General features: G+C 65.5%; 36 protein-coding genes, 1 pseudogene and 1 riboswitch. Of the genes and pseudogenes, 33 read left to right on the top strand and 4 right to left on the bottom strand.

Going from position 1 to position 41,178, the window contains the following annotated elements:
- From VW23_RS28915 to VW23_RS07665, 13 genes and pseudogenes are all read left to right on the top strand, one after another.
- Positions 1–396 (top strand): annotated as a pseudogene (locus VW23_RS28915) (hypothetical protein); the annotation flags it as partial.
- 223 nt (positions 397–619) lie between these two features.
- Positions 620–6,595, top strand: a complete 5,976-nt coding sequence (locus VW23_RS07725; RefSeq protein WP_084645740.1) for an RHS repeat-associated core domain-containing protein — start codon at positions 620–622, stop codon at positions 6,593–6,595.
- A 782-nt stretch (positions 6,596–7,377) separates the two neighbouring features.
- On the top strand, positions 7,378–7,848 hold the full coding sequence (locus tag VW23_RS07715; protein WP_141728264.1) for a prepilin peptidase: 471 nt from the start codon (positions 7,378–7,380) through the stop codon (positions 7,846–7,848).
- On the top strand, positions 7,848–9,482 hold the full coding sequence (locus VW23_RS07710; protein ID WP_069908999.1) for a GspE/PulE family protein: 1,635 nt from the start codon (positions 7,848–7,850) through the stop codon (positions 9,480–9,482). The genes VW23_RS07715 and VW23_RS07710 overlap by 1 nt, the downstream gene beginning before the upstream one ends.
- Positions 9,472–10,701, top strand: a complete 1,230-nt coding sequence (locus VW23_RS07705; protein ID WP_069908998.1) for a type II secretion system F family protein — start codon at positions 9,472–9,474, stop codon at positions 10,699–10,701. The genes VW23_RS07710 and VW23_RS07705 overlap by 11 nt, the downstream gene beginning before the upstream one ends.
- Positions 10,698–11,141 (top strand): type II secretion system major pseudopilin GspG, encoded by a 444-nt coding sequence (gene gspG, locus VW23_RS07700; RefSeq protein WP_084645738.1) that lies wholly within the window; start codon positions 10,698–10,700, stop codon positions 11,139–11,141. Before VW23_RS07705 ends, gspG begins: the two co-directional genes overlap by 4 nt.
- On the top strand, positions 11,138–11,542 hold the full coding sequence (locus VW23_RS07695) for a pilus assembly FimT family protein (RefSeq protein ID WP_069908996.1): 405 nt from the start codon (positions 11,138–11,140) through the stop codon (positions 11,540–11,542). Before gspG ends, VW23_RS07695 begins: the two co-directional genes overlap by 4 nt.
- Positions 11,535–11,915 (top strand): hypothetical protein, encoded by a 381-nt coding sequence (locus tag VW23_RS07690; RefSeq protein WP_069908995.1) that lies wholly within the window; start codon positions 11,535–11,537, stop codon positions 11,913–11,915. Before VW23_RS07695 ends, VW23_RS07690 begins: the two co-directional genes overlap by 8 nt.
- Complete coding sequence (locus VW23_RS07685) at positions 11,915–12,466, top strand: prepilin-type N-terminal cleavage/methylation domain-containing protein (protein ID WP_069908994.1); 552 nt, start codon at positions 11,915–11,917, stop codon at positions 12,464–12,466. Before VW23_RS07690 ends, VW23_RS07685 begins: the two co-directional genes overlap by 1 nt.
- Before the next feature lie 19 nt (positions 12,467–12,485).
- Complete coding sequence (locus tag VW23_RS07680) at positions 12,486–13,445, top strand: hypothetical protein (protein WP_069908993.1); 960 nt, start codon at positions 12,486–12,488, stop codon at positions 13,443–13,445.
- Positions 13,446–13,985: a GspMb/PilO family protein gene (locus tag VW23_RS07675; protein ID WP_069908992.1), complete on the top strand. Its 540-nt coding sequence runs from the start codon at positions 13,446–13,448 to the stop codon at positions 13,983–13,985. It abuts the gene before it with no gap.
- Positions 13,975–14,472: a hypothetical protein gene (locus VW23_RS07670; RefSeq protein WP_069908991.1), complete on the top strand. Its 498-nt coding sequence runs from the start codon at positions 13,975–13,977 to the stop codon at positions 14,470–14,472. Before VW23_RS07675 ends, VW23_RS07670 begins: the two co-directional genes overlap by 11 nt.
- A 17-nt stretch (positions 14,473–14,489) precedes the next feature.
- Entirely contained in the window at positions 14,490–16,484 is a 1,995-nt protein-coding gene (locus VW23_RS07665; protein ID WP_141728263.1) for a secretin N-terminal domain-containing protein, read from the top strand.
- Positions 16,485–16,494: 10 nt separating this feature from the next.
- Here the strand turns inward: VW23_RS07665 and VW23_RS07660 are convergent, their stop codons facing one another.
- From VW23_RS07660 to VW23_RS28910, 3 genes are all read right to left on the bottom strand, one after another.
- The gene (locus VW23_RS07660; RefSeq protein ID WP_141728262.1) at positions 16,495–17,235 is read right to left on the bottom strand and encodes a hypothetical protein; all 741 of its coding nucleotides are present in this window, start codon (positions 17,233–17,235) and stop codon (positions 16,495–16,497) included.
- A 271-nt stretch (positions 17,236–17,506) separates the two neighbouring features.
- A complete protein-coding gene (locus VW23_RS07655; RefSeq protein ID WP_069908988.1) occupies positions 17,507–18,079 on the bottom strand; it encodes a hypothetical protein in 573 nt (190 codons plus the stop codon).
- Positions 18,080–18,368: 289 nt separating this feature from the next.
- Positions 18,369–18,854 (bottom strand): hypothetical protein, encoded by a 486-nt coding sequence (locus tag VW23_RS28910; protein WP_069908987.1) that lies wholly within the window; start codon positions 18,852–18,854, stop codon positions 18,369–18,371.
- A 253-nt stretch (positions 18,855–19,107) separates the two neighbouring features.
- Between VW23_RS28910 and VW23_RS07645 the strand changes: the two genes are divergently transcribed.
- The 16 genes from VW23_RS07645 to VW23_RS07570 all read left to right on the top strand — a co-directional run bounded on the left by VW23_RS07645 (position 19,108) and on the right by VW23_RS07570 (position 35,613).
- Positions 19,108–19,899 (top strand): IclR family transcriptional regulator, encoded by a 792-nt coding sequence (locus VW23_RS07645; protein WP_069908986.1) that lies wholly within the window; start codon positions 19,108–19,110, stop codon positions 19,897–19,899.
- The gene (locus VW23_RS07640) at positions 19,896–20,783 is read left to right on the top strand and encodes an amidohydrolase family protein (protein WP_069908985.1); all 888 of its coding nucleotides are present in this window, start codon (positions 19,896–19,898) and stop codon (positions 20,781–20,783) included. The genes VW23_RS07645 and VW23_RS07640 overlap by 4 nt, the downstream gene beginning before the upstream one ends.
- A 15-nt stretch (positions 20,784–20,798) precedes the next feature.
- Positions 20,799–22,088, top strand: a complete 1,290-nt coding sequence (locus VW23_RS07635; protein WP_069908984.1) for an aspartate aminotransferase family protein — start codon at positions 20,799–20,801, stop codon at positions 22,086–22,088.
- Between the two features lie 250 nt (positions 22,089–22,338).
- Positions 22,339–23,664 (top strand): ABC transporter substrate-binding protein, encoded by a 1,326-nt coding sequence (locus VW23_RS07630; protein WP_069908983.1) that lies wholly within the window; start codon positions 22,339–22,341, stop codon positions 23,662–23,664.
- Positions 23,665–23,965: 301 nt separating this feature from the next.
- Positions 23,966–24,868: a carbohydrate ABC transporter permease gene (locus tag VW23_RS07625; protein ID WP_055875764.1), complete on the top strand. Its 903-nt coding sequence runs from the start codon at positions 23,966–23,968 to the stop codon at positions 24,866–24,868.
- Positions 24,868–25,752, top strand: a complete 885-nt coding sequence (locus VW23_RS07620) for a carbohydrate ABC transporter permease (protein ID WP_069908982.1) — start codon at positions 24,868–24,870, stop codon at positions 25,750–25,752. The genes VW23_RS07625 and VW23_RS07620 overlap by 1 nt, the downstream gene beginning before the upstream one ends.
- Complete coding sequence (locus VW23_RS07615; RefSeq protein WP_069908981.1) at positions 25,749–26,798, top strand: Gfo/Idh/MocA family protein; 1,050 nt, start codon at positions 25,749–25,751, stop codon at positions 26,796–26,798. Before VW23_RS07620 ends, VW23_RS07615 begins: the two co-directional genes overlap by 4 nt.
- Positions 26,795–28,393, top strand: a complete 1,599-nt coding sequence (locus VW23_RS07610) for an N-acyl-D-amino-acid deacylase family protein (RefSeq protein WP_069908980.1) — start codon at positions 26,795–26,797, stop codon at positions 28,391–28,393. Before VW23_RS07615 ends, VW23_RS07610 begins: the two co-directional genes overlap by 4 nt.
- A 2-nt stretch (positions 28,394–28,395) precedes the next feature.
- Complete coding sequence (locus VW23_RS07605) at positions 28,396–29,559, top strand: alanine racemase (protein ID WP_069908979.1); 1,164 nt, start codon at positions 28,396–28,398, stop codon at positions 29,557–29,559.
- An 18-nt stretch (positions 29,560–29,577) separates the two neighbouring features.
- The gene (locus tag VW23_RS07600; protein ID WP_069908978.1) at positions 29,578–30,621 is read left to right on the top strand and encodes a lactonase family protein; all 1,044 of its coding nucleotides are present in this window, start codon (positions 29,578–29,580) and stop codon (positions 30,619–30,621) included.
- 98 nt (positions 30,622–30,719) lie between these two features.
- On the top strand, positions 30,720–31,574 hold the full coding sequence (locus tag VW23_RS07595; protein WP_069908977.1) for an IclR family transcriptional regulator: 855 nt from the start codon (positions 30,720–30,722) through the stop codon (positions 31,572–31,574).
- Positions 31,571–32,035: a hypothetical protein gene (locus VW23_RS07590; protein WP_069908976.1), complete on the top strand. Its 465-nt coding sequence runs from the start codon at positions 31,571–31,573 to the stop codon at positions 32,033–32,035. Before VW23_RS07595 ends, VW23_RS07590 begins: the two co-directional genes overlap by 4 nt.
- Positions 32,036–32,312: 277 nt before the next feature.
- Positions 32,313–32,426: riboswitch (TPP riboswitch) on the top strand.
- A complete protein-coding gene (locus VW23_RS07585; RefSeq protein ID WP_069908975.1) occupies positions 32,417–33,025 on the top strand; it encodes a YkoF family thiamine/hydroxymethylpyrimidine-binding protein in 609 nt (202 codons plus the stop codon). (Overlaps the previous riboswitch by 10 nt.)
- A gap of 33 nt (positions 33,026–33,058) precedes the next feature.
- Positions 33,059–33,859: an ABC transporter permease gene (locus VW23_RS07580; RefSeq protein WP_069908974.1), complete on the top strand. Its 801-nt coding sequence runs from the start codon at positions 33,059–33,061 to the stop codon at positions 33,857–33,859.
- A complete protein-coding gene (locus VW23_RS07575) occupies positions 33,856–34,608 on the top strand; it encodes an ABC transporter ATP-binding protein (protein ID WP_069908973.1) in 753 nt (250 codons plus the stop codon). Before VW23_RS07580 ends, VW23_RS07575 begins: the two co-directional genes overlap by 4 nt.
- Before the next feature lie 3 nt (positions 34,609–34,611).
- A complete protein-coding gene (locus VW23_RS07570) occupies positions 34,612–35,613 on the top strand; it encodes an ABC transporter substrate-binding protein (RefSeq protein ID WP_069908972.1) in 1,002 nt (333 codons plus the stop codon).
- Between the two features lie 12 nt (positions 35,614–35,625).
- Here the strand turns inward: VW23_RS07570 and VW23_RS07565 are convergent, their stop codons facing one another.
- Positions 35,626–36,603, bottom strand: a complete 978-nt coding sequence (locus tag VW23_RS07565) for a tagatose kinase (RefSeq protein ID WP_069908971.1) — start codon at positions 36,601–36,603, stop codon at positions 35,626–35,628.
- A 125-nt stretch (positions 36,604–36,728) separates the two neighbouring features.
- Here VW23_RS07565 and VW23_RS07560 point away from each other — a divergent pair, with 125 nt between their 5' ends.
- The 4 genes from VW23_RS07560 to VW23_RS07545 all read left to right on the top strand — a co-directional run bounded on the left by VW23_RS07560 (position 36,729) and on the right by VW23_RS07545 (position 41,122).
- Positions 36,729–37,883 (top strand): LacI family DNA-binding transcriptional regulator, encoded by a 1,155-nt coding sequence (locus VW23_RS07560; protein WP_084645736.1) that lies wholly within the window; start codon positions 36,729–36,731, stop codon positions 37,881–37,883.
- A complete protein-coding gene (locus tag VW23_RS07555) occupies positions 37,880–38,716 on the top strand; it encodes an inositol monophosphatase family protein (RefSeq protein ID WP_084645734.1) in 837 nt (278 codons plus the stop codon). Before VW23_RS07560 ends, VW23_RS07555 begins: the two co-directional genes overlap by 4 nt.
- Positions 38,717–38,749: 33 nt before the next feature.
- Entirely contained in the window at positions 38,750–39,994 is a 1,245-nt protein-coding gene (locus VW23_RS07550; protein ID WP_069908969.1) for an extracellular solute-binding protein, read from the top strand.
- A 63-nt stretch (positions 39,995–40,057) separates the two neighbouring features.
- Complete coding sequence (locus VW23_RS07545) at positions 40,058–41,122, top strand: ABC transporter ATP-binding protein (RefSeq protein WP_069908968.1); 1,065 nt, start codon at positions 40,058–40,060, stop codon at positions 41,120–41,122.
- The last annotated feature ends 56 nt before the right edge of the window (positions 41,123–41,178 follow it).

Below are 41,178 nucleotides of genomic sequence, written 5' to 3'. Positions count from 1 at the left end.
CCCGCCAACATGCTGGTCCGCCTCGAACACCCCCTCGCCGCCGCCCGCCGCCTCGCCCCGCACGTCACCCAGGTCCACATCGACGACGCCGCCCTGAGCTTCGACGGCGACACAGCTCTCCGTCGCCACCTCGCCTCTGTCGGGGAGGGCATCATCGACTGGCCAAGCCTCCTCGCCCTGCTCCCGGCGGCCAAGCCGCTGATCGAACTCCACCGCGGCCAATTCGCCATCCCGGCCTTCGACCAGGAATGGCTGGCCAGCCAACCTTACATCCAACTCGGCGAGTATGCCGCGCTGGTGCACGCGGCCCGCCGCAAGCGCGAGCAGTTGCCGATCGACCAGAACGACATCACCCTACGCCTGCCGGCGGCATTGGCGCTGGTCGCGGGGCGCTAGGGAGATACCCCCTTTCGCGACCGCGCAACACTAAGCCGCCTCTCTGACTTCAGAGTTAGTTGCCACATTCTGCAGCGATCAGCTTTTTTCTCTCCGATCGCTACCGCCGAAAACTCAGACGAAATTTAGACCCGCAAATAATCTTGTGAATCCATCGCCGGCTGCAATGCTGACGATGCGCTGATGTGCTCGTTTGTCGTCGTTATTTGGCTGGGGGATTTCGATGACGAACGCTATTGTGGCGGCGCGTGGCGCCGGCAGGGGTGATTTTGCGTCTTTGCGGTTCGTGCGTAAGGGCCTGGCGCTGCTGTTTGCGGCGAGTTTGAGCCTCACCACCGTTGCTCCAGCCTTCGCAGTAACGTCGTCTCCAGCAGCACCGGCTTTGGCCGGGTTGCCAGCGGCCCCCGCTCCGGCTTTGGAGAGCAGTGGCGAAGGCGCTGCCAACGTCTCGCCCTACGATGTGAACAATGCCGGCTCCGGGCTGATGAGCCTGATGAGCGGCGGCGACGAACCGAAATCCGCCAAGTTCGAGCCGCCCGAGACCCCATACAACGGCGCCTTCACCCGCTCGCTGCCGGTCGAGGTACCGCCCTTCTTCGAGATCACGCCCAGGATCGCCCTCAACTACAATTCCGGCGACAACCGCCAGCATGCGCGGGATGGCTTCTCCATCCTCGGGGTCGGCTGGACCATGAGCGGTGGCGGGCTGATCGAGCGCAAGTCCTCGCGCGGCGGACTGCCGAGGTTCGATTTGACCGATGCGTTCGAGCTCGATGGCAACACGCTGATGGATTGCGTGGTCGAGGGCGTGACACGACAGACGCCGTCCTGCTCAGCGGGCGGCACCCACACAGGTCGGTACGAAACCTACGAGCGGATCAAGCGGAACACGACGCTGAACAGCTGGGAGGTGACCGCGCGCGACGGCACCGTCTCGACCTACAAGGCGCTGGCCAGCTTCGCCCCCTCCGGCACTGAGGATACACGGCTCCGCAACGACTACCGCTGGCTGCTGCAGTCGGTGACCGACACCGACGGCAACACCGTCACCTACAGCTATGACTGTGCGGCTTTGCCCACCTGCTATGTCAGCACCATCGGCTACGGCACCAGCTCGATCCAGTTCTACTGGGAGACCCGCACCGATACCTTCACCTATGCCACCGGCATCTCGCTCGGCAACGCCACCAAGCGACTCAAGACCATCGCGGTGAGAACCGGCACCAGCCTGATCCGCGCCTATGCGATCGGCTACACTTACTCGCCCGACACCAAGCGCAGCCTGCTGTCGAGCTTCAAGCAGCATGGCTCCGATGCCACCGTCGCCGGTACCGGCGTCATCACCGGAGGCACCAGCCTGCCCGCCGACAGCTTCACCTACTGGGACATGACCAGCAGGCGGATGGGAACCATAATCTCGGACCTCGTTACGGCCAACACCGCCGCCGAGACGACGCCGACTACGACGGCGACGGAACCGTCAACCGCAACAGGAGGAACCCACCTCGGGGACTTCGACCGCAACGGCAAGGTGGATTTCGTCGGGTTGGGCAACTGTTCGATCACGATAGGGCTCAACACGTCGACGCCGGCGATAGCAACTCCGATCAATCTCAACGGCCTAGGCGGAGTTCTGGGAGACTGCTCGACAACTGCAGGTTGGAAGACGGGAGATTTCAATGGCGATGGCCGAACAGACATCTTAGCCATCGGTAGGGTTGAAGGACCGATGCCCGGAGCGCCCTACAAAGCCCAGCTCGCATCGGCCGGCTACGGTTGGAACTCGCGGTTCGCGGCAGTTCTTTACATGAACGGCTCAACTGTTGCGTCGGCTTCGGTTTCGGGGCTGTTCACCTCACCTGTAACCGGGGACCCCCTGGTCGGGGATTTTTCTGGTGACGGCCTGGACGACTTCGCCCTCGCAGGCAGCATGTTTCTGTCGAATGGCAGCGGATACACAAAAGAAACCTGGGCCAACCTCGCCACCGGGCAAGTAGCTGACCTGAATGGTGACGGCCTTGCTGATATTCTCGTGCGATCGGGCACTAATGGATCATCGTCGACAATCAGACTCTCAACGGGTACGGGCTTTGAGATCGTTTCGGCTGCATCGGCGATAACATCCTATAGCACCTTCCTATTTGGTGACTGGAATGGTGACGGATATCTCGATCTAGGAGGGATCGTCGGCAGTCGCCTACAGCGGCACGACAATACTGGATCGTCATTTGTTGGAGGGCAGTGGTCGGATAGATACATCCCCAGTGGAAATACATTTCCCCTCGATTTCAACGCCGACGGGCTATTCGATATTGGCATCCCGGGCAGTCAAGGTATCGACATTTATCTGCAGAGCATGGCTTGGGCAGATCACTATCTGGCCAATTCTGCGTCGTCTGCCGCCGACTATAATGGGGACGGTAGAGCCGATGCTTGGGGGCCTAACGAGTCGTCGGGCAGAACCAACTTCAAGGACTCCGTCGTCCCCGACCTGCTGAAGCGTCATACTCTGGCATCCGGCGGGACGGTCGACGTCGAGTTCCTGCCCTCGACCTACTGGACCAACGGCTACCTGCCGATGGTGGTGCAGGCGGTGTCGAAGGTGACGACGGCCGATGGTCGCGGCAATAGCTCGAAGACCAAGTACGCCTATGAGGGCGGAGCGTATGATCCGTTCGAGCGCAAGTTCCTCGGCTTTGCCAAGGTCACCGCAGAACTGGCCTGCGAGACTGGGGAGGCGACCTGCCCCTGGGTACATGCCTGGTACCGCCAGGAAGCGGTGGCAGCAGGCTCGCTGTCGAAGCTCGAAGTCTATGCCCCGAACGGGCAGATCCAGAAAAAGCTTGAGAACGGCTATGTGGTGAACCAGGCTTCGGCACCGTTCACCGCCCATAAGACCTCCGAGCAGGTGACTGACTATCTGGTCGGTGGCAATGCCGTCACCCGCAAGGAGTGGACCTATGACGGCTACGCCAACCTGCTGGAGGAGAAGGATCTCGGCGTCACCGGGTCAACCGTCGACGACCTGATCACGCAGTCCGATTACGAGCTGAACCTCACGGCCTATATCGTGGGCAAGCCCGTGCAGGTCGCCTTGCGAAACGCCGCGAACACCCTGCTGCAGATGACGCAGTTCCGCTATGACGGTGCTGCCTCTACCACCATCCCGCCCAGCAAGGGCCACGCGACCACAACGCGAAAGTGGCTGGCATCGGAGAGCCGCTGGGTTGCAACGACTGCCGAGTTCGACAGCGTCGGCAACCAGACCGCTGAGATCGATCCCTTGGGCAACCGCACTGGTCGCATCTACGATGCCACCCAGCAATACGTGGTCGAAGAGCGCAACCCACTCTGGTTCGACGGGGACCTGAGGCAGAAGACTCTGACCGGCTGGCATGCGCTCTGCGGTGCACCCAGTTCCAGCACCGACCGCAATGGCCTGGTCACCACCTATCAGTACGATGCGCTCTGCCGCGAGACCCGCATCGACTATCCCTCGGCCGATTATCTGACCACCGCCTACCTCAACATCGGCACGCCGACCACGCAGTATGTCGAGACCACCCGTAGCCCAGCCGATGGGGTCAACCCGATCTGGTCGAGAACCTACCTCGATGGGTTGGGTCGCACCTACAAGACCACCGGCATCGGCGCTACGGCTGCCGCCCAGCCGGTGGTCACCGAGACCAAGTACAGTAAGCGCGGTCCGGCCAACCAGCAGAGCCTGCCCTACTTCCAGGGTGGTACCGTGCAGTGGACCACCACCAAGTACGACGTGCTTGGACGACCGACGCTGATCACCCTGCCGGATACCAAGACCATCGCCACGGCCTATGAGGCGCCGTTGTCGGTACCTGGTGCACTGACCGTCAAGACCACCGATCCCTTGAGCCGGATTAGCCGGATCACAACCGATGCCCGCGGTAACCACCTCGCCCGCATCGGCTATCTCGGCGCTACTGCCGTCACCACCAGCTTTAGTTATGACCCGCTCGGCAACCTCGTCTCGGTCATCGACCCGATGGGGAACAGCTGGTCCAACAGCTATGACAGTCTTGGTCGTCGCACATCGAGCACCGACCCCGATCTTGGCACCTGGAGCTATGGCTATGACGACGGCGGGCGGCTGCTGAGCCAGCTCGACGCCAAGAGCCAGCAGACCGCCTTCAGCTATGAGCGTCTCGGTCGGGTGCTGACCAAGACCAGCGGCGTCGGACTGCCCGACGAGGAGATCGTCACCAACACCTATGACGAAGCTCGCGTCGGCTTCTTCAATGTTGGCCAACTGACCACCGCGGCCAATGACAATGCGTCGGTCGCCTCGGACTACGACGTCGGCGGTCGCCTCGCGAAAGAGGTGCGCACTGTCGATACGGTCGCCTACACCGCGACCACATCCTATGACGCCGGTGGTCGCGTCACCGCCAAGACCTTCGCCAATGGCAGCGGTTCCGGTGCCTATGGCTACAATGCCGCCGGCCAGCAGATTACGCTTGCCGGAGCCATCATCGGCACCACCTACAATGCCGAAGGCGCGGTGCTGACCATCAGCTATGCCAATGACGTGACCACCACCTACACCTACTCGCCCACCCGCTCGTGGCTGAACACGGTCTCGACGGTCAAGGGCGCCACCACCATCCAGTCCTACACCTACACCCGCGACTTCGCCGGCCGCATCACCGGCATCGACGGCAACCGCACCGACGAGGACTGGACCTATGGTTATGACAACCTTGATCATCTGCTGAATGCCGCCAACACCGGCACCCCAGCGCTAAGCCAAAGCTTTACCTACGATCTTGGCGGCAAGCTGACCTCCAACTCGTCAGTCGGCACCTATGCCTACCCGACCCAGGGCAGTTCGGCCTTCCAGCCGCATGCGGTCTCGACTGCCGGCAACTGGAGCTTCGCTTACGACCTCAACGGCAACCAGACCTCGCGGCTCACCTCTGGGGTCACCGACCGCACCATCGCCTATGACAATGACAACCGGCCAACGAGCGTCATCCTGGGCAGCGCCACCGTCACCTATCTCTATGGTCCTGACGGCGAGCGGCTGAAGAAGCAGGCCGCCTCCGGCACCACGCTCTATCTCGGCCCTGACACCGAGATCGACCCAGCCGGTGGCCACACCAACTACCTCAATACTGACGTCAAACGCGTCGGCGGCGTCATAAATGTCCTGCATCGTGATCATCTGACTTCGGTCCGCCGTGTGACCGATGCATCCGGAGCCCTCACCCGCGCCTCGGTCTATCAGCCCTACGGCGTGCAGACTGAAACCGTCCTCGCCCCACTCTCCCCATCCGAGCCCAAAGGCTGGATCGGTGAGCGCACTGACCCCGAGACCGGGCTCACCTACCTGCATGCAAGATACTACGACGCAAGCCTCGGGCGGTTCCTCTCGCCAGACTGGTGGGACCCGAGTGATCCAGGAGTCGGGACCGATCGATACGGGTACTCAGCAGGGGATCCGGTCAACAAATCCGATCCCAACGGGCATGATTCCCTTTGGTGTACCACTGGGACGGGTGCCATTCCTTGCTCAAGTATTCATCCATGGTTGGATCCCACCCTCGACTTCGTGAATGCCCCGATCAACGGAGCGGTCAACATCATGGCGGGTCCGGGCGAGGCAATCGCTCCGTACCAGGACCTGATCGACGGGGTTGCCCTCTCCTCCGGGGGGCTCGGCTCCATTGCTGGACGCTCGGCAGAGTATGCCGTGGCTTTCTCACGAGCCGTCAAAGCGGCAAGAATGGCCAACATCGAGGCCCGCCTGTTGGCAGGCGATCTCTCGGACTACATCGGCAGGGCCTTCCACAACGCAGATGCGCCGTACGCAGTACTCGGTAGGTACATCGAAAATTCGTCATCGAGCTACGAAAAGGTAGCCCGATCTCGTGGTGCGGCATACTTTCAGCTTTCAGATGCTGACTGGAACCGCCTCAATTCTATTGTGACCCCTACCGGAACAATGGCGACCGATCTCAACATGCGCTTCATGAAGGAGGTCATCATTAAGGAGATGAAGGCCGTCTACCTTACCTCCGACCCGTACGGAACTCTGGGCAAAAGTTACGCGAAGGAGCTCGCCGCGTTGCGCGAGGCTGGTTACAAATTCAAGAATACAAGTGACGGATGGGTAGCGGTTCCTACAGGTAGAACGTGCTCTCTTCTCCAAGAGGGATGCTAGAAATGTCTTTGGTTGATGGGTTCATCGACGATGTGCGGATATTCTTCCAAAGGATCGGCGTGAACGAAGACGTAGAAATAGTGGTACTAGATTCTGGAGTTCGTCAGCAGAATCTCAAAGCTTACGCTCGGGGTATTCTCTGGACGTTCAGGCAGGAAGCTAATGAGCAGGATCTAGAATTTGGTACCTTGCAGCCGAATTCTCCGAGCATATCGGTAAATGACATCGGATGGTACTTCCGGCCTCCGTCAAGCCATGAAATAAGACAGATTGCGAAATCGGAACGATTCCTAATTAGCTACGACGGACTCGCGGATATGGCTCCGTTCGTCCGAGAAAATTTGGATTCGATCGTCAACTTAGTATCGTCATCGAGGTTTCCGGAGGCGGTCACACTCGTGCGGGATGTCAAGAGACGGGTGTTTGACGCAATTTGAGGCGATGGACACGGGGCGTTCTACTCGTGATCCACCCACTTCCCTCCGCGCCCCGTCACCTTCGGTATCGCCAGCATCGCCGTAAGGATGCGGCTCATCAGGGCCTGTTCCTGCTTCTGCCTGCGTCGGCGTGGCGGAGGTCGACCAGGAGGGCGGAGGTGGCGTTGAGGCGAGGGTGGCGATGTGGAGCGCGAAATCCGGGTTCTGTGACAACACGTCGAGCGCTTCCTCGATCACCCGGACGCGCGCCGTGGTTTCGGCGGTGACGGTGGCATCTCCCGAAAGAGTCGTGACAAGGGCGCGCAAAGGTGTCGTACGACGGGATCAGGTCACTGGTGAACTGAATTGCCCCTTCCGCTTGCCACAGCCATCCTGTCAGCCGCATTGATGATTGCCGGCATCATCGACATCCGCTCCCGCCGGCTGCCGGACTACGTGACGCTGCCGTTGACCGCACTAGGCCTGATCCTGACGTTGGCACTCGAGCCAGGTGCAATCCTCCCCCACACCCTAGCCGCCCTCCTCGGCTTCCTCGCCTTCTACCTCATCGCCACCCTTTACCGCCGGCTCCGCGGCCATGACGGTCTCGGCCTCGGCGATGCCAAGCTGCTCGCTGCCGCCGGCGCGTGGCTTGGGCCGCTCAATCTCGCGCCGGTCGTATTTGTCGGTGCAGTACTGGCGCTTGTTGCTGCGCTGATCTTGCGACTCCTTGGGCGTAACGTATCGTTGCAAATGACGCTGCCGTTCGGACCTTTCCTGAGCGCCGGCTTTTTTGGCTTTTGGTGTCTCAAGATTAGCGGTTGGTCGCCTTTTTGATGACGGATCTGCAACAGCCCGGCGCATCGGAACGGGTCTTTGCGCCGAGGCTTGCGGCGTTTCTGGCGCAGCATGAGGCTGTGCGGCCGGATGATCTGGCGCGGGCGCGCGCCGCGGCCGAGATCGCCGACAAGCGGCTGGACCAGGCGCTGCTCGATCTGGGCCTCCTCACCGAAGCGGCTTTGCGCGACGTGCTGGCCCAGCAGTTCGGCGTCGCCGACGCCCTGCCCGTCGAATTCCCCCGCGCCCCGGTGCTGCCCGGCGAGCTGAGCCCGCATTATCTCGCCACCGCCGGAGCGCTGCCGCTCAGCGCCACCGGGACTGCCCTCGCGCTGGCAATGGTCGATCCGTTCGACGATTTCACCGCCACGGCGATCAGTCTCAAGACCGGCCGGTCGGTGCTGCGCCGACGGATCACGCGACAACGCTTCGAGGCCGCGATGGCCGATGTCTACGGCGCTGCCTTCGCGCCGGAGGCGAACCTGGGCGCCGACGAGGCAGCCGAAGCCAGCACCGGCGATGTCGAGCTGCTGCGCGATGCCGCGAGCGATGCGCCGGTGATCCGTTTCGTCCAGGATGCGCTGCGCGCCGCGGTCGAGCAGGGCGCTTCCGACATTCACTTGAGGCCGATGCGCGGCGGCGCCGAGATGCTGTTTCGGGTGCAGGGTGAACTGGCACAGCAGGCCCCGCCCGAGCCGCGGCAGTTCGCCAGCATCATCTCGCGCCTAAAGATCCTTGCCGGCCTCGATATTTCCGAGCGGCGGCTGCCGCAGGATGGGCGGATCCGCGCCAATGTCGCCGGCCGCCCCGTCGATATCCGCATCTCCACCATGCCGCATATCCACGGCGAGGCCGCGGTGCTGCGCCTGTTGTCGCGCGAGCTGGCAGTATCGGGGCTGGGCGAGCTCGGCTTCTCCCCGGCTATTCAGCGCCAGCTCGATGGCCTGTTCACGGCGGCGGACGGGCTGATCCTCGTCACCGGCCCTACCGGCTCGGGCAAATCGACGACGCTGCATGCGGCGCTGAAACAGCTGATCCGCCCCGACCTCAACGTCGTCACCATCGAGGATCCGGTGGAGTACCGCGTTGATGGCGCGGCGCAAATCCAGGTCGACGAAAAGATCGGGCTGACCTTTCCGCGCGTCCTCCGCTCGCTGCTGCGGCAGGACCCCGACATCATCCTCGTCGGTGAAATCCGCGATGCCGAAACGGCGAAGATCGCCGTACAGGCGGCGCTTACCGGCCACCTGGTGCTAGCGACGCTCCACACCAACTCGGCCCTGGCTGCCGTGCCGCGGCTGGTCGATATGGGCGTCGAGCCATACCTCCTCGGTGCGGTGCTGCGCGGCGTGCTGGCGCAGCGGCTGGTGCGGCGTCTTTGCCCCCATTGCGCTGGTAGCGGCTGCGCGCCCTGCAACCACAGCGGCACTGCCGGCCGGGTTGCCATCGGCGAACTGCTGGCGCTCGATGCCGAGCTGTCGGAAGCGCTGGCGCAAAGCCTCGAGCTTTCTCCGGCCCAGCAGGACCGGCTGCGGCAGACCGGCTACCGGCCACTGCGAGAGGATGCGGACGATCGCGTCCGCAGCGGCGAGATCGCCGCCGCCGATTTGGTGGGGCTGATCGATGTCGGCTGATGCCAGCACCTTCTATTTTCGCGCCGGCACCCCGGACGGCAGCGTCTTTGCCGGCCAGCTCAGCGCGCTCAGCGCCGAGGACGCGTTGGCCCAGCTGAAGCTCCGGGGGTTTCAGCCGCTGCGGCTCGATTCGAAGCCGATCCGCCAATCCTGGCTCGATCAGGAGATTTCGTTGGGCGGCAGCCGCCGGCTGAGCCACCTCGAGTGCGAGGCGTTCTGCCGCGAGCTGGCCTTGCTGCTGCGCTCCGGCGTCACCGTCAGTGACGCGGTGGCGATCATGCTGCCCTCGCTCAAACCGAAATCCCGGCTCAAGGCTTTCGTCGAAGCCGTGCGGCATGGCCTGCGGCTCGGCCGATCGCTCTCCGAGGCGGCCAGCACCGCCGGGGTGACCCTGCCGAACGACCTGGTGCCGGTACTGCGCGCCGGCGAAACCTCCGGTTCACTCCCGACAGCTTTGGCGATGCTCGCCGAGAGCTATGCCGAGGCCAACCGCTTCGCCCGCACCTATACTTCGGCGCTGGCCTATCCGGCGCTGCTGCTCTGCGTATCGTTGCTGGTGCTCGGCCTCATCGCCTTTTTCGTCGCGCCCAGCCTGACCGAGCTTTTCACCTCGATGGAGCGGCCGGTTCCCCTTGCGCTGGCGGCACTGTCCGGCACGGCCGGCTTTATCAGCTCGAACCTCGTCTCCCTCGGCGTCGCCATGGCGCTGGTATTCGTCCTCATCGGCGCCGGCAGCGCTACGGGATCAGTACGACGGCTCACGCACCAGGTGCTGTTCGGCTTGCCGGTGATTGGGTCTGCGCTGCGCTGGTCGGCCAGCCGCCGCTTTGCCGCAACCCTCCGGCTCTACCTCGCCAGCAACGTTCCCATGGCGCTGGCCTTGCCCAACGCCTTGACCTCTGCCGGCTTTCCCGCCGGTCCGGAGCGCACACTGACCGAGCGGGTCCGCGCCGGCGGCAAGCTTGCCGACAGCCTCAGGGCGTCCGGCTTGCTGCCGGCCAAGCTCACCCATCTGATCGCGATGGGCGAAAGCAGCGGCCGCCTGGTCGAGGTGCTCGACGCCGTGGTGAGCGAGGCCAAGGCGCGCTTCGAGCAACGCATGGCGCTGACCACCGCCCTCCTCGCGCCCGCCCTGATCCTGATCGTCGGCGCGCTCATCGGCCTCGTGATCTTTTCGGTGTTCTCCGCCCTTCTCGATATCAACGAGCTCACATTTTGACCCGCAAGCGCCCAGCCAAACGGTTACCCGCAGATGCAGGCCTGACCATCCTCGAACTGATGATCGTCCTCGTCATCCTCAGCCTGATTGGCACCGTGGTGGCGGTGCAGGTGGTGGGGCAGATGGACCGCGCCAAGGTCGATGTCGCCCGCCTGCAGCTGCGCCAGTTGCAGAACGCACTGACCCTGTTTCAGCTCGATACCCACCGCAACCCGAGCGCCGCCGAAGGCCTCGCCGTGCTGATCGACCCACCACAGGATCCCGCCGGCTGGCGCGGGCCGTACCTGAAGAACCAGGACCTGCTTGCCGACCCCTGGGGGCACCTTGTTGCCTATGCGGTCGACGACGCCGGCGGCTACGTGCTGACCTCGCGCGGCGGCGACGGCAAGGAGGGCGGTGAGGGAGCGGCTGCGGACATCACCCTCGGCGAGGCACAATGAAACCCGACGCCGGCTTCAGCGTCCTCGAACTCATCGTGACACTTGGCATTATGGCAGGCCTCGCTGTCGTCGTTGCGGCCTCGCTCCCTCGCGCCCCCGCCGACGCCATAACCGACGCAGCGGCGATTCTCAGCTTCGTTGCGGAAGCCCGCACCGAGGTGATCCTCACCGGCGAGGCGGGTGTGCTGACCATCGGCCAGCACTCCATGTCGTTCGGCGACAAGCAGATCCAATGGGGCCCGGAGTTTGCCGTCACCACCGGCGCCGCAACGTCCCCGGCCAGCTATCGCCTGCTGCTCGACCCGGACGGCAGTTACTCGGGCGCCACGCTCTATGTCCGCTCGCCCGGTACGGCGCTGGCCATTCCCGGCATCTACCGATTCAACCCGGCCGATGGCTGACCGGCCGGCTCAACCCGACGCGGGCTTCATCCTGCTGGACGCCGTGCTGGCCGCGGGCCTCCTCGCCTTTGCCGGCACTGTCATCATTATGATCGCCAACACCATGCTGACCCAGGCCGAGCGCGAGCTCGACCGTTCCGTGGCACTAGTCGGCTCGCAATCGCTGATCAAGCAGTATCTGCTGCTGGGATCGGCAAGCGCCCCGCAACTGGAGCGCGAGGACGAACTGTTCGTCTATAGCTTCGAGCCCAGCCCTGAACCGGTCGCCGGCACCACGGCGCTGCTCGAAGTGACCCTCTGGGCTCGCCCCAAATCCGGCCGCCCCAGCGATGCCGTCCGCTTCGATTTCCTCGCGCCTGCCGCTGCACGCTGATGGCCCCTGCCTCACCCACCCGGCTGGACGCCGGCTTCACCATCGTCGAGCTGCTGGTCGCCGTCGCCATCGCGTCGCTGCTGGTGATCGGCATCGGCGCGCTGTTCGCCATCGGCGGCCAGGTGCGCGACCGGGCCGCCGACAACGCGGCCGTGCAGGCGGCTCTCATCGAGCTGCAGGCCTTGGCCACCCTCGCGACCAGTGAGGTTGGACTGGCGATCGCCACCCCGTCCGCGGCCGGGTTTGCCCTGACTCCACTCGAGACCGGCCGCCCGGAGCTTGACGGCTGGGAGGTTCGGCTGACCCAGGCAGCACCTGACCTGCGGCTTGAGCTTCGTCGCCGCAGTAACGTGAGTTCTGTGGACTTGGCTGCATTTGATGCGGTCGGCATCGAGTACTTGGTAGTAGACTCGCAGTCTCCGGCCTGGACCGGTGGCGCCTCTGTCGCAGGGGCGGAGGCTCGTGCCGTCCGGCTGCGCCTCACCCTTGGTTCGCGCGTGTGGAGACCGCTGCTTTGGATACCCGTCACCTACACCGTACGGGCCCGGTGAGCGCATCGGCGAGGCGGCCATGACAGCCATCGTCATCGCAGATCGCTCGTTCGTGTCAGGAGCCATGCGCTCCATGCGATCGGCTCTGCCTCCTGCCCTGAGGCGGCTGTTCCGCGGGCCAGTCAGCACGCTCGCCCTCGCCGAGACACCCGCCGCCAGGCAGCGCCGTTCCCGCCGGCAGGTCGACATCGTGGTGCATGCGGATACCGTGTTGCGGCGGCGAATCGTCGTGCCGCTGAAGGCCCGCAAGGAGATCGCGCACGCCATCGACCTGTTCATCCGCACCGAGACGCCGTTCGCGCCCGGTGACGTCCTCGTCCACGCCTCGGAAGACCCGGCGCGCCCCTCGGACCAACAGGTCAGCTATACGGTTCGGCTGCTCCCGAATGCGGCGTTGCTGCAGGGCCTCAAGGCGCACAAGTTACGCCCCGGGCAAGTCGCCGGCATTCTGCTCGACGGCGTGCCCGAAATCGACTTTGCGCCGGCCCTGTTCCCGGCGCGCCGCCTGCTGCGATGGCTGCCGCTTGTGCCGGTGGTGCTGACGCTCGCGGCGCTTGGCCTGCTCGGCCTCAGCGAGCTGTCACAACGCCAGCTGCAGATCGCGGCACTCGAGAGCGAGATCGCCTCGACCCTGACGCGGGTCAGGGCGGTGACCGCCGAGATGGACACCGCACGCCAGCAGGTTTCGGGTACCGGGGCGGTGCTGAAGCTGCTCAACGAGACGCCGTCGGCCTTTCTGACGCTCGAGGCCGTCCGCCGGCTGCTGCCGAACGAAACCGAGGTGCTGCGCATCGATATGCGCGGCGCCGAAACGCGCCTCGCGATTCGCTCGCCCAACGCACTCGCCGACGCCCAGCGGCTCGGTGACGAAGCGGCCAACTGGTCGAGCTCGATTGAGGGGCCGATCACCGCCGACCCCAGCTCCAGCCTCGAGCTGGCGACGATCCTGCTGCGTCCACAGCTGGTGGGCACCCAGTAGATGCGCAACCGGATCGTCCTGCTGCTCGTGGTCGCCGTCGCGGTGTTTCTCGCCGGCTGGGCCGTCGAGCGCGTCTACCTGGCGCCTGGTCGGGCCGCAGACGAACGCATCGCCGATCTCTCGACCCAGCTTGCAGCGCTCCGGGAGCGGGAGCTGTCAGCGCGTCGGGAGCAGGCTGCGCTGACCGGTGCGCCGGTTCAACCACAAGCCGACCTGGTGGCGCGCGCCGATAGCGCTACCGCCGGAACGCAGTTCCAGGAATACGCCAGAGCCGCCGTGGCGGAAGCGGACGGGCTCGCCCTCAGCTCCCAGGTGCTGGTCAGCGAGGTGGCCGAAGGCTACGCGAAAGTCTCGGTGCTGTTGCGAATGCGGATCGCCGAACGGCAGCTGCTGGAGTTCGCGCGCCAGGTCGAAACTGAGTCGCCGCCAATAGTTTTTGATTCTCTTGAGCTTCGCCTCATGCCGGTGTCACCGGACTCGCGTGTGCTTGATGTAACCGCAACACTTGGCCGCTTCTACGGAGGCGCCGATGCGCGTTGAGCTGCACCTAATTCTGTGGGTAACCGCCGTCGTATCAATCAGCGCAGTCCTTTTCCATGGCAGCGCCGAGGTCTCGCAAATACCCTCTATGGGGTCGGGCGCAGCATTGGAGGTGGCTGTACTGCAGGACGGAAGCTCGGGGCCGATGACAGCAAGCACAGATGTAGATTTCCCTCGTTCGTTGCCTCAAATCGATGAGGGGGCACGGTGGCTTTTTGCCGTTGCCGGCCCGGCGGAGATCGAAGCGCCGCTGCCGACCGAGGTCGCGTCCACGCCGCCGGTCCTCAAGGGAATCATCTCGAGCGCCGGCGGTCTGCGTGCCGTTTTCGCTCTTACGCCTCAGGCCACCGACTACGTCGTCGCGGCGACGGGAGAGGAGGTCGGTGAGTATCGGATCAAGGATATTGCGGCGGATCGCGTCCTTGGCGTTTCAGCGGGTGGCGATGAGGTCACCTTCAACTTGCGGGGCGCCGGCGAGCACCCCTGAGCCTATTGGTGAGCGGGTTGCTTAAATCTCTTTCGATAACCGCGATTTCTGTACTGGCGTTGGCCCTGGCCGGTTGCTCCGGCCTTGGCGCCCTCGCCAGCCGGGCGGGTGGCGGAAGCGGCACGCTCGGCCACACCTTGGGCGCCCAGAGCTACGCCCGCACTTCGGGTCCGGGCGTCGATGTCATCGAGACCGGAGAGATCGGTGGCGATCGCCGCGCCATCATCGAGAACGGCGCCAGCGGCGGCGCTGCCAATGTCACGGTGTCGCGCGACCCGGCGCTCGAGGGCAAAGAGGTCACGCTCAACTTCGTCGATACCGATATCCGCGAGTTCGCCCGGGTGTTGTTCTCCGAGGTGCTGCAGGTCCCCTATCTGATCGACCCCAATATCGCCGGCACGGTGACGGTCCGCTCCGGCGGCAGGATCGACGCCAACCGGGCGCTGGTCCTCGCCAAGCAGGCGCTCGAGACCGTCGGCAGCACCATCAGGGTCAGCGACGGCGTCTACCGGGTGACCGGCCTCGCCAGTGGCGGCTACGACGCGGCCAATGTCCGCAGCTTCGAATTGAACTTCATCGACGCCGATGCCGCGCAGGGCGCGCTGCAGGGGCTGATCCAGGGCCGCGCCGAGATCATCTCGAGCTCAGGCAATTCGATCACCATGCGCGGCGATACCGAGACCCTGTCCCTCGTCGCCTCGATGATCTCGGCCATCGACGTCGACCGCTTCCGTACCGCGTCGTTCGGGCTGTTCCCGCTCCGCTACGGCGCCGCAACCGAGGTCGCAGAGGAACTGCGCAGCCTCTATCTGGGGGTCGGCGCCTCCAACCAGACCATCATTCCGATCGACCGGATCAACGCCGTCCTCGTCATCGCCAGCAAGGCCGAGAACCTGCAATTCGCGCAGAAATGGCTCGATCGGCTCGATCAGGGTCCGCAGAACCAGCGGCTGGTCCACGTCTACCAAGTGAAAAACCGCGAAGCGGACGAGCTGGCGAAGCTCCTCGACGGCATTTTCAAGGAATCGATGCCGGTCGAGACCACCATCGTCGCCGACGCCGCGGAAGGCCAGAGCCTCACGGCGCCCGGCGCTTTCCTCGGGCCCGAGGCGAGCGGCGGCAGTAGCGGCAGCGACGGCATCAAGGTCACCGCCGACCCTGGCGCCAACAAACTGGTGATCTGGGCCACCAAGAAGGAATATTCGCTGATCGACCAGGCGCTGCGCCGGCTCGATACGCCGCTGAGCCAGGTCTATGTCGAAACCACCATCGCCGAAGTGCGTCTCGGCGGCGAACTGCGGCATGGGGTGCGCTGGTTCCTCGAGGCCGGCGGGCTGTCGGCCGGCTACTCCGACGCCAACAATGGTGCGGTGGCCCCGTCCTTCCCCGGTTTCAACTTCGCCTTCCAGGTGCCACAGGCCGAACTGGTGATCAGCGCACTCGAGTCGCACACCAATGTGCGCATCGTCTCGACCCCGCAGCTCACCGTGGTCGACCGCGAGACGGCCACCATCCAGGTCGGCGATCAGGTGCCGATCATCACCAAATCGGTGCAGGACGCCACCTCCGGCCGCCCGGTCATCGCCAGCGATGTGACTTTCCGCGACACCGGCGTGATCCTCAAGGTCACGCCGCAGATCCGCTCCTCCGGCGAAGTGCTGCTCGAGATCGCCCAGGAAGTGAGCCGGGTCGTGCCGACCACCTCCTCGCAGATCGACTCCCCCACCATCAGCCAGCGCAAGGTCGAGAGCACCGTGCTGGTCCCCGACGGCACGGCCATCGTGCTCGCCGGGCTGATGAGCTCGAATGGCGAGGAAAGCCAGGGCGGGCTGCCGGGAACCAAGGGCACGCTGCTCGAATCGATCTTCGGCTCAAAAAAGGAAGCCGTCTCCCGCACCGAACTGATCATCATCATCCGCCCGATGATCATCAAGGATCGGAGTGATCTGAGGGATGTGGCCGCCGAGGTGGCGAACAAGATGCAGGATGTGATGCGGGTGCCGGTGGAGTAAGACGGCCTGACTAACAGCCCTCAGCCAGGACGATGACCCTGCCCGCGGTCGAGATCTCGATCGGCAAGCACCCCTCGGAGAGGTCGGTCGCACCCCACGCGACCCGCGTCACCAGCGCAAACCGCCGCCCCCCGCTCGCGAAGTAGCGAGACAGCTGCGCGTATTGTGCACGCTCCGCCGGTGGCGCTGCCGCAATCCGATCGGCATCCGCCGGGCTGAGGTCCGGCACCGCATGCAGCACGCGGCGCGAGGCATAGGTCGGATCGATCCTCGAGCCACCGAAGCGCGTGATGTCGCGGTTCAGCTCCTGGCTCGGCAGCAGGCCAGTCATCGCGACCCGGAGAGCCTCAAGCGCCGCTGAGCCGTCCCCATCCGCGCGCGCCGCGCCCAGCTCAGCGAGCAATGCGCTCAGGTCGCGGCCATCGAGCCCAGCCTGCCGAGCATAGCGCTCGATCAGTTGCAGATCGGCCGCCGGCACATCGATCTTGCTGCCATTCGTCTCGATACCAAGCAACAGCTCGTTACCCGCCAGGGCAAGCGTCGTCTGGCCCTGCAGCGCGGCGGTTTCGAGGGTGTCAGCCGGATCCTCAATCGCCGCGACCAGCCGGTAAAACCCGGCTTCGGCAGCCACTTCACTACGCACCAGGCGCTCAAGGGCTGCGGCCTGCCGACCCGTCTGCGCCGCAGCCAGCAGACCCGCCGTCAGCAGCGCTCCCAGCACCGCCAGCGCAGAGACCACGAGCAACTGCACGAAGCCCGACTCGGAAGCGGACTTTGCCGGTGTCGGACCCAGGCCCACCGCACCGGCCAAAGCTGCGCCACGACAGCGCCGCGCCCAGCCGAACCCTCGCTTCATTGCACACCACCGGTGCGTCGCGCCGCTCGGCTCACGCCTCACCTCCCGATGACACATCTACCCTAACTTCTGTGCAGCAGAACTGCCACCCGGACGAAGCCGGCCTCTCCGCCTTCAGGTGGTAAGAGCGACCGGAGACGCGGATTTGAACGATGCCATCTGTCGGTCATTCACGTTTTCGGCTCGCCACTGCGCGGACCCAATCTGTAAGCTCTCTGTCCGCCCCAAGCGCATTCGCTGCATCGATCCAGTCAGTTTCCAAGGCACAGTCCGCTGTGCGCGGGATTTGGGTTGAATCGATGAGAGCATCGAGGGCTTCATTCACTGCCTCTACTGACCCTGTCTTGATGGCTTGGCGCATCAAGTTGCCAGCAGCAAAGTTCACGTAGACTCTCTCGCTCACTGCCTGGGCAAGTGCTGCCGTGGCACAGGCGAGCCCCTCCAAGGGTTTTCCGACATCGGACAGTGTCCCAGAAAGCGACATGAGAGAGAGAATATCTTGAAACTCCTCATGGCGGGCGACAGCTATGCGCTCCGCCGCACTCAGGCAGCCCTGCAGCAGACACTCTGTAACGGCCCCACCGTAGAGCGTGGACCGCAACATGGGATCCTCGGTTTGAGCCAGCATGTCGATCAAAAGGGAGGCGCTCTCTGGAGCATCCACGCCAAAAACCGAAACGACTTTCTCTCGAAACTTGGCGACATGTCGCAGCAACTTCATAAGTTCGGTTCTGTCCAAGCCGATTTCCTCACTATTTTGGACGTTTGGCCGGCTGCCAACCATCGACGTCAGGGTCACCCGTGTTGGTAGTCGGGCAAGACGTACGAGGAAATCGCCTCCTACGAGTGCCTGGGGGGCAGGTCGAACGCGGACGCCCTCGGCGTCTCCTGCGACGCGGCCAACATGCTTGGTCGTCTCGGAGCCCCATCGCCGCCGCCCACCGCCTCGCCCCCTCGCGTCACCCAAGTGCACATAGACGACGCCACCCTGAGCTTCGAAGGCGGCACCGCGGGGGTTAGCCGCCATCTCACAAGAGATCGAGCGCGTCATCTGGGGACGGAAGGACGAATGCCTCGAAAAGCTCCTGGTTCGTAGCGGCTGAATGGAGCCTGGCGACGGCAGTCGCCATGTCATCAGCGTCTTCAAGCTCCATGTTCTGCTGGCTATCGTCCGACTCCAGGTAGCCGATGATTAGCTTTCGCAAATCATCGGTGCTGTATGGAAGCGGGTGTGAAAATCGGACGGAAATCCGCACCAGTCCGAACATAAGGTCCAGAATAATCCGCGGAAATTTCTTGTTCACCGGGCCGATTCTGTCGATGCCGTCGATCCGTCGGACTACACCGTCACGACCCATGACGAGCGACCCAACATTTCGCCTCAGTACGGATGCACGTGAGCCTTGTGCCTGTTCAAACGCCCAGGTGCTGACCGGGAACAGTTGCCGGTCCGTTACGGAGAAAAGCAGCACTGTGTAGTGCCCAGCAGCTGCAGCCATTTTCACCTCGTCCATGGCTGTATCTGTGCGTGCCCTGCCGGCAACCTGCAAGGCACCATCGACCGCACTCCACGATTGGCTTCGCCGAAGCGGCCGCCACTTCAACCCTAAGACACGAGAGCCTCTCGTTCTCCGTTCTCCGTTCTCCGTTCTCCGTTCTCCGTTCTCCGTTCTCCGTTCTCCGTTCTCCGTTCTCCGAAGGGCGTACTTGACGTTGTCACGGATTCCAGCTGTATTCAGTTCACTATCCAAACTGTGAGTTCATCTGGTGAATTCTTCAGACGAGCGTTATGCCATTCGATCCGTGGATCGCGCCGTCGACATTCTCGCCGCGGTGGCGGGGAAGAACGGCGTGCTCACCGTCGACGGGATCGTTACCGAGACCGGCCTGCCCAAGAGCACGGTGTTCCGCATTCTCGCGACACTTACGGCGCGGCGGCTGCTGGATCGCGATGAGCAGAGCCAGACCTATCGGCTCGGCATGCTGTCGCTGGTGATCGGCGCGCGCGCCATGGGCGAGCTCGATCTTCGCCGCTCTGCCCGCCCGCATCTCGAGAGCCTTGTGGCCAGCACCGGGGAGACCGTGCACCTCTCGATCCTCAGCGAGGACAATGCGCTCTGCGTTGACAAGCTCGATGCCTCGCGCTCGATGCGCATGGCGAGCTTCATCGGCTTCCTCGATCCGCTGCATTGCAGCGGCGTCGGCAAGGCGCTGCTGGCTTTCCAGGACGAGCCGGTGCGCCAGCAGCTGATGGCGCGCATGCGCTTCGAGCCGCACACCCCGCACACCATTACCGACCCCAAACGGCTCGCCGAGCAGATCATCGAGATCCGGTCGCGCGGCTATGCCATCGACGACGAGGAAATCGAGCAGGGGTTGCGATGCGTCGCGGCACCGATCCGCGACCATTCCGGCGCCGTCGTCGCCGCGGTCAGCATTTCCGGCCCCACCACCCGCGTCACCCAGGCTGGCCTCGGCGAACTTGCCAGGGCCGTCGAGGCTTGTGCGCTCGCCATCTCAGAAGAACTCGGCGCCCCCCAGAAAGTCACCACGCCATGATCATCGACGTTCACTCGCACACCCCACAATTCCGCCACGCCGTGCCGCCGGCAAACCGGCGTCTGCACCACACCTGGCGGCCCGACCGCTCCGTCGATTCCGTCTATAGTTGGAACGATTTCCTCGAAGCGCAGCAGCCGGCCGACAAGTCGATCGTCTTCGGGGTCGCCTGGGCGCCGGGCGAAATCACTGGTGGGGTCAATGGCTTCAACGAGCCGGGCGACGTGGCGATCGGCGTCAACGATGCCACCTCGGCCTTCGCGCTGGCGCATCCCGATCGCCTCATCGGCTTCATGTCGGTGCACCCGCACGATCCCGGGGCACTCGAGGAGATCGAGCGCTCGCGCACCGACCTCGGCCTCAAGGGCATCAAGATGGGCGCCAACTACCAGGTGTTCGAGCCGCTGGAGAGCCGGGCACTGGCCATCTATCGCGAGGCCGAACGGCATGGACTGCCGATCCTCTTTCACATCGGCACCTCGCCGGTGCGGACCGCGCCGATCAAGTACGCCCACCCGCTGGTGGTCGACGAGATCGCCATGCGCTACCCGAACCTCAAGATCATCATGGCCCATATGGGCCACCCCTGGACGGTCGACACTGCGGTGGTGATCCGCAAGCACCCCAATGTCTATGCCGACGTCTCGGGCCTGCTCTACCGGCCCTACACTTTCTACGAGGGCATGATCAAAGCCACTGAGTGGAACGTGCTCGATAAGCTGCTGTTCGCCTCGGACTACCCGATCACCACGCCGGCCGAGACGCTGCATGCGCTCCGCACCGTCAACGCCATCGTCGACGGCACGGCGCTGCCGCGCGTTCCCGCCGACAAGATCGAACAGATCATCCACCGCGACAGCCTCACGCTGCTCGGCCTTTCCTGAGAATCTGGTCTCCCTATGCATATCGAGAAATCCAAAACCATCACCGAACGCGCCACCAGGGTCATCCCCGGCGGCGTCAATTCCGCGACCCGCCGGCTGAGCCAGCCCTATGCCTGGGAATGGGCCGAGGGCGCCCAGATCCGCGACGTCGATGGCAACACCTATCTCGACTATCACGCGGCGTTCGGCCCGATCGTTCTCGGCCACAACGACCCTACGGTGAATGCGGCCGTCGCCAAGGCGCTGACCGGTCCCGACATGGTCGGGGTCGGCATCACCGAACAGGAGATCATGCTTGCCGAAAAAGTGGTGCAGCACGTGCCCTCCGCCGAGATGGCGCTCGCCTTCTCCTCGGGCTCGGAAGCCACCTACATGGCGGTACGGCTGGCGCGCGGCGTCACCGGCCGCGAGAAGCTGATCAAGTTCCAGGGGACGTTCCACGGCTGGCACGACTACCTGCTGATGAATATCGCGAGCCCTGCCGACAAGATCGGCAAGAAAGATCCGGGCAGCGCCGGCCAGCTCGCCGACGCCATCGACAACACCATCATCGTGCCGTTCAACGATCTCGCCGCGACCGAACAGGCGATCCTCGACCACCCCGGCCAGATCGCCGCCATCTTCATGGAAGCGATCCCGCACAATATCGGCTGCGTGCTGCCACGGCAGGATTTCGTCGAGGGGCTGCGCCGGCTCTGCGACACCCATGGCATCGTCCTGGTGTTCGACGAGGTGATTACCGGCTTCCGCCATGGGCTCGGCGGCTACCAGTCGGTGCTCGGGGTGAAGCCCGATATCAGCACCTTCGCCAAGGCCATCGCCAATGGCTATCCCTGCGCCATCATCGCCGGGAAACGCGAACTGATGCTGCAGTTTTCCACCGCGCCGGGCGGCAAGGTGTTCGTCGGCGGCACCTATAACGGCCATCCCGTCGGCTCCGCCGCGGCGCTGGCCACCATCGCGGCGCTCGAGGACGGCACCATCTACGAGCGCACCTTCCGGCTGGGGGATCGGATGCGCGCCGGGCTCGCGGAAATCGCCGGCCGGCTCGGCATCGAGATGGTGTCGGCGGGCTTCGGCTCGGTGTTCACCCCCTATTTCATGAGCGGCAAGGTCGAGCGCTACGAGGATCTCCTCGCCAACGACACCGCCCGCGATGTCGGCTTCCGCCAGGGCATGTGCGAGCGCGGCATCTTCATGCTGCCCATGCCGATCAAGCGCAACCACATCAGCGCCGCGCATACCGATGCCGATATCGACCGGACGCTCGAAACCGCTGAAATCGTTATGAAAACTCTGCGCTGAAGCCAAACTTTTCATATGCGAAAAGTCGTATTGATATATGATTGCAGCCGTCATAACGTTGCGATCTGACGACAGGCAGCGAGGCAACAGGGAAGCGCCTCGCCTGCCGATCGGTTGGGCCAGATGGCTCGGCTGAGAATGTCGAGAGCGGGTCCGTTGGGCCGGACCCGGAGGCCCGCAGCCTTGGCTGCGGGAGAACAAGCGTCGTCCGCGACGTGTTGTCGGTTCAGTTCGTCAAGGAGGGAAAGCTATGACGACCACTAACGCCACCCGGGGCTTCGGTTCGCTGAACCGCCGCTCCTTCCTCAAGGCCGGCGGCGCATCGGCGCTGGCCGCCAGCCTGCTGCCGGGTCTGCTGACCGGCACGGCCAAGGCCGCTTACTCGGGTACGCTCGATATGCTGGCCTGGGACTTCCAGCCCGACACCATCAAGTCGCTGGTCGGTGAATGGACGGCAGCGGGCAACCCCGCGGTCAATGTCGCCGTGATCCCGAACCTCGGCTACACCCCGGCGCTGCAGACCCGTCTGCGCGGCGGCGACAAGATCGACCTCTACTACAACTTCGCCTACAACTCGCAGAAGTTTGTCAACGAGGGTTGGGCCAAGACGCTGAACGGCCTGCCCGGTGTCGACGACATGATCGCCGACATGTTCGAGAGCGCCCGCGGCCGCCACGTCAATGCCGCCGGCGACATCATCAGCGCCCCGTATTTCTCGGCCGTGCATATGCTGCACTACAACGAGAAGTTCCTCGCCGATGCCGGCCTCGCCGTGCCGACGACGCTGAAGGAAATCTACGACGCCTCGAAATCGCTGCAGTCGACCGTCGCCTCGCCCTACGTCGCCTATTGGGTGAAGGAATTCTGCGAGGAATACCTCCACACCTACCTGCTCAATGAGCAGATCACCGCCTTCGACGATGCCGGCCAGCCGGTGTTCGCCGACGATCCCAAAACCGTCGGGGTGTTCGAGTGGTGGCAGACTATGTACCAGGAAGGGCTCGCCCCCAAGTCACTGTTGACCGACGATCCGGGTAAGCTCAGCAACGAGATGGCGCAGGGCAACGCCGCCTTCTACGTGCTGCACCACTACTTCCTGACCTCGATCCGCTCGCTCGAAGGCCCGCAATCGGCCAACGTCAAGACGGCGCCGGCCGGCCCGTCGACGCTGCAGATCGGCGAAGTACTGCAGATGGGCCAGTCTGACAGCGATGACGAGCGTCTCGCGACCTGGGACCTGATGAAGTACTATGGCTGGAAGGACACCGACGGGAAGTTCAAGGTGTTCAACCAGTGGGCCAAGGCCGCCGGCCTCGCCGCCCCCTATGCCGGGTTCTTCACCGACCCCGAAGTGGTCGCTTCGTTCCCCGACTATTACGATCTCGCTCTGCTGTCCGACACCTTCGCCACCAAGTCGAACGTCGTGCCGGCCCGCACCCTGCCCTGGTACCCGGATTTCCAGGCCAAGGTCGGCGACATCGTCCACGCCCTGCTGCTCGGCCAGGCCACCCCGGCGAAGACCGTCGAGGACCTGACCGCCGCCGCCAAGGGCGCCCAGGGCGGCCGGACGCTGTAATCTGACTGGCAACGCGCACCTCTTGCCTTCTCCCCTTGTGGGAGAAGGTGGCGCGCAGCGCCGGATGAGGGGTCCGCGCAACGCAGTGTAGCACGCTCGGAGCGCAAACGACGAGCGACAGAGTACGCGGAGAGAACCCCTCATCCGCCCTTCGGGCACCTTCTCCCACAAGGGGAGAAGGCCCTCGCTCCGCAGCTGGCGACTCCTACCTCCCCAAAGGGGGAGGGTTTTCATATCCAACGCTTCACCGCGTTGGATGCCCGGCCAGAGATGGCCAACTCGTTAGCACTTGGGAGAACACATGGCAGGAGCAGCTGACCTACTCGGACCGAAGGCCGATCGCGCATTCGGGCTGAAGCTCGTGGCGCCGGCGATGATCATCCTGATCGTGCTGCTGGCCCTGCCGACCCTGCTTACCCTGGTCTACAGCCTCCACGATGTGCCCGCGAGCGGCTCGAGCTTCGGGCCGTTCGTCGGCCTCGAGAACTTCACCATCATCTTTTCGAGCCCGGTGTTCTGGCGTTCGGCGCAGGTGACGCTCACCTTCTCGGTCGGCTTCGTCATCCTCTCGACGGTGATCGGGCTGGCCATGGCGATGCTGCTCAACCAGCGCTTCATCGGCCGCGGGCTGGCGCGCGCGCTGCTGATCATTCCGTGGGCGACGCCCTGGCTGGTCATCGGGATCCTGTGGAAATGGTTTGCCGATGGCAGCGTCGGCGGTCTCAACGCCGTGCTGATGATGCTGGGGTTGACCAGCGACTATCACCCGTTCCTGTCCGACCCGAACACCGCGCTGCCTATCACCGTGCTCGCCGCGGTGTGGCGACAGGCAAGCTTTGCCGGCATCCTGCTGCTCGCGGGCCTGCAGACCCTGCCCGAGGAGCTGAACGAAGCGGCCCAGCTCGACGGCGCCAACTGGTGGCAGCGCTTTTCCAACATCACCCTGCCCTGGCTGCGGCCGGTGCTGATCACCGTCACTGTGTTCAATGTGATCTATGCCTTCCTGCAGTTCGACGTGGTCTTCGCCATGACCCAGGGCGGACCCGGCGACACCACGCAGGTGCTCAGCATCCTGATCTACCGGCAGCTGTTCGTGAACACCAATATCGGGCTCGGTTCGGCGCTCGCCGTCATCCTCGGCGTCGTCGCGCTGATCGGCGGCCTGACCATCGTCCGGCTGTTCTATCGCAGGGAGATGCACTGATGGCGTCCTCCGCCTTCGAGCGCGGCCGGCGCCGCAGCCTCGCCACCAGCGTCGCCATCTACCTAGGCGTCTTGGTGTTCGCCATCTGGATCCTGCTGCCGGTCTGGTACCTGGTGGTCTCGAGCCTGATCACCCCATCGCAGCTGGGCGTCAAACCCTTCCCGCTGGTGCCCTCCAGCGTCACGCTCGACAACTATGCGGCGGTGCTGTTCGGCAATACCGGCGGCAAGGGCATCGGCAGCACCGACATGGGCACCCGGCTGGTGCCGACGATCGGCCAGAGTCTGCTGGTCAGCTCGATCCTGGTGGTGCTGAACCTGTTCATCGCCGGAGCCGCCGCCTATGGGCTGTCGCGCTATCCGTTCCGCGGCGCCCGGGCGTTCGAACTGTCGGTGATCGCCACCCGGATCGTGCCGGCCATCGCGATTATCGGCCCGTTCTTCGTGGCGTTCCGCGTCATCGGCGTGCTCAACACCCCGTGGGCGCTGGTCATCAGCTACAACGTCTTCACCCTGCCGCTCGCCATCATGATCCTCAAGAACTACTTCGATCAGCTGCCGCGCGAAATCGAGGAGGCGGCCAAGATCGACGGCGCCACCCGGCTGCAGACGCTGTGGATCATCATCGTGCCGATCGCCCGGCCGGGCCTCGTCGCGGCGGGCGTATTGATCTTCCTCGAAGCCTGGAGCGAGTTCTTCTACGCCCTGGTGCTCACCAACCAGCTCACCGTGCCGCCGCTGCTCGCCGGCTTCCAGTCGGTGCAGCAGTTCAACTGGAACGCGCTGGCCGCAGCCACCGTCATGTCGATGCTGCCGCCGACCGTACTGGTGCTGATCTTCCAGCGTCACGTCGTGGGCGCCCTCACGGCTGGGGTCGGCAAATGAGTGCAACCATCAAGGCCGCTGTGCTCAGCGCCGGCGCCTGGTCGCAGTCGAGCCACCTGCCGGCGCTCACGGCCGATCCGCGCGTCGAGCTGGTGGCGCTCTCGAGCCCCAATGCCGAGATGGCGGCGAGCCTCGGGGCGCAGTTCGGTGCGCCGCACTTTGCCGACTGGCGCGAAGCCCTGGCGCTCCGCCCCGATATCGTCGTCGTTTCGAGCCCACCGGTCGCCCACGAGGAACAGGTGATCGCAGCGCTCGAGGCGGGCGCCCATGTGCTGGTCGAAAAGCCCTTCGCGCTGAGCGCCGGGCCGGCCCGCCGGATGCGCGATACGGCCGAGCGGCTGGGTAAGGCGCTGCTGGTCGGCTTCGGCTGGCCGGCGGCACCGATCTTTACCCTGAGCCGCCAACTGATCGAGGCCGGCGAGATCGGCGCTGTCGAGCACCTGACCATGCACCTCGCGGTCAACACGCGCGGCCTGCTGTCGGGCAGCACCGATGGCGGCTGGGGCGGCAAGGCGGCGTCGAACACCGCCACCTACACCGACAAGGCGATCTCTGCCGGCGGCTCGGCCGCGGTGACCATGTCGCACCAGCTCGGCATGGTCGAATGGCTGGTGGGCGAGCCGATCGTCGCGCTCAACGCCAGCACCTTTCCGCCAAAGAGCGATATCGACTTGCATACGAGCGTCAATGCCGAGTTCGCCGGCGGCGGTTCGGCAGCGCTGAGCGCCGCCTCCACCCACCCCTACCTGGCGCGGCCGCAATGGCACTTCGCACTCTATGGCCGGAACGGCCAGCTCTGGGCCGACTCGGTGGCCGATACGCTTCGCCTCGTGCGGGCCAGCGGCGAGGTGGTGGAGTATCGCGCCCCCGAGGCTTCCGGCCTTTACGATCCTGGCGCCCCGACCAAAGCCCTGATCGCCTGCGCCTTCGGCGCCCCGGCCCCGGCCGGCCTCACGGCGCGCCTCGCCGCTCACGTGGTCGCGGTGACGGACGCCATCTACCTCAGCGCCAAGACCAACCAGAAACTGCAGATCGAGATCCTATGAGCACCTCCACCCTGTTTACCGGCGGCCTCGTCGTCGACGGTCTCGGCAATCCGCCGGTGCGCGGAGACGTGCTGGTGATCGGCGACCGCATCGCCGGCATCTTCAAGGGCGCCCGCCGCCCGGAGGCGGATCGGATCGTCGACATCGATGGCCTCTGCATCGCGCCGGGCTTCATCGACATGCACACCCATTCCGACCTGCAGGTGCTGGTGAACCCGGATCACACGTCGAAGCTCAGCCAGGGCGTCACCACCGAAGTGCTCGGCCAGGATGGCCTCAGCTATGCCCCGATCGACGATGCGACGCTCATCGAGATGCGCAGCCAGATCAAGGGCTGGAACGACGACCCGCCGGGCTTCGACTGGAACTGGCGCAGCGTCGCCGAATACCTCAAGCGCCTCGACGGTAATGTCGCGGTCAACTGCGCCTATCTCGTGCCGCACGGGAACCTGCGTATGCTGGTGATGGGCAATGCCGCGCGGCTCGCCACACCGGACGAACTCGAGCAGATGAAGGCGCTGCTCCGCACCGCGCTCGAAGAAGGCGGCGTCGGCCTCTCGACCGGCCTCACCTATGTGCCGGCAATGTATTCCGATACCGACGAGCTGGTGGCGCTCTGTGAGGTGGTGGCCGAATATGGCGGCTTTTATTGCCCGCACCACCGCAATTACGGCACCGACGCGCTGGGCGGCTATGGCGAGTGCTTCGAGATCGCCCGGCGTTCCGGCGTGGCGCTGCACCTCGCCCATACCCACCTGAGCTTCGAGGCCAACAAGGGCAAGCTGCCGCAACTGCTCAAGCTGTTCGATGACGCCATCGCCGACGGCGTCGATCTGAGTTTTGACGCCTATCCCTACCTCGCCGGCATGACGACGCTGCTATCGCAGCTGCCCAGCTGGGCGCTGTCCGGCAGCGGCGACGAGCAGATGGCCCGGCTCAGGGATCCGGAGACCCGCAAACGCATCATCGAGGCCCTCGACGTCATCGGCTCGGACGGCCACCAGGGCCTCACCGTCAACTGGTCGAGCGTTTATCTCGCGGGCCTGCCCGGTGCGCCCGAGATGGAATGGATGATGGAGGGCAACCTCGCCGACGCGGCGCGGAAGCTCAACACCTCGCCGGCCGAACTGGCCCTCGACGTGCTGATCGCCACCGAGCGCGCCGCCCCTTGCGTGTTCTTCATCGGCATCGAGGAACATGTCCGCACCCTGATGCAGCGCGAGGAACACACCGTCGGCAGCGACGGCATCCTCGTCGGCGATCGCCCGCATCCGCGCTCCTGGGGCACCTTCCCGCGCATGCTCGAAACCTATGTGCGCGATGAGAAGGTGCTGACGCTCGAGGAGTGCGTGCGCCACATGACCAGCTCGGCGGCCAACCGCCTGCGGCTGATGGATCGCGGCCGCATCGCCGCCGGCGCCAAGGCCGATCTCGTCGTCTTCGACAAGGACACGGTCAAGGCCAACGCCACCTACGAACATCCGCGCCAGGCGGCGACCGGCATCGTGCATGTCGTGGTCAATGGCCAGTTCGCCGTCGAGAACAATCGCGTCACCGGCCATCGCGCCGGCCGCACGCTGACGCTGGGAGCCTGAGCATGGCCGCAACCGCAATCTCCATCGCTGACGACGCCCAAGGCCCGAGCTGGGCCGACCTGCCCGTCTCGACCCCCGGCCTGGTGCTCGATCTCGCGGTGCTCGATGGCAATCTCGACGAGATGGCGGCCATCGCCAGCTCGGCCAAGGTCGAACTCTTCCCGCACGCCAAGACCCATCGCATGGCCGAGATCGGCCTCCGGCAGGTGGCGCACGGCGCCGATGGCCTTTGCGTCGCCAAGCTCGGCGAGGCCGAAGCCTTCGCCGCCGCCGGGGTGAAGCGGCTGTTCGTCGCCAACCCGATCGTCGGGGCCGACAAGGCCGAACGCGCCCTCGCCCTGTCGCGCCGGGTCGACCTGACGCTCGCCACCGACAGCGAAGCCGCCGCCGCCAGTATCGGCGCGGTGTTCGCTGCTGCCGGTACCACGGCGCGAATGATGCTGGCGATCGACTCCGGGCTCGGCCGCGAGGGCGTCGCCGCCGACCAGGCCGCCGCTGTGGCGGCCGCCGTCCACGCCCTGCCGGGCGTCGAGCTCATCGGCATCTATACCCACGAAGGCACCACCTATGGCGCCAAGGACCACCCGGATCTGGCGAGCCGCGCCAAGGCCGCCGGGGCGTTCATGGTCGGCGTCGCCGAGACGATCCGCGCCCGCGGCGTGCCGCTGCCGACCGTCTCGCTCGGCGCCTCCGCTTCGGCGCGCGAAGTGGCGCATGTGCCTGGCGTCACCCAGATCCGCCCCGGCATTTATGCCTTCAACGATGTCGGCCAGATCGCGTTGGGGAATGCCAGCCTCGAGACCACCGCCATCCGCGTCATCGCCACGGTGGTCAGCCACCCCGACCCCGAGCGCGCCTGCATCGACGCCGGTTCGAAATCGCTGAGCACCGACCTGGTGCCGGCCTCGGCGCACCGCGACGCCTTCCCCGGCATGGGGCTGATCGTCAACGCCCCGGGTTGGGTGATCGAGAAGATGTCGGAAGAACACGGCTGGCTGCGCTGGCGTGGCCAGGGCGCGCCGATGCCGCTACCAGTAGGGACACGGTTGGAGATCGTGCCGAACCATGTCTGCATGGCCTTCGCCATGCTGCGACGGGCTACGGTGGTCGAACGCGGTGACGTCGTAGCGCATTGGGACGGTTTCGGTCCCGGCGCATCGGAGTAGCTTTTTTTGGGGGGAACGATGTCGGAGTTCAGGCTTGCTGCAGGGCAGTCGCTGCTGGTCGCCTCGCGCGGCATATTCGAACTGCATGGGCTGACCCGCTGGGTCGAGCAGGATGGCAAGTGGCGGGGCAAGACCCTGGCCCGCGTCAACCAGCTCTCAAGCCTGACGCGTCACCCCACCCTGCCGGTGGTCTACGGCACCTCGCGCGTCGGCATGGAGGGCGATATCCATGCCTGGCGGATCGAGGGCGACACGGCGATCACCCTCGGCGAGAAGTCGAGCGAGGGCGCCGAGCCCTGCCACCTCGTGGTCGATCCGAGCGGCCGGCTGCTGATCGTCACCAACTACACCACCAGCACGCTGGGCCTGCAGCGCCTCGCCGCCGACGGCAGTTTCGAGGGGCCGATCGTGCAGCTCAAGCTCAGTGGCGGCGGCCCGGAGCTCGAGCGGCAGGATGACGCCCATCCGCACCAGGCCTTCTTCATCGGCGCGACGCTGGTGGTGATCGACCTCGGCGCCGACCTCATCCGTGAGTTCAGTCTCGACCTGTCGAAGCCCGGCGCCGACGCCCTGACCCAATTGCGGGCGACAGCCGTGCCGGCCAATACCGGTCCGCGTCACGCCGTGGTGCTGCCCGATGGGTGCCTCGCCGTCAGCGGCGAGCTCGGCTCCAACCTCGTGGTCGGCCGGCTCGGCGCTCCGGCCTCCAGCTGGGCCAATGTCCGGGCCACCCGGCAAACCGGCCCGGGCAAGACGCGCTGGAGCCGCAACTATCCGGGCGACATCCAGCGCGCGCTGGATGGCCGCCACGTCTACTTCGCTAACCGCAGCCTCGACACCATCTCGACCTTCGAGGTCTCCGGCGCCACCCCGGCACTGGTCACCGAACACGACAGCCAGACCCAATGGCCGCAGCACATGCTGGTGACGGAAAGCCACGTGCTGGTCGCCGGCTGGGATTCCGGCGCGGTCAAGGCGCTGCCGCTCGCCAACGGCGTTCCGACCGGCGTTGAGCACCTGTTCGATTGTCCCGGAGCCGGCTGGCTGCTGCTCTGGGACTGAGCTGGCGATTTCCTGTGCCCCGGCCCTCCCCCATGGTGGCGGGCCGACTGGCGCGGTGTTAGTGGACATCGGCGCCGAAACGAGCGAGCGGGGGGAGCATGGCAGCAGCTGAAGACGGTGCGCCGGCCGCCAAGGGATCGCGCAAACGTAGGAAGCCCGTTCCCAAGGCAGAGTATACCGCTCCGGCGCTCGAAAAGGGCCTCGATGTGCTCGAGCTCCTGGCGACCCTGACCGTACCGGTTACCCCCAGCCAGATCGCCCAGCGCCTCGGCCGTTCGCTGTCCGAGGTTTACCGCATGGTGATGGCGCTGGAGCGCCGCGGCTACCTGATCCGGCCGCCCGGCGAGGAAGCTTTGGTGCTCTCCACCCAGCTCTATGGCCTTGCGACGCTGTTCCCGCCGTTCCGCCGCGTCGTCGATGCCGCCCAGCCGATCATGAACGCGCTGGCGCTCGAGACCTCGCAGGCCATCCACATGGCAGTTCTCGATGGGCTCAACCAGCGCATCATCGCCCAGGTCGATAGCCCCGCCCCCATCGCCATCCGCCTGCGCGTCGGCGCGGCGAGCCCGGCGATCCGCGGCACTTCGGGCCGCACCATCATCGCCTTCCAGCCGGCCCCGGTGCAGACCTGGATCATCGGCCAGTCCGAAGCGCTGTTGCCGCCCGATCAGGCGAAGCGCTACCGCAGCCGGGTCGCGACCATTGCCAGGCGCGGCTATGAGCGGATCGAAGGCGAGATGGTGCAGGGGGTGACCGACCTGAGCTTCCCGATCATCAACACCGCCGGCATCTCGATCGCGGCGCTGACCATGCCGTTCCTCACCAGCCAGCAGATCATCGTCCCCTTCGACGATGCGGCGATCATGCTCTACCGCGCCGCGCGCAAGATCTCGCAGTCGATGGGCGGCGACCTGCCCGAACCGCATTTCCCGCTACCCCCGGACGTGCAATGAGCGAAACCAATCCCTTCGCCGCCGCTGACGCCGATCGCTTCGCCATCTGGGAAATGCTGGTCAGACGCGACAGCGATTTCTTCCTCAGCAGCGACTTCTCGCTGGTCGCCGCCGACTATGTCGAAACCGGTTTTCTCGGCATCGACGCCGCGCTGTCGCTCGATCCGGCCAACTGGCGCCCAGCCTACTCGGACCTCGCCACCTACCGCGATGCCGCCATCGCGGCGCGCTGGAACCCAAGGGAGTTCGCCGAGCCGCTGCGCCCCGCCTGGTTCCGCTGCCAGTCGATCGACCGCATCGACATCAATGGCGACGCGGCCCTCGCCCACAAGCGCATCGACGGCCAGATCCTCCGCCAATCCGGCGACGCCATGCTTGTCGCCTGGCGCTCGGTGTTCCACCTGCGCCGCGAGCATGGGGCCTGGAAGATCGCCGGCTTCACCGGTTACCTGCCGCTGTAGTTCGTTCAGGAGTGTCGCCGCGCCACCCCGCAGCCATCGTGGCTTTCCCCTCATCCGGCCCTTCGGGCCACCTTCTCCCCGACGGGGAGAAGAATGCGCTGCGGCCCGATCGGGGCACCGTTCCTCTCCCCGTCGGGGAGAGGGTGGATCGGCCGCAAGGCCGAGACGGGTGAGGGGTTGGCGGTCACGGAGCCATCGGACGTCGAACCCACCACTGACGCCGACCGAAATCCCAGAACCACCCCTTCCAATCCCTCCCCAACCGTGGTCTAAGCATCGCCATCCACAGGGGTGCTCCGTATTGCCGGGGCTGAGATGCGGCACGCTAAGTGCGCGGACCCTAAAGCTGATCTGGGTAATACCAGCGGAGCGAGGCGGGCGATGTTTTCTGGCGCACAGATTTCCCTTTATCCCATGGCCGACGATTTCGTCGGCGTCATCCTTTTGGCGCTCGGTGCGCTCGATCCCTATCGGGACCGGCTGCGCATCGAGACCGACGACATCTCGACCCTGCTGGTCGGGCCGCCGGAGGTGCTGTTCCCGGCGATGCGCGACCTCTTCGTCGCGGCGGCGCGGAGCGGCGAGCATGTGACGTTCTCGGCCGCCATTTCGCGCGGCTGTCCCGGTGAGCCCGATGAGGCGATCTGCAACACCAGTGCGCTCGCCGATCCGCTCGAACCGCTGGCCGCCCGCCAGGCAGCCGCCCATGCGGCGGTCGCCTCGGCAGCGGAAACCGGCCAAGCCATCGCCGCCCAGTTCTCGCTTTACGTGATGGGTACCGGCCAGCACATGGACGAGATCTATGGCTGCATCGACTTCCTGAAAGGCTCCTGCGTGTTCGATCGCTCGAAGCACTTCTGCTCGGTGCTGCGCGGCGATGCCGGTCCGGTGTTTGCGACACTCGCCGAAGCCTTCTGCCGCTTCGGGCCACCCGAAGGACACGTCACCATCGACCTGACCGTTTCGGCGAACAGCCCGACCGCCCGCTAAGGCACGTCCGCTTTCCCTTCAAGGTTCACGTCGATGCCCTTCATCCGCCCGGTCGCGGCCCGCGCCGCAACAGCCTTCAGCCGCCTATGGCCTGCCGTGCTCTCGGTCGGCGGCCTGTTCCTCCTCTGGGAGGCCTACGCCCAGTTCTCGGGGATCCCGCCGACGACACTGCCCGCCCCCTCGCGGGTGCTGGCGCAGGGCGCGCTGCACTCTCAGGCGCTGTGGGACAACACGTTGCCCACCATCACCGCGACCGTCCTCGGTTTCGCCTGCTCGGTCTCTGCCGCCTTCGTCTTTTCGGTGCTGATCGACTTCTTCCGGCCGCTGCGGCGCGCCCTGCTGCCGGTCTTTGTCATCAGCCAGACCCTGCCGATGATCGCCATCGCGCCGCTGGTGGTATTGTGGTTCGGCTTCGGCCTCACGCCCAAGATCATGCTGGTGGCGCTGGTCACCTTCTTTCCCATGCTGATCGCACTGCTGCAGGGCTATGCCTCGACAGCCGACGAGATCGAGCAACTGGTGGCCTCGATGGGCGCGCCACGCTGGCGCATCTTCCTTATTGCGCGCCTGCCCTCGGCCCTGCCCTTCTTCTTCGCCGGCCTCAGGATCTCCATCACCTATGCCGTGGTCGGCGCGATCTTTGCTGAGTATGCCGGCGCCGCCAAAGGGCTGGGTATCTATATCCTCAACGCCAAAAACAACTTCCGCCCCGATCTCGTGCTGGCCGCCGTCATGGTCAGCGCCACCCTGACGCTGCTGCTGTTCGGGGTGACCGTCCTGCTCCAGCGCCTGTCGATGCCTTGGCTGCGCCTGTCCGGGAGCCATAAGCCATGAGTGCCGCGCGTCTCGAACTGCGCGGCATCGCCAAAGCCTTCGGCGATCTCCAGGTGTTGGGCGAGCTGTCCATCGCCGTTGGCAAGGGTGAATTCGTTTCGATTCTCGGCCCATCCGGGTCGGGTAAATCCACCATCTTCAAGCTGCTGACCGGCGCCCTGCTCCCCGATGCCGGCGCCATGCTGTTCGATGGCGCGCCGCTCCAGCCCGACCACCGCCCATTCGCCTTCATGCCGCAGCGCGACGCGCTGATGGATTGGCGGCGCATCATCGACAACACGACCTTGGGCCTCGAGGTGCAGGGTATCGGGCGCATGGCAGCGCGCCGGCGCGTGGCGCCGCTGTTCGCCGAGTTCGGCCTTGCTGGCTTTGAGCAGCACTATCCAGCTCAGCTCTCCGGCGGCATGCGCCAGCGCGCGGCGCTGCTCCGCACCGTGGTGCAGGACAAGGACATGCTGCTGCTCGACGAGCCGTTCGGCGCGCTCGATGCCCTCACCCGCGCCGACATGCAACGCTGGCTCGAGACCATGTGGAGCCGCCACGGCTGGACCAGCCTGCTGGTCACTCATGACGTGCGCGAAGCGGTGCTCTTATCCGATCGCATCTATGTGCTGTCGGCCCGCCCTGGCCGCATCATCGCTGAAGTTGCGGTGCCCCTGTCGCGCCCGCGCCGCACCGGCGCGGCGGTCGCCGCCATCGAGGCCGGCATTCTCGATCTGCTCCTCTCCACGCCAACCCAAAGGACTTGACCGATGACCCTCCGCCACCTGGCGCTCGTCGCCGCCTGCCTCATTGGCCTCGCCGCCGGCCCCGCCGTCGCGCAGCAGCACGTCACCATGGCCCTCGACTGGACCCCCAACACCAACCACATCGGGCTCTATGTGGCGCGTGAGCTTGGTTACTATGCCGAGGCCGGGCTCGACGTCGAAATCCTGCCTTACACCGACACCTCGGCGGGGGCACTGGTGGCCAACCACGTCGCCGATTTCGGCATCGTTGGTTCCATCGGCTTCATGACCCAGCACACCGCCGGCGCCGACCTCAAGGCCGTCTATGCCGTCACCCAGACCGAGACCGGCCGGCTGGTGTTCAATGCCGAGCGCGCCGATATCCGGCGCCCGCGCGACCTCGATGGCCTGACCTATGGCGGCTTCGGCAGCGCCTGGGAGAATGCCCTCATCACTTCGATGATCGAGGAAGATGGCGGCAAGGGCACATACGAAACGGTGACGCTCGGGACCTCGGCCTATGAAGCGCTGGCCAATGGCGCGGTGGATTTCACCCTCGAAGTCTACACCTGGGAGGGGGTGAAGGCCGAACTCGACGGCAAGGCCCAGCGCGCCTTCCGCTATGCCGATTTCGGCGTCCCCGACCAGCACACCACGCTGATCGGCTCCAGCGCGGCCTATCTCGATGCGAACCCGGAGACCGCCACGACCTTCATCGGCGCCACGCAGCGCGGCTACGCCTACGCCGTCGCCCATCCGGACGAGGCCACCGACATCCTCGTTGCCGCCAACAGCGATGTCCTGACCGACCGGAAGCTGATCCGGGCTTCGCTGCAGGCCTTGATCGACGGGCATTATCTGCAGAGCGCCGACGGCGTGATCGGCGCCATCGCTCCCGAAAAGATGAACGCCATCGGCCAGTACCTGTTCAACGCCGGCATCCTGAAGGACGGTAACGGCACAGTGCTGGCGGAAAGGCCCGATTTCTCCACCTACTTCAGCAACGCCTACCTCGTGGCCGAATAGAGCCTGGTTCGGTCAGCGCCGTGGGGTGGCGGCAATGAAGGCGTCGAGTTCGGCCCGCGTCCCGGCGCCTTCCATCGGCCCGCGTACCGTTACGTTGCGGGCTCCGGCCGCCGCGGCATAGGTCAGGGCCTGCTCGGCGCCCATCCCCAGGCGGCGGCAGGCCACATAGGCGCCGCCAAAGCAGTCGCCCGCGCCGGTGGGGTCGACTTCGGTCACCACGAATGCCGCAGCGTCGAGGCGGGAGCCATCTCGGCTGAAGCAAGTGGCCCCGTTGGCACCGCGCTTCAGCACGATCTCGGCGACACCCAGCGCGAACAGTTTTTCGAGCGCCGCTGCCTCGCCCTCGACCCCGGCGGCGCGCTCGAGTTCATCGCCGCTCGGCAGCAGCAGGTCGGCTTTCGCCACAAGCTCGGCGAACTGGCGTTCGACGCCCACGTCCAATTGCAATTCCTTGCGCAGGTTGGGGTCGACCGACAGCGTTCCACCCCGGGCTTTGATGATCTCGACGGCCCGGGCAATGACCGCGGCGGCGCTCGGCATCGACAGCGCCGTGCCCATGACGTGAATGTGCCCGGCACGACGCACCAGCGCCTCGACCGCGTCACTCCAGCCGAACCGCGACGCCGCTGAGGTGGCAATATTGTAGACAAAGTCTCGCGCGCCGCTGGCGCGGTAGCGCACGAAGGCGCTGCCGGTCGGGAACTGGCGATCGACCGCGACCGCCGATACGTCGACGCCGTCCGCCCGCAGCCGGTCGAGGTTGAGCTGGCCAAAGTCGTCGTCGCCGACGGCGCCGATCATGGCGGCGCGGCCACCGAGCCGCCCGCACTGATCGATGAAGATTGCCGGCGCGCCACTCGGATACGGCCCCACCAGCGGCTGTGCGGTGCGGAACCCGTCGCCGATCGTCGTGGCGACGATCTCGACCAGGATCTCCCCGACGCAGACGGTCGGACCCAGTGCATCCGGGGAGAGGACAGTTTGCGGCATTGGCGATGGCCTCTGGGCTGCGGCGAGTCCTCAACGGACCGGACAATAGTGACGCTGCCACGCGGGGTTAGCAACATTCTTGGCCGCGGCATCGGCCTGCAACATGACCGTCACATAGGCGGGCTATGACTCCAGTCATCCAAGGCAAGGTTAGACGCAATGACGAAGACGCGATCGGTTGTGGCGACGGTAATACGTATTACCGTGTTGTGCTGACCGTGCCAGCCCGCACCTCCCCGGCGAGCGCAGCCACTTCGCGCGATGTGGCCAAGGCCGCCAATGTCTCGCAGGCGCTGGTCAGTCGGGCCTTCAGCGGCAATGGCCGCATCGCACCAGAGACCCGCGATCGCATCCTCAAGGTGGCGGCCGAAATCGGCTGGCGGCCCAATGCGCTCGCCGCCAGCATGGTGACCGGCGACGCCCCACTGGTCTCGGTGATCACCACCAGGCTCAGCTTCGATTGGCGGGCCCAGGTGCTGTCGCATCTGCTGAAAGCCTTCGAGGCCTGGCACCTGCAGCCGCTGCTGTTTTACGCCGAGAGCGACAGGGAAGTGGATCGGCTGCTGGCCGAGACCATCAGCTGGCGCACCCGCGGCGTCGTGGTCACGGCCGGCGTCGTGCCCGAAGCGCGGGCCGAAGCCATCCTGTCGCGTGGCCAGTTTCTCGCCGCGCTCAATCGCCCCGGCAATCATCCCGAAGCCTTTTCGATCGCCACCGACAACCCGATCGGCGGCAGGCAGGCCGCCACCGTGCTGCTCGGCGAAGGCCGGGGGCGGTTCCTGGCGCTGGCCGGCCCGGAAGACAGCTGGGCCAGTTCGCGCCGTGTCGACGGCTTCGTCGATGGCCTCGGCCAGGCCGGGCACCAGCCGATGGTCTGGCACAATGCCACCATGACCACCGAAGCCGGTCTGGCCTGCGCCGACCGGCTGCTGGCCTTGCCGCCGAACGAGCGACCGGACGGAGTGTTCTCGACCAACGATGCCATCGCGCTCGGCTTCATCGACGGCTTGCGCGGCAGCGGCATGACCATCCCGCAGGACCTCTCGATCATCGGCTTCGACAACCTGCCGGCTTCGTCGTGGACGCCCTACCAGCTCACCAGTTTCGAGCAGCCGCTCGACGCCATGGTGCTCGGCGTCCTCGACCACATCCACGCCCATCAGCAGCCGGAGGCGGCCCAACCGCCCAGCGCGCCTGAGGCGCATCGCCTGGGCGCCGACGGTGTCATCTACTGCGCTCCGCGCCTCGTCCTGCGGCAGACCACGCGGGGGCAGCTGTGAGCATCGAGCGCCGCATCGCCACCGCCAACATGCTGGTTGCCGCCGCCGGCGAGATCGCTCGGCGCGCCCATGTCGACGATGCATTGGAGATCACCAGCAAGGGGCCGGGCGACCTGGTCAGCGAGACCGATTTCGCCATCGAGCAGATGATGCGCGATGCCATCGGCGCCGACTTCCCCGAGGACGGCATCATCGGCGAGGAGTTCGGCGGCGCCCACCTTGCTTCGGGCTTCACCTGGTTGATCGATCCGATCGACGGCACGGTGAACTTCGCCCGACGGCTCGGCTATTTCTGCATCTCGCTGGCGCTGCTCGAAGACGGCCTGCCGGTCGCCGCATGGATCCTCGACCCGCTGCAGAACGAGCTGTTCCACGCCGGGCCCGACCGCATCGCGCGACTGAACGGCAAGCCTATTCGCTGCGCTGCGGAAGCCGATTTCGGCGAAGCGGTGATCGGCCTCGGCTTTTCGACCCGGCATGATCCGGCGCTCAACGGTCGCATCGTCGATGGCCTCACCCGAGCCGGCGCCGAGCACCGCCGGCTGGGGGCAGGCGCGCTATGCCTCGCCCACGTCGCGGCCGGCCGGCTCAACGCCTATGTCGAGCCGCACATGAACCCATGGGATGCAGTGGGCGGGCTCTATCTCGCCGCCTGCTCCGGTGCCGTCACCGGCGACTATATCGCGGCCGGTGGTCTTGCCTACGGGGCGCCGGTCTATGCCGCCGCGCCCCCGATATCACCGAGCTTGCTGGCCGTGCTGCCAGCCTTGATTTCCGGCACTCCGCTTCATCGGGAAAATGAGCCGCGGAGTGCCGGAGAAGTTGCGAGTTGATCGCATGCCTGACCCCAATGTGGAGATGAGACAATGAAAGCCTTGCTTGCGGCATCCATCGCCGTCCTTCTGAGCACCACCGCTTACGCGGTTGAGCCCGTCGGCTCGGACGGGTTCAACACCGATCCGGGTTTCGATCTCGGCACGCTGAGTGCAGACAATTTCTATGATGTCATTGTTCCGCTTGCGAAAACAGAGGGCACGCTCACCCTTTATGACTTCACCGACAGCTTCGGTCCGCTGTTCAACGACCACCTGATCCCCGAGTTCGAAGCCAAGTACGGCATCAAGGTGGAGTACATCCGCGGCGAGGGTGCCGCGGCCAACCAGCAGCTGATCGCGGCCCATAAGGCCGGCGCCAAGGCTCCGGCCGATGCTTATTTCGTCAGCTCGGGCGGCCTGCCGCTGCTCAGCGGTGAAGGCGTCGTCGCCAACGTTCCGCTGGTCGAACTGCTGCCCAATGGCGCGGCGCTGGACAAGACCATTGCCACCATCACCGGCGGCATCGACCATGGCGGCACCTTCCTGCCGTTCCACCGCAACCAGACCGACATCGTCTTCGACACCCGCGCCGTCCCGGCCGATGTGGTACCGACCGACCTCGACGCGCTCGCCGCCTGGGCCAAGGCCAATCCCGGCAAGTTTATCGTCACCTCGCCGGCTGGCGGCGGCTCGGGCAATGGCTTCATGCAGTCCATCGCCTTCGCCAAGGTCACCGACGCGACCTGCCGCGCCACCTTCGTCAAATATGACATCACCGCCGCCCAGGCCGATGCCTTCGCCGCCAGCGACTGCATGACCCCGGTCTGGGATTATTATCGCGACATCCTGCCGTCGGTCGAAATCACCAATGGCAACTCCGACACGCTCAACCTGATCGCCAACGGCGCCGGCTCCATCGGCACCGCCTGGGAAGATATGGCCTACGACTTCAGCGGCCGTGGCCTGCTGCCCCCGACGGTCCGTCAGCAGCTGCTCAGCGAAGGTCAGGTCGGCGGCGGCGACGGCCTGTTCTTCCCGGTCAACGGCAGCCATCCGGCGGCCGGGCTGCTGATGCTCGACTTCCTGATCAGCAAGGACGTGCAGCTCGAAAAGCTCTCGATCAACGGTTCGCGCTCGGCCCGTACCGATATCGATCCGGCCCAGACCTTCACGCCCGAGCAGGTGGCCCGCCTGATCCCCACCGATCAGTTCGCCAGTCGCGCCATCGAGCGCATGCCGGCCGTGCTGAACGACCAGCTGACCGCCTACTTCGTCGCCAACGTGCTGCGCAAGTAACCCCCGGCAAGGCGGCGGCGCCCTCAAGGGATGCCGCCGCTCCAGCAGCGGAGTCCCCCTCTCATGTACGCCTCGCTCTCCATCCGCCAGCTCACCAAGCAGTTCGATGCCAACCAGGTGTTGAAGGGCATCGACCTCGAGATCGCCGCCGGCCGCTTCATCGTGCTGCTCGGCCCCTCCGGCTGCGGCAAGACCACGCTGCTGCGCTCGATCGCCGGGATCACCGACCCGAGCTCGGGCGGCATCTGGCTCAAGGATCGGCGCATCGACGAGGTGCCGCCCGAAAAGCGCAATTTCGGCCTGGTGTTCCAGACCTATGCGCTGTTCCCGCATATGAGCGTCGAGCGGAACGTCGCCTTCGGGCTGGAGATGCGGCGCGTACCGAAAGCCGAGATGGCCCGCCGCGTCGCCGCGGCGCTGGCGCTGGTGGGGCTCGGCGACTACGCCAAGCGCTTGCCCCGGCAGCTCTCCGGCGGCCAGCAGCAACGCGTCGCCCTGGCGCGGGCCATCGTCATCGAGCCCGATGTGCTGCTGTTCGACGAGCCGCTCAGCAACCTCGATGCCAAGCTCCGCGACACGCTGCGCGAAGATCTGCACGCGCTGCAGAAAAAGCTCGGTGTCACCTCGATCTATGTGACCCACGACCAGGCCGAAGCCATGGCGCTGGGCGACGAGATCGTGGTGATGAAGGACGGCGAGATCGTCGAGCGCGGCACGCCGATCGACCTCTACCGCCGCCCCACCTACCGCTTCACCGCCGAGTTTCTCGGCATGACCAATGTCATCGAGGCCGAGATCTCCGACGGCGCCTGCCGCCTGCCTTGGGGCGAGGTCCGCCCGCTCGAAAACCCCGCCGCAAGCGATGTCGAGGGCGTCGCCATTCGGCCCGAGGACCTCGCCATCGAGCCGGTCGAGACCGACCCTCATGGCACCATCGAGCAGGCGATGTTCATGGGCGCCTCGACCCATTACTGGATCAAGGTCGAGGGCAAGACCCTGCGCGCCGTCACCACTGGCGGCAGCAAGGCCATCCTGCCCACCGGCCAGCCGGTGAGGCTCGTGGCGCCGCCGACCCTCCACCTGCTGCGCGCCCATCACCCCGGCGACGGACAGGGCGATCGCACATGAAGAACCACCGGTTTCTCAGTGGTCCTCCACCTGTCTCTTATGCACCTCTCTCAGCC

It is taken from the genome of Devosia insulae DS-56 (genome assembly GCF_000970465.2).
Lineage (GTDB): Bacteria > Pseudomonadota > Alphaproteobacteria > Rhizobiales > Devosiaceae > Devosia_A > Devosia_A insulae.
This window is presented reverse-complemented; position numbering and strand designations above follow the sequence as displayed.

Excerpts from the sequence above, each read along its gene's own strand:
- VW23_RS07725 (WP_084645740.1), top strand. The coding sequence starts at position 620 with ATGACGAACGCTATTGTGGCGGCGCGTGGCGCCGGCAGGGGTGATTTT.
- VW23_RS07710 (WP_069908999.1), top strand. The coding sequence starts at position 7,848 with ATGACGGATCTGCAACAGCCCGGCGCATCGGAACGGGTCTTTGCGCCG.
- VW23_RS07705 (WP_069908998.1), top strand. The coding sequence starts at position 9,472 with ATGTCGGCTGATGCCAGCACCTTCTATTTTCGCGCCGGCACCCCGGAC.
- VW23_RS07695 (WP_069908996.1), top strand. The coding sequence starts at position 11,138 with ATGAAACCCGACGCCGGCTTCAGCGTCCTCGAACTCATCGTGACACTT.
- VW23_RS07690 (WP_069908995.1), top strand. The coding sequence starts at position 11,535 with ATGGCTGACCGGCCGGCTCAACCCGACGCGGGCTTCATCCTGCTGGAC.
- VW23_RS07685 (WP_069908994.1), top strand. The coding sequence starts at position 11,915 with ATGGCCCCTGCCTCACCCACCCGGCTGGACGCCGGCTTCACCATCGTC.
- VW23_RS07680 (WP_069908993.1), top strand. The coding sequence starts at position 12,486 with ATGACAGCCATCGTCATCGCAGATCGCTCGTTCGTGTCAGGAGCCATG.
- VW23_RS07675 (WP_069908992.1), top strand. The coding sequence starts at position 13,446 with ATGCGCAACCGGATCGTCCTGCTGCTCGTGGTCGCCGTCGCGGTGTTT.
- VW23_RS07670 (WP_069908991.1), top strand. The coding sequence starts at position 13,975 with ATGCGCGTTGAGCTGCACCTAATTCTGTGGGTAACCGCCGTCGTATCA.
- VW23_RS28910 (WP_069908987.1), bottom strand. The coding sequence starts at position 18,854 with ATGGACGAGGTGAAAATGGCTGCAGCTGCTGGGCACTACACAGTGCTG.
- VW23_RS07640 (WP_069908985.1), top strand. The coding sequence starts at position 19,896 with ATGATCATCGACGTTCACTCGCACACCCCACAATTCCGCCACGCCGTG.
- VW23_RS07635 (WP_069908984.1), top strand. The coding sequence starts at position 20,799 with ATGCATATCGAGAAATCCAAAACCATCACCGAACGCGCCACCAGGGTC.
- VW23_RS07630 (WP_069908983.1), top strand. The coding sequence starts at position 22,339 with ATGACGACCACTAACGCCACCCGGGGCTTCGGTTCGCTGAACCGCCGC.
- VW23_RS07625 (WP_055875764.1), top strand. The coding sequence starts at position 23,966 with ATGGCAGGAGCAGCTGACCTACTCGGACCGAAGGCCGATCGCGCATTC.
- VW23_RS07620 (WP_069908982.1), top strand. The coding sequence starts at position 24,868 with ATGGCGTCCTCCGCCTTCGAGCGCGGCCGGCGCCGCAGCCTCGCCACC.
- VW23_RS07615 (WP_069908981.1), top strand. The coding sequence starts at position 25,749 with ATGAGTGCAACCATCAAGGCCGCTGTGCTCAGCGCCGGCGCCTGGTCG.
- VW23_RS07610 (WP_069908980.1), top strand. The coding sequence starts at position 26,795 with ATGAGCACCTCCACCCTGTTTACCGGCGGCCTCGTCGTCGACGGTCTC.
- VW23_RS07605 (WP_069908979.1), top strand. The coding sequence starts at position 28,396 with ATGGCCGCAACCGCAATCTCCATCGCTGACGACGCCCAAGGCCCGAGC.
- VW23_RS07600 (WP_069908978.1), top strand. The coding sequence starts at position 29,578 with ATGTCGGAGTTCAGGCTTGCTGCAGGGCAGTCGCTGCTGGTCGCCTCG.
- VW23_RS07595 (WP_069908977.1), top strand. The coding sequence starts at position 30,720 with ATGGCAGCAGCTGAAGACGGTGCGCCGGCCGCCAAGGGATCGCGCAAA.
- VW23_RS07590 (WP_069908976.1), top strand. The coding sequence starts at position 31,571 with ATGAGCGAAACCAATCCCTTCGCCGCCGCTGACGCCGATCGCTTCGCC.
- VW23_RS07585 (WP_069908975.1), top strand. The coding sequence starts at position 32,417 with ATGTTTTCTGGCGCACAGATTTCCCTTTATCCCATGGCCGACGATTTC.
- VW23_RS07580 (WP_069908974.1), top strand. The coding sequence starts at position 33,059 with ATGCCCTTCATCCGCCCGGTCGCGGCCCGCGCCGCAACAGCCTTCAGC.
- VW23_RS07575 (WP_069908973.1), top strand. The coding sequence starts at position 33,856 with ATGAGTGCCGCGCGTCTCGAACTGCGCGGCATCGCCAAAGCCTTCGGC.
- VW23_RS07570 (WP_069908972.1), top strand. The coding sequence starts at position 34,612 with ATGACCCTCCGCCACCTGGCGCTCGTCGCCGCCTGCCTCATTGGCCTC.
- VW23_RS07565 (WP_069908971.1), bottom strand. The coding sequence starts at position 36,603 with ATGCCGCAAACTGTCCTCTCCCCGGATGCACTGGGTCCGACCGTCTGC.
- VW23_RS07560 (WP_084645736.1), top strand. The coding sequence starts at position 36,729 with ATGACTCCAGTCATCCAAGGCAAGGTTAGACGCAATGACGAAGACGCG.
- VW23_RS07550 (WP_069908969.1), top strand. The coding sequence starts at position 38,750 with ATGAAAGCCTTGCTTGCGGCATCCATCGCCGTCCTTCTGAGCACCACC.
- VW23_RS07545 (WP_069908968.1), top strand. The coding sequence starts at position 40,058 with ATGTACGCCTCGCTCTCCATCCGCCAGCTCACCAAGCAGTTCGATGCC.